Source organism: Lysinibacillus alkalisoli, assembly GCF_014643595.1.
GTDB classification, from domain to species: Bacteria; Bacillota; Bacilli; order Bacillales_A; family Planococcaceae; genus Metalysinibacillus; species Metalysinibacillus alkalisoli.
In genome coordinates, this window is the sequence record NZ_BMJT01000003.1 from 230,686 (window position 1) to 288,356 (window position 57,671).

The 57,671-nt window shown below is 37.3% G+C and carries 52 protein-coding genes and 1 pseudogene (2 of these 53 only partly in view); 36 read left to right on the forward strand and 17 right to left on the reverse strand.

The window, feature by feature from the left end; translation table 11 throughout:
• Positions 1-765, forward strand: the 3' portion of a protein-coding gene (gene aspA, locus IEW44_RS05600; protein ID WP_188614057.1) for an aspartate ammonia-lyase. It extends 657 nt beyond the left edge of the window; only the last 765 of its 1,422 coding nucleotides appear in the window; its start codon lies off the left edge, out of view; the stop codon is at positions 763-765.
• A gap of 35 nt (positions 766-800) precedes the next feature.
• Here aspA and IEW44_RS05605 read toward each other — a convergent pair whose 3' ends face one another.
• A complete protein-coding gene (locus tag IEW44_RS05605; RefSeq protein WP_188614058.1) occupies positions 801-1,259 on the reverse strand; it encodes a chemotaxis protein CheX in 459 nt (152 codons plus the stop codon).
• Positions 1,260-1,615: 356 nt separating this feature from the next.
• On the opposite strand from IEW44_RS05605, the gene IEW44_RS05610 reads away from it, so the two are divergent.
• The 7 genes from IEW44_RS05610 (at position 1,616) to IEW44_RS05640 (ending at position 11,876) form a co-directional block, all read left to right on the forward strand.
• On the forward strand, positions 1,616-2,137 hold the full coding sequence (locus IEW44_RS05610) for a VanZ family protein (RefSeq protein ID WP_188614059.1): 522 nt from the start codon (positions 1,616-1,618) through the stop codon (positions 2,135-2,137).
• A gap of 163 nt (positions 2,138-2,300) precedes the next feature.
• Positions 2,301-5,924, forward strand: a complete 3,624-nt coding sequence (locus IEW44_RS05615; RefSeq protein ID WP_229704170.1) for a dynamin family protein — start codon at positions 2,301-2,303, stop codon at positions 5,922-5,924.
• 63 nt (positions 5,925-5,987) lie between these two features.
• The gene (locus IEW44_RS05620; RefSeq protein WP_188614060.1) at positions 5,988-6,998 is read left to right on the forward strand and encodes a hypothetical protein; all 1,011 of its coding nucleotides are present in this window, start codon (positions 5,988-5,990) and stop codon (positions 6,996-6,998) included.
• A 207-nt stretch (positions 6,999-7,205) separates the two neighbouring features.
• A complete protein-coding gene (locus tag IEW44_RS05625; RefSeq protein ID WP_188614061.1) occupies positions 7,206-8,066 on the forward strand; it encodes a LysR family transcriptional regulator in 861 nt (286 codons plus the stop codon).
• A gap of 131 nt (positions 8,067-8,197) precedes the next feature.
• A complete protein-coding gene (locus IEW44_RS05630; protein WP_188614062.1) occupies positions 8,198-9,589 on the forward strand; it encodes a YfcC family protein in 1,392 nt (463 codons plus the stop codon).
• 18 nt (positions 9,590-9,607) lie between these two features.
• The gene (locus IEW44_RS05635) at positions 9,608-10,756 is read left to right on the forward strand and encodes a M20 metallopeptidase family protein (protein ID WP_229704171.1); all 1,149 of its coding nucleotides are present in this window, start codon (positions 9,608-9,610) and stop codon (positions 10,754-10,756) included.
• Between the two features lie 13 nt (positions 10,757-10,769).
• Complete coding sequence (locus tag IEW44_RS05640; RefSeq protein WP_188614064.1) at positions 10,770-11,876, forward strand: mandelate racemase/muconate lactonizing enzyme family protein; 1,107 nt, start codon at positions 10,770-10,772, stop codon at positions 11,874-11,876.
• A 40-nt stretch (positions 11,877-11,916) separates the two neighbouring features.
• Here IEW44_RS05640 and IEW44_RS05645 read toward each other — a convergent pair whose 3' ends face one another.
• Positions 11,917-12,126, reverse strand: coding sequence for a (4Fe-4S)-binding protein (locus IEW44_RS05645; protein ID WP_188614065.1), 210 nt, complete (start codon positions 12,124-12,126; stop codon positions 11,917-11,919).
• Positions 12,127-12,181: 55 nt separating this feature from the next.
• Positions 12,182-12,454 carry a GNAT family N-acetyltransferase gene (locus tag IEW44_RS05650; RefSeq protein ID WP_229704172.1) on the reverse strand — a complete coding sequence of 91 codons (273 nt, stop codon included), beginning with the start codon at positions 12,452-12,454 and terminating at the stop codon, positions 12,182-12,184.
• A 159-nt stretch (positions 12,455-12,613) separates the two neighbouring features.
• On the opposite strand from IEW44_RS05650, the gene IEW44_RS05655 reads away from it, so the two are divergent.
• Both IEW44_RS05655 and IEW44_RS05660 read left to right on the forward strand, forming a co-directional pair.
• Positions 12,614-13,102 (forward strand): YehS family protein, encoded by a 489-nt coding sequence (locus tag IEW44_RS05655; RefSeq protein ID WP_188614067.1) that lies wholly within the window; start codon positions 12,614-12,616, stop codon positions 13,100-13,102.
• Positions 13,089-13,688, forward strand: a complete 600-nt coding sequence (locus IEW44_RS05660) for a Type 1 glutamine amidotransferase-like domain-containing protein (protein WP_188614068.1) — start codon at positions 13,089-13,091, stop codon at positions 13,686-13,688. The genes IEW44_RS05655 and IEW44_RS05660 overlap by 14 nt, the downstream gene beginning before the upstream one ends.
• A gap of 405 nt (positions 13,689-14,093) precedes the next feature.
• Here the strand turns inward: IEW44_RS05660 and IEW44_RS05665 are convergent, their stop codons facing one another.
• Both IEW44_RS05665 and IEW44_RS05670 read right to left on the reverse strand, forming a co-directional pair.
• The gene (locus tag IEW44_RS05665; RefSeq protein WP_188614069.1) at positions 14,094-15,272 is read right to left on the reverse strand and encodes a serine hydrolase domain-containing protein; all 1,179 of its coding nucleotides are present in this window, start codon (positions 15,270-15,272) and stop codon (positions 14,094-14,096) included.
• Between the two features lie 53 nt (positions 15,273-15,325).
• Complete coding sequence (locus tag IEW44_RS05670; RefSeq protein ID WP_188614070.1) at positions 15,326-15,760, reverse strand: MarR family winged helix-turn-helix transcriptional regulator; 435 nt, start codon at positions 15,758-15,760, stop codon at positions 15,326-15,328.
• Positions 15,761-15,908: 148 nt separating this feature from the next.
• On the opposite strand from IEW44_RS05670, the gene IEW44_RS05675 reads away from it, so the two are divergent.
• From IEW44_RS05675 to IEW44_RS05685, 3 genes are all read left to right on the forward strand, one after another.
• A complete protein-coding gene (locus tag IEW44_RS05675) occupies positions 15,909-17,138 on the forward strand; it encodes a flagellin N-terminal helical domain-containing protein (RefSeq protein ID WP_188614071.1) in 1,230 nt (409 codons plus the stop codon).
• Positions 17,139-17,291: 153 nt separating this feature from the next.
• Positions 17,292-18,545 (forward strand): MFS transporter, encoded by a 1,254-nt coding sequence (locus tag IEW44_RS05680; protein ID WP_188614072.1) that lies wholly within the window; start codon positions 17,292-17,294, stop codon positions 18,543-18,545.
• 503 nt (positions 18,546-19,048) lie between these two features.
• On the forward strand, positions 19,049-21,826 hold the full coding sequence (locus IEW44_RS05685) for a YfhO family protein (RefSeq protein WP_188614073.1): 2,778 nt from the start codon (positions 19,049-19,051) through the stop codon (positions 21,824-21,826).
• A gap of 45 nt (positions 21,827-21,871) precedes the next feature.
• On the opposite strand, the gene IEW44_RS05690 is transcribed toward IEW44_RS05685, so the two are convergent.
• The gene (locus tag IEW44_RS05690) at positions 21,872-22,810 is read right to left on the reverse strand and encodes a helix-turn-helix transcriptional regulator (RefSeq protein WP_188614074.1); all 939 of its coding nucleotides are present in this window, start codon (positions 22,808-22,810) and stop codon (positions 21,872-21,874) included.
• 220 nt (positions 22,811-23,030) lie between these two features.
• On the opposite strand from IEW44_RS05690, the gene IEW44_RS05695 reads away from it, so the two are divergent.
• The 5 genes from IEW44_RS05695 to IEW44_RS05715 all read left to right on the forward strand — a co-directional run bounded on the left by IEW44_RS05695 (position 23,031) and on the right by IEW44_RS05715 (position 25,258).
• A complete protein-coding gene (locus IEW44_RS05695; protein WP_188614075.1) occupies positions 23,031-23,354 on the forward strand; it encodes a MazG nucleotide pyrophosphohydrolase domain-containing protein in 324 nt (107 codons plus the stop codon).
• A 145-nt stretch (positions 23,355-23,499) separates the two neighbouring features.
• Complete coding sequence (locus IEW44_RS05700; protein ID WP_188614076.1) at positions 23,500-24,114, forward strand: PepSY domain-containing protein; 615 nt, start codon at positions 23,500-23,502, stop codon at positions 24,112-24,114.
• A gap of 260 nt (positions 24,115-24,374) precedes the next feature.
• A complete protein-coding gene (locus IEW44_RS05705; protein WP_188614077.1) occupies positions 24,375-24,818 on the forward strand; it encodes a DUF2975 domain-containing protein in 444 nt (147 codons plus the stop codon).
• Between the two features lie 10 nt (positions 24,819-24,828).
• Positions 24,829-25,041, forward strand: a complete 213-nt coding sequence (locus IEW44_RS05710; protein WP_188614078.1) for a helix-turn-helix domain-containing protein — start codon at positions 24,829-24,831, stop codon at positions 25,039-25,041.
• 4 nt (positions 25,042-25,045) lie between these two features.
• A complete protein-coding gene (locus IEW44_RS05715) occupies positions 25,046-25,258 on the forward strand; it encodes a DUF3955 domain-containing protein (protein WP_188614079.1) in 213 nt (70 codons plus the stop codon).
• Between the two features lie 351 nt (positions 25,259-25,609).
• Here the strand turns inward: IEW44_RS05715 and IEW44_RS05720 are convergent, their stop codons facing one another.
• Positions 25,610-25,960, reverse strand: a complete 351-nt coding sequence (locus IEW44_RS05720) for a helix-turn-helix domain-containing protein (RefSeq protein WP_188614080.1) — start codon at positions 25,958-25,960, stop codon at positions 25,610-25,612.
• 140 nt (positions 25,961-26,100) lie between these two features.
• Here IEW44_RS05720 and IEW44_RS05725 point away from each other — a divergent pair, with 140 nt between their 5' ends.
• From IEW44_RS05725 to IEW44_RS05745, 5 genes are all read left to right on the forward strand, one after another.
• Positions 26,101-26,286, forward strand: a complete 186-nt coding sequence (locus IEW44_RS05725) for a helix-turn-helix domain-containing protein (RefSeq protein WP_188614081.1) — start codon at positions 26,101-26,103, stop codon at positions 26,284-26,286.
• A 24-nt stretch (positions 26,287-26,310) separates the two neighbouring features.
• On the forward strand, positions 26,311-26,556 hold the full coding sequence (locus IEW44_RS05730) for a hypothetical protein (protein ID WP_188614082.1): 246 nt from the start codon (positions 26,311-26,313) through the stop codon (positions 26,554-26,556).
• Positions 26,557-26,760: 204 nt separating this feature from the next.
• A complete protein-coding gene (epsC, locus tag IEW44_RS05735; protein WP_188614083.1) occupies positions 26,761-27,690 on the forward strand; it encodes a serine O-acetyltransferase EpsC in 930 nt (309 codons plus the stop codon).
• A gap of 299 nt (positions 27,691-27,989) precedes the next feature.
• Complete coding sequence (locus IEW44_RS05740) at positions 27,990-29,864, forward strand: endonuclease MutS2 (RefSeq protein WP_188614084.1); 1,875 nt, start codon at positions 27,990-27,992, stop codon at positions 29,862-29,864.
• Between the two features lie 203 nt (positions 29,865-30,067).
• The gene (locus IEW44_RS05745) at positions 30,068-30,454 is read left to right on the forward strand and encodes a RidA family protein (protein ID WP_229704173.1); all 387 of its coding nucleotides are present in this window, start codon (positions 30,068-30,070) and stop codon (positions 30,452-30,454) included.
• Between the two features lie 55 nt (positions 30,455-30,509).
• On the opposite strand, the gene IEW44_RS05750 is transcribed toward IEW44_RS05745, so the two are convergent.
• A complete protein-coding gene (locus tag IEW44_RS05750; protein ID WP_188614085.1) occupies positions 30,510-31,136 on the reverse strand; it encodes an NAD(P)-dependent oxidoreductase in 627 nt (208 codons plus the stop codon).
• Positions 31,137-31,268: 132 nt separating this feature from the next.
• On the opposite strand from IEW44_RS05750, the gene IEW44_RS05755 reads away from it, so the two are divergent.
• Positions 31,269-32,093, forward strand: coding sequence for a LysR family transcriptional regulator (locus tag IEW44_RS05755; protein WP_188614086.1), 825 nt, complete (start codon positions 31,269-31,271; stop codon positions 32,091-32,093).
• Here IEW44_RS05755 and IEW44_RS05760 read toward each other — a convergent pair.
• Both IEW44_RS05760 and pruA read right to left on the reverse strand, forming a co-directional pair.
• Complete coding sequence (locus IEW44_RS05760; RefSeq protein ID WP_188614087.1) at positions 32,083-32,838, reverse strand: class I SAM-dependent methyltransferase; 756 nt, start codon at positions 32,836-32,838, stop codon at positions 32,083-32,085. The two genes, IEW44_RS05755 and IEW44_RS05760, sit on opposite strands and share 11 nt — an antisense overlap.
• A 203-nt stretch (positions 32,839-33,041) precedes the next feature.
• The gene (pruA, locus tag IEW44_RS05765; RefSeq protein ID WP_188614088.1) at positions 33,042-34,586 is read right to left on the reverse strand and encodes an L-glutamate gamma-semialdehyde dehydrogenase; all 1,545 of its coding nucleotides are present in this window, start codon (positions 34,584-34,586) and stop codon (positions 33,042-33,044) included.
• Positions 34,587-34,857: 271 nt separating this feature from the next.
• Between pruA and IEW44_RS05770 the strand changes: the two genes are divergently transcribed.
• A complete protein-coding gene (locus IEW44_RS05770) occupies positions 34,858-36,186 on the forward strand; it encodes an AAA-type ATPase lid domain-containing protein (RefSeq protein ID WP_188614089.1) in 1,329 nt (442 codons plus the stop codon).
• Between the two features lie 23 nt (positions 36,187-36,209).
• On the opposite strand, the gene IEW44_RS05775 is transcribed toward IEW44_RS05770, so the two are convergent.
• The 4 genes from IEW44_RS05775 to IEW44_RS05790 form a co-directional block, all read right to left on the reverse strand.
• Positions 36,210-37,184 carry a proline dehydrogenase family protein gene (locus tag IEW44_RS05775; protein ID WP_188614090.1) on the reverse strand — a complete coding sequence of 325 codons (975 nt, stop codon included), beginning with the start codon at positions 37,182-37,184 and terminating at the stop codon, positions 36,210-36,212.
• A gap of 636 nt (positions 37,185-37,820) precedes the next feature.
• A complete protein-coding gene (locus IEW44_RS05780; protein ID WP_188614091.1) occupies positions 37,821-38,363 on the reverse strand; it encodes a TetR/AcrR family transcriptional regulator in 543 nt (180 codons plus the stop codon).
• A gap of 13 nt (positions 38,364-38,376) precedes the next feature.
• Complete coding sequence (locus IEW44_RS05785; protein ID WP_188614092.1) at positions 38,377-39,357, reverse strand: SEC-C domain-containing protein; 981 nt, start codon at positions 39,355-39,357, stop codon at positions 38,377-38,379.
• 91 nt (positions 39,358-39,448) lie between these two features.
• Entirely contained in the window at positions 39,449-40,327 is an 879-nt protein-coding gene (locus IEW44_RS05790) for a LysR family transcriptional regulator (protein ID WP_188614093.1), read from the reverse strand.
• Between the two features lie 176 nt (positions 40,328-40,503).
• On the opposite strand from IEW44_RS05790, the gene IEW44_RS05795 reads away from it, so the two are divergent.
• The 4 genes from IEW44_RS05795 to IEW44_RS05810 all read left to right on the forward strand — a co-directional run bounded on the left by IEW44_RS05795 (position 40,504) and on the right by IEW44_RS05810 (position 45,972).
• Positions 40,504-41,256 (forward strand): alpha/beta hydrolase, encoded by a 753-nt coding sequence (locus IEW44_RS05795; RefSeq protein ID WP_188614094.1) that lies wholly within the window; start codon positions 40,504-40,506, stop codon positions 41,254-41,256.
• 313 nt (positions 41,257-41,569) lie between these two features.
• Positions 41,570-43,255 carry a methyl-accepting chemotaxis protein gene (locus tag IEW44_RS05800; protein ID WP_229704174.1) on the forward strand — a complete coding sequence of 562 codons (1,686 nt, stop codon included), beginning with the start codon at positions 41,570-41,572 and terminating at the stop codon, positions 43,253-43,255.
• 189 nt (positions 43,256-43,444) lie between these two features.
• A complete protein-coding gene (locus tag IEW44_RS05805) occupies positions 43,445-45,130 on the forward strand; it encodes a methyl-accepting chemotaxis protein (protein WP_188614096.1) in 1,686 nt (561 codons plus the stop codon).
• Between the two features lie 77 nt (positions 45,131-45,207).
• A complete protein-coding gene (locus IEW44_RS05810) occupies positions 45,208-45,972 on the forward strand; it encodes a 3-oxoacyl-ACP reductase (protein WP_188614097.1) in 765 nt (254 codons plus the stop codon).
• A gap of 166 nt (positions 45,973-46,138) precedes the next feature.
• On the opposite strand, the gene IEW44_RS05815 is transcribed toward IEW44_RS05810, so the two are convergent.
• Both IEW44_RS05815 and nhaC read right to left on the reverse strand, forming a co-directional pair.
• On the reverse strand, positions 46,139-46,846 hold the full coding sequence (locus IEW44_RS05815) for a GNAT family N-acetyltransferase (RefSeq protein ID WP_188614098.1): 708 nt from the start codon (positions 46,844-46,846) through the stop codon (positions 46,139-46,141).
• 3 nt (positions 46,847-46,849) lie between these two features.
• On the reverse strand, positions 46,850-48,268 hold the full coding sequence (nhaC, locus tag IEW44_RS05820; RefSeq protein WP_188614099.1) for a Na+/H+ antiporter NhaC: 1,419 nt from the start codon (positions 48,266-48,268) through the stop codon (positions 46,850-46,852).
• Positions 48,269-48,716: 448 nt separating this feature from the next.
• Here nhaC and efeO point away from each other — a divergent pair, with 448 nt between their 5' ends.
• The 7 genes and pseudogenes from efeO (at position 48,717) to IEW44_RS16120 (ending at position 57,588) form a co-directional block, all read left to right on the forward strand.
• Complete coding sequence (gene efeO, locus IEW44_RS05825; RefSeq protein ID WP_188614100.1) at positions 48,717-49,589, forward strand: iron uptake system protein EfeO; 873 nt, start codon at positions 48,717-48,719, stop codon at positions 49,587-49,589.
• 7 nt (positions 49,590-49,596) lie between these two features.
• Positions 49,597-50,847, forward strand: coding sequence for an iron uptake transporter deferrochelatase/peroxidase subunit (gene efeB, locus IEW44_RS05830; RefSeq protein WP_188614101.1), 1,251 nt, complete (start codon positions 49,597-49,599; stop codon positions 50,845-50,847).
• Positions 50,828-52,540: an FTR1 family iron permease gene (locus IEW44_RS05835; RefSeq protein ID WP_188614102.1), complete on the forward strand. Its 1,713-nt coding sequence runs from the start codon at positions 50,828-50,830 to the stop codon at positions 52,538-52,540. Before efeB ends, IEW44_RS05835 begins: the two co-directional genes overlap by 20 nt.
• Positions 52,541-52,658: 118 nt before the next feature.
• A complete protein-coding gene (pepF, locus tag IEW44_RS05840) occupies positions 52,659-54,482 on the forward strand; it encodes an oligoendopeptidase F (RefSeq protein WP_188614103.1) in 1,824 nt (607 codons plus the stop codon).
• 150 nt (positions 54,483-54,632) lie between these two features.
• On the forward strand, positions 54,633-55,427 hold the full coding sequence (locus tag IEW44_RS05845; RefSeq protein WP_188614104.1) for an MBL fold metallo-hydrolase: 795 nt from the start codon (positions 54,633-54,635) through the stop codon (positions 55,425-55,427).
• Positions 55,428-55,843: 416 nt separating this feature from the next.
• Positions 55,844-57,027, forward strand: a pseudogene (locus IEW44_RS16115) (protoglobin domain-containing protein); the annotation flags it as partial.
• 279 nt (positions 57,028-57,306) lie between these two features.
• The gene (locus IEW44_RS16120; RefSeq protein WP_373286131.1) at positions 57,307-57,588 is read left to right on the forward strand and encodes a hypothetical protein; all 282 of its coding nucleotides are present in this window, start codon (positions 57,307-57,309) and stop codon (positions 57,586-57,588) included.
• 47 nt (positions 57,589-57,635) lie between these two features.
• On the opposite strand, the gene gdhA is transcribed toward IEW44_RS16120, so the two are convergent.
• On the reverse strand, positions 57,636-57,671 hold the end of the coding sequence (gdhA, locus tag IEW44_RS05855) for an NADP-specific glutamate dehydrogenase (protein ID WP_188614105.1). It continues 1,335 nt past the right edge of the window; only the last 36 of its 1,371 coding nucleotides appear in the window; its start codon lies off the right edge, out of view; its stop codon occupies positions 57,636-57,638.

The window sequence follows — 57,671 nt, forward strand, 5'->3', positions numbered from 1 at the left end:
GAAAACTTATTTGAAGTAAACATGGGTGCAACAGCTGTTGGTACAGGACTAAATGCTTTCCCTTCTTATATTGAAAAGGTAAGTGCGTATTTAAAAGAATTTACGCAACTTCCATTAACAAGTGCAAGTCATCTTGTTGATGCGACGCAAAATACAGATGCTTATACAGAAGTATCGGCTTCATTAAAAGTTTGTATGATTAATATGTCTAAAATTGCTAATGATTTACGTTTAATGGCGTCAGGCCCACGTGCAGGCTTAAATGAAATTAATTTACCAGCACGCCAACCGGGGTCATCCATTATGCCTGGTAAAGTGAATCCTGTTATGCCAGAAGTGATGAATCAAGTGGCCTTCCAAGTGATAGGTAATGATCAGACAATTGGTTTAGCTTCAGAGGCTGGGCAATTTGAGTTAAACGTGATGGAGCCTGTTATGGTATTTAACTTATTGCAATCACTGTCTATCATGAAAAATGTCTTTACTACATTTACAGTTAACTGTTTACAAGGCATTACAGCTAATGAAGAACGTTTACGTAATTATGTGGAGCAGAGTGTTGGTATTATTACGGCAGTAAATCCACATATCGGTTATGAGCAAGCGGCAAAGTTAGCGCGTGAAGCTATTTTAACAGGTACATCGATTCGTGAATTGTGTATCGCGTCAGGTACTTTAACGAAGGAACAGCTTGATGTGATTTTAGACCCTTATGAAATGACACATCCAGGTATTGCTGGTGCAGACTTAATGAAAATGAAATAAAAAAAAGAGTGAATCTTTGTAGATTCACTCTTTTTTTATTCGTCATCATCTATTGTGAGTAAAATAGTGATATTGCCAGCACCTTCAATTGTTGCAGGTAAAGAAAAGGCTTTTTGGAAGCCGTATAATTTTGTTTTGCCAACCATAACCGTCGGGGGTGTAATATCTAGTGTCATATTTTGTTGCCCAACAAATGTACATAAGTTGCCAACAATCATATTGCCAAACTCACCTGTAAAAGACTCTAACATTTCGCCATCAATAGCCATACCAAACATTTTTTCCGCAATGGCACTAAATGTTGTAGGTAATCCATCAATAATAACGCGACCTCTTAAATCACCTACAATACCAATTAACACACCCATTGCCTCTTGTTCAAATGGTTCTGAAGTTACAACAGGTGGTTTTACTTCTATGGGAACAGGTAGAATAGACTTCAGTGAAGTGATTGTTCCGTTTAATATAGTTTGAATGTGAACCGAAATACTCATATCAACACACCCTTTATAGACTTTATTACATATTACCATGATACTATATCGTTGTGAAATAGTAGATTGACGAAATTGCAAAACGTTGATATATTATAAGTGATAATGATTTTCAAACTCACAAAGGAGTGATTCACATGCTATATTTATTCATTGGTGCAACAGTGGTCACATGTGCTAGCTTAGGCAAGTACGTTTTAACAAATACAACAGCGCATATTCAATAATATACTCTTTATTACTGTTCAACTACAATAAGTTGAACAGTTTTTTCTTGTGTTTTTTTCTTATTTATTGGTAAAATTACCACTGTGCATATCCGTGATTTTTGTTATGCTATACATGGAGGAAAGCGCATGAAAAAGTTACTGTTAGAAGTACAAAATATCATTTTAATTTTATTGTTCTCGCTCTATTTATTTGCTTTGATTACGGTAGTTTTTGTCCGTTATCCTTTAACGCCAGAGCATTTATTTACATTGACGAGTGCCGAACGCGTCGTCAATATTGTTCCTTTTCATACTATTACACATTACTTAAATGGTATTTACCGTGTAACAACAGCAGATGCCTGGTTAAACGTGTTTGGCAATATTTTATTATTTATTCCATTAGGCATGATGTTAATGTTACGTTTAAAAAGTAAAAGAATGACGGTGTTTTATGTTGTAATGGCTTCTGTTAGTATTGAAGTGGTACAATATTTGCTAAATATCGGTGCTACAGATATTGATGATGTAATTTTAAATGTAACAGGTGGCGTGATGGGTGCATTTAGTATTGCAATTTTATTGCGTTTTGCAGGTGAGTTTTTGACAAAGCTCATACTTTGTATAGGTGGTATGAGTATGGTAGCACTCTACTTTAATATGTCATGACTAACACAATCCGACCAAAAAAGTGGTTGGATTGTTTTTGTTTAGCTGTCTTGTTCAAAAATACACTATACTTAGGCAAAATTAAGAAAATATACGCTTTATTCGACTAAAACGTGATAGAATACTAGCATAAGAAAGTTCAATCGAAAAGGGGTTAACACAAGTGGTACATGATTTTGAAGCACAACTAGCGGCATTGTTAAAACAGGCGTCGCTACAAGCAAGTATTTATCAAGAGAATGATGACACAGAGCGTATGAATAAGACGGCGTTATTTGCGCGGAAAATACAACAACGTGAATTTGTTATCGCATTTGCAGGGCATTTTAGTGCAGGTAAATCAAGCATGATTAACGCATTATCTGGCGAAGATTTATTAGCCTCTAGCCCAATTCCAACAAGTGCTAATATTGTGAAGGTACATAAGTCAGATGAAGACTTTGCTATTGTGTATATGCACAATGATAAACCTGTCAAATTTAGCGCAGGGTATGATTATAAAATGGTAAAAGAGTTAGGTAAGGATGGCGATTTAGTTTCGCAAATTGAAATTGGACATGCGGCTTCTACATTACCAGACGGTGTGACAGTTATGGATACACCTGGTGTCGACTCGACAGATGATGCTCACCGTATGTCAACCGAATCAGCCTTACATATTGCTGATATGGTGTTTTACACAATGGATTATAATCATGTTCAATCTGAGTTGAATTTCCAGTTTACAAAGCAATTAATGAAATATAATCCAAATGTTTATTTAATTGTTAATATGATTGATAAGCATCGTGAAAACGAGCTGAGCTTTGAAACATTTAAAGAAACCGTCTATCAATCATTTGGTGCTTGGGGAGTAGAGCCAAAAGGCGTATTCTTCACATCTTTGCGAGAAAAGGACCATCCACATAATGACTTTGAGCAAGTGAAAAAAATTGTGATGGATAGTATGGATGATTGGCAAGATCAATTGATTCAAACAGCTAATGGTACACTTGCACTTTTACAACATGAACATGAAGCATATTTAACACAAGAAAAAGAAGAGACCTTTGAAGCACATAATGATGTGTTAAGTGCAAGTGATTGGCAAGAGCGAGAGGATATTTTAGAACAATATCGCAAGTTAGAACAACAACTGACATTATTCTCTTTAGAGGTATTTAACGACACCTTAGATGAGCGTCGCAAAGACTTATTAGATAATGCGGCCATCATGCCAGCTGATTTGCGTGAAAAACTACGCAGTTACTTAGAAAGTACGCAAGAAGACTTTAAAGTAGGCGGTTTATTCTCAGCCAAAAAGAAAACACAAGAAGCGAGAGAAGAGCGAAAGAAAGTAGCCTATGAAAGTTATAAAACCGTTGTAACAGCACAAGTTTCTAATATGATGAAGCAATTATTAAAGCAAGTATTAAAAGATACAGGTGCATTGACAGAAGAGCGTGCAAGAGACATTGATGCGATGGCTTTTGCTATTCCATTTTCATTAATCGAAGACCAAGTGCAAAAAGGGGCATTAGTGACAGGCGATGCTGTATTAAACTTTGCGAATCGCGTGGCAGATGCTACTAAACGTTATTTTATTCGTGAAACAGATGCGTGGCGTGATGCTCAAATCCCTATGTTGCAACAAGTAGCAGAAGAGACAGCAACACCTGTTAAGATGCGCATGAATAATATGCAAGATAAGGTGGATGCGATTTTAGCCTTGCAACATATTGATGAGCAGTTGGCATATAGCCAAAAAGAATATAAATTTACAACGAATGATATGCGTCAAAAAATGGCTAACCAACAGCAACAATGGGCAGCGGATTATGAGCGAGATTTAAATGACATTCGACCGTTTAAGCCTGAAATGTTGCAAGTTAAAGATGCTGAGGTACAAGTTGAGCAACAAGCTAGCCAACAAGTAGTTAATATGTTGCCAACAGAGCGCGTTATTTTTCAGGCAGAAGAGACGGCAAAAGCGATTGAACATATGGATGGTTTTAAAGAAACAGCCGATTACTTGCGCAATAAAGTAGAGCGTTTGAAAAAGAAAGACTTTACTATTGCGCTATTTGGTGCATTTAGTGCAGGTAAATCATCATTTTCTAACGCATTAATGGGTGCGCCTGTGTTACCCGTATCGCCAAACCCAACAACCGCAGCGATTAATAAAATTCGCCCTGTAACACCTGATCACCCACATGAAACGGCAGATGTTGCTTTGAAAAATGCAGAGCAAATGTTAGAGGATATTGCGGCATCTTATGAAGCCATTGGTTTAACTGTTACATCATTAGACGAGGCTTACACGAGAGCGGAGGAAGGGCTTAAAGTACCTTTAACAGATGAGCGTTTAAACTTACACAAATCGTTTATTCGTGCCTATCAAGTAGGGTATCCATTATATAAGGAACAGTTAGGGAATGTGTTACGTGTAGAACGCCAAGAGTTTGAAGCATTTGTGGCACAAGAGAGTCGTTCTTGTTTTGTTGACCATATTGACTTTTACTATGACAGTCCGATTACACGTATGGGTGTGACCTTAGTCGATACACCAGGCGCAGACTCCATTAATGCGCGTCATACTGGTGTTGCGTTTGAGTATATTCGTAACGCAGATGCTATTTTATTTATCACCTACTTTAACCATGCGTTTGCAAAAGCAGACCGAGAGTTTCTCATTCAGTTAGGGCGTGTAAAAGATGCCTTTGAATTAGACAAGATGTTCTTTATTGTGAATGCGATTGATTTGGCTAATGATGCCGATGAGCAAGAAGATGTTAAAGATTATGTGCGTACAGAATTACAGCGCTTTGGTATTCGTTTCCCTCGTTTGTATGGTGTTTCTAGTTTAGATGCCTTAAAAGAGAAGGTACAAAATACCGATTTATCTTCTGGCATGCCACCGTTTGAAGTGGATTTCCAAAATTTCTTAAATGACGAGTTAAGTGCATTGGCGGTTAAAGCTTTAGCAGAAGAAGTAGAAAAAACGACACAGCGTCTTGGTGATATGATTACACAAACAGAGGAAAATTTAAAACGTAAAGATGCCCGATTAGAAGAGTTGGCTACTTTGGAGTCACATATTAAGCAGACATATCGCACACCTAAGACAGCTATGATCGAAAGTGATACAAAGCATGAATTAGATGAATTGCTTTATTACTTGTTGCAACGTGTGTATTATCGTTATCCAGACTTCTTTAAGGAAGGCTATAATCCTTCAACATTTGCCAATCATAATGCACAAACAGCACTTGAGATAGCATTAAAAGAAGTGTTGCAGAGTTTACGCTTTGACTTAGAACAAGAGATGCGTGTTACAAACTTCCGTTTAGGACAGTTTATAGATAAACAACTGCAAATCGGTTTTAAAGAGTATGTGCAAAATTTAAAACAACTTAACCCAACATTTGCTTTCCGAGCTTTTGAGACAGAGGAAAATGAGTTATTAAACTTTACAGGACCATTTGAATCCATCACACCATTCACAGAAGTGAAACGTTATTTCCGCAATGCAAAAGCTTTCTTTGAGAAAGATGAAAAAACGAAATTGCGTGATGAATTAGAAGTATTAACAAAACCAATAGCAGAGCGTTATTTGCAACAAGAGAAAGAGCGTCTTAATGACTGGGCGCATACGTATATTATGCAAGAAGCAGAGCAACTACGTGTGCACATCGTGTCACAAGCACAAGAGCAAATTGTAGCAGAGCGTGACTTATTGAATGAAGGCACACGTTTAGAAGCATGGAAAACAGTCTATGCAAAACTGCAAGGTATTACCGTATCATGAATTAAACTGTAAGTGAAGAGGTGCTTCACTTACAGTTTTTTTACACAGAAAGGAGTTTTTTATATGATAAATCACAATCACTACGCACTAATTGCTTTAATAAACAGCAAAAAAGCAACAAAAGAATGGGAGACTACCGCACCGATAATCCAACATACTTCACATATGTTACCAGAGCTTTATCAATTACCAAAGAAATGGTTGAAAAACTATCATCAAATACAGGAAAAAAGTAAAGGGTTAACACAAGCGCAGTGGGAAGAACATACACAAGAAGCATTAAAGCTTGGTTATGCTACTCTTTACAAAGAGAGTCAAAAAACATGTATTGAACGAAAATGGAAAAAGCTCGTAAAGAAAGCAACACCTAAAAATGAACAGGAACGCCTAGCAATCCAAGCCTTAATTGTCTATGTAGCTACTATGCGCGGCTTATATGATGATGAGGTAAAAATGTCCTACATAGAGACTTGTTATAAAGGAGATGCGGCTGCCTTTTTCAAAATGAGACGTTCATTATTTTTATTGCGTCAAGACGTTGACCAACAAATTATGAGATACACACAACCAGCAGCTTTTAAAACATTATGTAAAGTATTTACTCCTTACGATAAAAAAATGCGTAAACAAGCAACATTTGCACTAGCAGAGTTGATAGAGATGTTAGGAGGTACTACACCATCACAAAAAAAGATAACGAAAGAAGATTTAATTAAACAATTAGCTACTCAGCCACAACCCTTAAAGCAGAAGAGGGTGAGAAAGGCATTGCAAGCATTGGCTATGCAACCTGAAAAACCGACAGTCGTATTATTTGGTGGACATAAAAATTATCAACAAAGATTACAACAAGTGTTGCCACAATTAGAAGTGGGTGATGCTTATCGAGCAGCCGATTTTCAACAGCTACTCCATAAAGATTATGTCATTACAATTGGCTTGCAAGCACCTCTCACCTTGCGTGTTAAAAAGCAACTTGCCAAACAACAACACGACGTTACATGGCTAGCTTTAGCAAGACAACAGTCTCCAGCAAGCGTAATGGCATTATTACAACGCCATGGTTATGAATAATTAACGACATTCCACAAAAAAGTGGTAAAGGGAAAAGTAATGCTCCCTTTACCACTTTTTTATCGTATGTCCTTGTAACAAAAGTTTTAACTCCGGGTGTTTTCATCTTGCAAACATGTATGAGTAGCGTAATATGAGAAGTATATGAGAAAAAAGTGATAAAATAGCTCGTTTTAAATGGGTATTTAATACTTAGGAGGGATAGTTTTGGATTTAAGAAATTTAAAAACATTTGATGTTGTCGCCACCTATTTAAATTTTACTAAAGCGGCAGAAGCTTTAAACTATAGTCAGCCTACAGTCAGTCAACAAATTAAAATGTTAGAGGAGGATTTGGGTCAAACATTGATTCAGCGTACAGGTAAACAAATGTTACTAACACCCGCTGGCCAATTATTAAAAGAACGCACAACAAGTTTGTTTCAATATATCGCAGAGATTGAAAAGGACTTAGAGACATTCAAACAACCTGTGCAAAAATTAACCATCGCTGCACCAGAATTTTACTGTAGTTATTATTTATCTATAATAATTAGTGCCTTTTTAGCACAATATCCTACTGTGCAAGTGAAATTGATTTGCGCAAATAGCGAAGATACCTTACGCCTTGTTAAAGAAGAGCAAGCCGATTTTGGTTTTGTCGCACTTGATGACTTCTCGTCAACGATTCAATCGACTTTATTAGGAGCAGAGGATTTGGTATTTGTTGCCCATCCAGCGCTAGTTAAAGCAAGACCTATCCATGATTTAAATGATGAACCTTTTATTACGTATAGTCGAGACTTTTTAATACAGCGTTGTTTAGAAGAAGTGAATTATTATCCAAAAAAACTTATAGAGTTTGGGAGTGAGGAAGCAATTAAAGGAGCCGTTTTAAAAAAGTCAGGTGTCGCCCTGTTGAGTGATTTTTTATTAAAAAACGAAATTATCGAAAAACAATTAGTTGTTTTACATCGCTTTAAAGAAAAATTACCTACGTATGCTATACAATTGCAATATAGAGAAAATGATGAACTTTTACGAGCATTTTTGCAAACTACAGAGCAAATATGGCAGCATGTTAAATGATGAACATGTAAAAAAACTAATAGTTTCATGTAAAAATATCAATTGTACATACAATATGTTGCCGTCTTATAATGATTAATATAATTTTGATTGCATAACCATGCATATCGAAGAGGATGGGGTGACAAGGTATGATACAAAAAGAAAAAGCACCAAAAGGACGTTTTCAAATACATGTTTATGTATTGATATTCATTTTGATTTTAATTTCTGCATTATTAACGTATATTGTGCCATCAGGCGAGTTTGAACGTAAAATGGTAGATGGCAAAGAGGCGATTCAACCAGAGACATTTGCATTTGGTGATCCAATGCCAATTGGATTTTTAGATATTTTTGGCAGTATTCATTCAGGTATGATGCAAGGAGCTAATATTATTTTCTTTGTGCTAATTGTTGGAGGGACATTCGGTATTTTAGCGCAAACAAAAGCATTAGAATCATTTATTGCTATGTTGGCTACAAAAATGGCAAAGCGTGAGATGTTACTCATACCTGTATTAATGCTATTTTTTGCGATAGCAGGTTCACTTATGGGCATGAGCGATGAAACAATTGTTTATGTTGGTATTTTAGTTCCTTTAGCTATCGCACTTGGTTTTGACGCCATAACTGGATTTGCCATTGTGATGCTCGGGGCTTCAGTTGGTTTTTCAGCAGCCGTTATGAATCCGTTTACAGTAGGGATTGCACAAGGGATAGCAGGCTTGCCTGTATTTTCAGGCATGGTTTTCCGCATTGTTTTATTCCTTGTATTATATGTAACCGCAACATTATTTGTGATGCGTTATGCTAAAAAGGTGAAGGCAAATCCAACGTTACGTTTCGTAGGTAACGTACAGCCTACCACTACAACGACACAACCAGAAAAAATGCCAAAACATCATAAATGGGTGATGGTACTATTTTTAACCAACTTCGCAGTCTTGATGTTCGGTGTATTAAAATATCAATGGTACATTACAGAAATAGCAGGTCTATTCTTATTATTTGGTATTTTAATGGGGTTAGCAGGGAAACTAAGCCCTAATCAAATTGCAGATGCTTTTATTAAAGGCGCAGGAGATTTGATTGGAGGCGCTCTGATTATTGGTTTTGCTCAAACAATTTTAGTCATTTTTAATGATGCTAAAATTATTGACACGATTTTATATTATGTTGCGGACTTATTAAATCATGTTCCAGCGATGCTAAATGCAGTAGGCATGTTTATCTTCCAATTAGGATTAAACTTCTTAGTACCATCTGGTAGTGGTCAAGCAGCGTTAACAATGCCGATTATGGCACCATTATCTGACATGATTGGTGTGACTCGTCAAACTGCTGTATTAGCTTTCCAGTTGGGTGATGGGATGTCTAATATTATTTTCCCTACAGTAGGCTTTTTAATGGCTGGCTTAACTATTGCAGGTATTCCATGGGCAAAATGGGTACGTTGGGTTTTCCCATTTATGTTGATGCAGATTACGATTGCCATTGTAGCTTTAATAATTGCACAGCTCATTCAATATGGGCCGTTTTAAGATAAAGGAGTGTAAATGATGAATGAACAACTTTGGTCACAACTTATACAACAAGCGGTAAAGGATCGCCGCTATTTACATCAACATCCTGAGTTATCTGGGCAAGAATATGAGACAACCGCTTTTATTAAAGCGCGTTTAGAAAAATTAAATATCCGCATCATGCCTTATGCAGAGATTGGCGTTGTGGGCTTTATTGCAGGCAAAGTAGGGAAAAAGACAATAGCATTACGCGCTGATATCGATGCACTCCCTATACAAGAAGAAAACCATGTATCTTATGCTTCAACGACGCCAAATGTCGCGCATATGTGTGGGCATGATGGGCATACGGCTGTGTTATTAGCAGTAGCAGAATGGCTAGCTAATCCTGCTCATCAAGTTGATCATCATATTATGTTGATTTTTCAATCAGCAGAGGAGATTACACCAAGTGGTGCAGACCAATTAGTACAATTAGGGGTACTAGCAGAAGTGGATGCTATTTTTGGTATTCACTTATGGCAAGCTCTACCCTTAGGTACGATTGGCTGTGTCGGAGGACCGATGATGGGCTCTATTGATGATTTTGAAGTAACGGTTACAGGTTCTGGTGGTCATGGCTCTATGCCGCATGAAACGGTAGACCCTATTTATATTACGAGTCATTTAATGCAAGCTTATCAAAGCATTATTAGTCGCAATCTCAATCCCATTGATGCGGGTGTAATTACAGTAGGTAAAATTACAGCCGGCACCACATTTAATATTACGCCTGAGAGTGCCACAATGATTGGTACAATGCGTGCTTTGCGTCACGAGACCGTCACATTAATTAAAGAACGTATGACACAATTAACAGAGCAAATTTGTGCCGCTTTTGGTGCAAAGGGCACAATTCGTTTTATTGATGGTACACCACCATTAATCAATACGCCTTTTTATGCTAAAGAGATTGAACGCCTTGTCTCACCAACAAAGCCTTTTGAAGAGATATTACCTGTTATGGGTGGTGAAGATTTTTCTTATTATTTAAAAGAAAAAGAAGGTGCGTTTATTTTTGTAGGTATGGGTGGCGAGTATAGCGAGTATCCACATCATCACGCTAAATTTAATATTGATGAGCGCGCAATGGAGGATGCCATACAGTTATTTATTATGATTGCTAGACATTGTGAAATTAAGTAAGGGGAGATTACGAATGAAAATTACAAAAGTAGAAGTATTTGCAGCGCGTTTACATCTAATTGAGCCATTTATTATTTCTTATGTGCGTTTAGACGATATGCCAACCATTATTACACGTATTGAGTTAGATAATGGCATTGTTGGTTGGGGTGAGGCAGTGCCAGACCAAAATGTGACAGGTGAGACATGGGAAAGCACATATGAAGTGATTCAAAAAGAATTAGCACCACTACTCATTGGTGAGGGGCCATTTAATATAGATGCGATACACCGCAAATTTAATGCACAAATTGCAGGTGTTCCATCAGCTAAGGCAGCCTTAGATATTGCACTTTATGATGCTATGGGTAAAATCACTAACCAACCATTATATCGTCTAATTGGTGGGCAAGCACATGATGTGCTTTATATCCCACAAGTCATCAGCATTAAAACACCAGAGGCAATGGCAGCTGATGCTGCTCGTTATGTGGCACAAGGCTTCCACCATATTAAGATAAAAGTAGGAACAGATGCCCCAACAGATATTAAACGTATTCGGGCGGTTCGCGAAGCGATTGGAGAAGAAGCATTTTTACGTGTTGACGCTAATCAAGGGTGGGACCGTATCGAGGCAATCCAAGTTATTCAAGCTACAGCAGACTGTCAAGTGGAGTGGTATGAGCAACCTGTGAAGGATCATGATTATAAAAGCATGCGAGAGATACGAGCAACTGTCCCACATCGCATTATGATTGATGAAGGGATTCATTCTGTTCAAAACTTAATTGATGTCATTGAGATGCGTAGCGCAGATATGGTCAACATTAAATTGATGAAGTCTGGTGGAATCTATCCAGCCTTAGCCATTGCTAATTTGGCAGAAGCAGCAGGCATGCCTTGTCAAGTAGGTTCTATGGTGGAGTCAGCTATTGCGACGATGGCAGGTGCTCATTTATCAATGAGTCGCAGTATTATCCAAACAAATGAAATGGTTGGCCCAACTATGTTTACACGAGATTTGGCATCCGTTGATATTAAAGGCGAGTGTTTATATTTGAGCGAACGACCGGGTCTTGGGATCGATGTGGATGAAGCATACTTAACAGAAATCACACACCATCATTGTCTAATCCAATAAAAAAACAAGCGTTGGCTTTTTCGCCAGCGCTCGTTTTTTGTTATTTTACTTCGTATTGCAATGCCCCACTTGGACATGTATCAATGACACGCATCACTTCTTCTTTGGTCGCTTGGTCGACTTGAATCCACGGGCGTTGCTCTAAGTTGAAAACTTCATGTAGTCCACGTACACAATTACCTGAATGAATACATACTTCTGCATCAAAACTAACAGTTAAATCCGTACCTTCATAATAACGTTTAGCCATGACTAATCCCTCCTCATGTACTTCATCATTGATTAAACTCTCCAGTCATAATCAATTAAACTAACACATCTTGATAGCTTGCGTCTTTTTCCATACGACCTTTAGCAAAAGGGCATAAAGGAATAATTTTTTTACCTTCTGCACGTGCAAAGTCCGCTACATGTTGCACTAATAAATCACCATAACCTTTACCACGTGCCGCGTCGCTAACAAATGTATGGTCAATAATGATTTTATCTTCCCCTGTAGGAACATACGTAATCTCAGCTAACTTATTCGCTTCATCACCAATATAAAAAATGCGATCACCTGCTATAATATTTGTCAAAATTATAGCCTCCTTTTCGAAATGTATCGGATACTTACTTAGAATATTACTATAAATGTAAATGAAAGAAGAAGACATTGCAATGATATTGCTCATGAAGCCATTAACAAATAAGGTGATTTATTATACAATGTTAGACAGATAATTAGGAGGAACAACATGACAAATAATGATATTTTACTTCGCTTACGTTATGCATTTGATTTGAAAAATAAAGAAGTGGCTGAGATTTTTGCTTTAGGTGGTGTCACACAAACACTTAAAGATATTGGTAATATGTTAATTAAAGTAGGGCGAGATGAAGAGCCACCAGAGTATTTTATAGCGGTTACTAATGATATGTTAGAAGCGTTCCTAAATGGCTTTATTACATATAAACGTGGCCCACAACCAGACCGTAAACCAGCTCCTGTAAGTCAACATAAAGATGCTGCGAATAATATGTTACTAAAAAAAGTTAAAATTGCGCTTAGTTTTACAAGTGAAGATGTGTTAGATGTGTTAGATGAAGGTGGCGTAGCTGTTTCAAAGGGAGAGATTGGTGCGATTTTGCGTAATCCAAGCCACCGAAATTACCAACAATGTGGAGACCGTTTTGCCCGCTGCTTTTTAAAGGGCTTAACGTATCGTTATCGTGAAGACGTATAAGAGACAACTTGTTGCCATGTCGGGTGGTGGCTTTTCTACACAACCCTCAGCGTACATTGATGAGTTTATTGTTCAGTTAACAGGGAAAAGTAAATGTACCATTGCCTTTATTCCCACAGCGAGCCGTGATGCACAAGGGTATATTGATAAATTTCATCAAGCCTTTCACGCGCATCATACAATACATTTTGATACTGCAACGCTGGCTTCTTTACATGTTGCGGAAGTGGTTGAAGCGGTAGATATCTTATATGTAGGTGGTGGCGATACAAAATATTTACTTGATATATGGCGTGCTACAGGGTTCGACCAAGTGATAATCAATGCGTATCAACAAGGTGTCATTTTAGCAGGGATTTCCGCTGGCGCGATGTGTTGGTTTGAAAAATGCTTTAGCAATAATGTTTATATTGAAGGTTTAGGTATAGTGAAGGGCACGTATTGTCCACATTATCAAGACGATGAGGTGCGACAAACTTTTGATACATGGCATGAGACACAATCTTTACAGGCATATCGCTTAACAGACGAGCAAACGTTACATTTTTGTGACGAACAATTGCAAGCTATGCTAACCACATACTAGAGAGAAAGGGTACTAATACGCTGTTTTTTTCTCCTATGTATATGCTTTTTTATAGTACTACGTATATTGCTATAAAGTAATGTTAAGGTATGTTATTGCACCAGTTATACTAAGGTTAGAATTGAGATGTTATAAGTAAAAAGAAAAGTTATCTTTTATAGTTTCTCCTTAGCATTGTCTTTTATTTTATGATTACCACAATGATCGCGTGGCTATAACATAGATAAAGTGAATAAGCGAGGTGTATCGCGTATTGATGAATTTTGTAAGGTTGATGAGAAGGTTTAAACGTTTACGTGGGTTGAAGTGATTATAATAACAAATGAAAAAATGACATAAAGTTGAAAACCAGTAAGCCATCAGTATGGTTTACTGGTTTTTAAATTGTGCATGTTTTAGTGAAAGCTAGTCTAGTGCAGTGTATGACATTTCTATACCTTCATCAATAAACACTTTGTTTTTGGTATCTAGATAACTCATCGTGTTTCGAATCCAATAGTAGTCTTGTGCTATTTTGAAAAGTTCTACTGTTAGTTGATTTTCAAATGAAATCGTTACATTTTGTTGCGCTTGTGTAATAGTAAAACGTGTGCTTAGCCCGTCTTCTAGCTGATAATGTCCGCTGATGAAATCGTTTGCTGTAAAGGGTAAAGTGATAAGCTGTTTACGTGACTCAATAGTATACGGTAGATGCATGAGTTGCTTCATGATGGCTTGTTCATAGGCAGGGAAGACTTCCTGATTAGTTGCTAATACGACAACTTCTTTTGTTTCTACATGAATAAATGCTTGAGCAGAGCAGCCAAACCATCCGCCTGTATGTCCCATCCAACCATCTTGCAAAATAAAACCATAACTATAATGTGTTGCTACAGCATATGGCTGTGTTAAAAGTTGAATGGTTGACTGTGATAAATAAGTACCATCTAGCACACCTTGCAAAAATAGCGCAACTTCTTTAACAGAGGCGTAAACCCCACCATCTCCATAAATACCAGCAAATCTTTGACTAGTCATTTCATCAAGATTTTTATAATGCTTGTGTTGATAATCGTATATATGCTCATGTGCACACCATTTGGATAATGGTTGTGTGGTGGTGTGTGTGAATTGTAAAGGTGTTGCAATATAAGTTTGTATACATTGCTCATAGGATAGCCCACTTGCTTTTTCAATAATAAAAGCTAGTAAAACATAATTGGTGTTGCTGTATAACCAGTATTTATTTGGCTCATAATCAGGGATGGCTTGCTGCAAGTATGTCATTATATTATCTGTGAAATCATCGGCAATATATTCAGGTATACCAGAGCTATGTGATAATAAATGTGTGATTGTAATATGCGAAAATTGGGGTAAAGGTAGCCATTTTGTAATAGGGTCATTCCAATCTAATTGTTTATTTTCAATGAGTTGAAGTGCAATAATAGCTGTGTACATCTTACTGAGCGAGGCAAGATTAAACTGTGTATCTTCTGAGATGACTTGTGGCAAGGATAGGGATTGATAGCCGTGATAATAAGTCTTGGTGCGGTCACTTGTAATGCAATAACAGGCACCGTTAAAGTCTTGTTGTATGTTCAAAGTATTAACCTCCTAATTATATTAGCTAACTAACATATTGCGTATAAAGAAACTTATAGTTTCTCTATGGCTATATTCTTCAGCTTTTCCACAATACGTTCTAATTCTTGTAATTCTTCTTTAGTCATATGGCTATAAATTTGGTCTGCAATTTGTTGCTCAACGTAATTTTGTTGTTCAAAATAACGTAGCCCTGCTGTATCTAAAGTAATCAATACTTCACGACGATTGTGTATATTAATTTCACGTTTAATATAGTGGTTTTTCTCTAGCTTCGCAATTAGCTGGCTCACGGCACTGGAGCTAATGGCCATCTCTAGTGCAATCTCACCAACAGTAATCTGTTTAGCTACATAGACGATATCTAAAACAACCGCTTGTTGTGTAGGGATACCACTGTCTAAATAAGGCTTATAATGTTTATAAATTAAACGATTAATCGTGTACTCTGCTTCATTGATTCGCTTGACTTGCTCATATAAACTCACAATTATCACCTGCTAACATGTTAGTTATCTAATATATTAAGTGCAGGTAAATAAAATGTCAATGGTTCAATCATTAACAAACCTCAATAGTATGGATAAATCATCAAATTTATAATAAATACTATCTATTAATTATGAGGTGAGTAACGTGAGAATCCAATCCAATGTAGCGATACAAAATTATCGCCAACAAAATCATCATGCACAGGCTATGACAGCATCTTTGCGTAAATTATCTACAGGATACCAAATTACAAGTGCATCAGATGACGCAGCAGGTTTAGGTATTAGTGAAAAAATGCGTGCACAAATCAGAGGATTGTCGCAAGCACAAGCAAATATTGAACAAGGCATCTTACTTCTGCAAACCGCTGATGCTGGGCTTGGAGAGATTGCTAATCCTAATTTAGTACGTCTTAGAGAATTAGCGATTCAAGCAGCAACAGACACATTGACAGCAACAGACCGCATGACGATTCAATCTGAAGTAACGCAAATTTTACAAGGTATTGATACAATTGCTAATCAAACACACTATAACGAACGTGATTTGTTAAATGTAGGGGCAACTAAAAAAACAGATAAGAACGTTATTAGCAAGGCAAAAAGTTCAAAAATAGTAGGCGAAATTATAGTGCCTAACCCGCCTATGCCGTTTACTTTAGAAATTGAGGCATTATTCAATACAATGACAGGTGCTGATTTTCCAGACTTAAACATCATAGCACCTAACGGTAAAGGTTTTGGTTACGAATTTAAGCATTTAGGAGGGGCGATAGAGAGCAGTCTTAGTCATATTCCAGAAGCAGATCATGCATGGTATACAGGTTACGCAGCATCTGATGAAAAAATGATTTTTACAAATCCTATGCCTGGAAAGTGGCAAATTCAAATTACCAATTCAGGAAGTCTAGATTCAACATTTAATTTAACATCAAATTATCCTTTTGAGCTTGATGAAGATGTCTCAAGTGCCAATAAAGCCATTAAGCTTCATATTGGAGCAAATGAAGGAGAGTCACTCGCTGTACCATTGACGAACGTTACAACTGAAGCATTACAATTAACTAAACTCAACATGGAAACACCTCAACAAGCGGGAGATGCCTTATCTCAAATTGATAGAGCAAGTGCATTTATATCAGCAGAGAGGGCACGTTTTGGTAGCTATACGAATCGCTTAGAACATATACATGCTATGGTAGCCAATTATCACGAAAACCTCACACAAGCTGAATCGACGTTACGTGATACGAATATGACAAAGGAAATGACACAGCTCACGATGAAACAATTAAGCTTGCAAGCCGCACAATCTACAAGCATGCATGTAAAAGCCCAAGTTCAAAGCACGTTACAATTATTAAAGACGACGTAATCGACAAAAATAAACGTATTCACGTAAGCCAATTCTGATATCATTTAAGAGCGATTTTAACGCTCTTTTTTTATGGAATTCGTTTTTTTGACGTTGGTCAATATTATCGCTATACTTCAACTATTCAATAACTTACGTGGATAGAGGTGTCGCATGACAAATCAAATGATACAAGCATACATAAAACATCCTAAAAAACAACAAGATTTATATAAACGGACATTATGGATTGTTGTAGTGTCACAAATGTTTGGCGGTGCAGGTTTAGCCGCAGGGATAACAGTAGGTGCCTTATTAGCAGAAGAAATGCTCGGCACAAATGCACTTGCTGGACTTCCAGCCGCTTTATTTACATTAGGGTCGGCTGGTGCAGCATTATTGGTAGGACGACTATCTAATCGTTATGGCAGAAGAAATGGTTTAGCTACAGGCTTTATGATAGGTGGTATAGGGGCTATAGGTGTTGTTTTTGCGGCGGTCTATCATAGTATTGGGTTATTATTTTTGGCATTGCTTGTGTATGGTGCAGGTACAGCCACTAATTTACAAGCACGCTATGCAGGTACAGACTTAGCAAATAGTAAACAACGTGGCACAGCAATTAGTATCGCGATGGTAGCAACAACATTTGGTGCTGTAGCAGGTCCAAACCTGGTTGAAGTAATGGGAGGAGTAGCTACCATTATAGGTGTGCCAGCACTAGCAGGTCCCTTTATTTTATCGGCTATTGCTTTTTTAGTCGCAGGACTTGTATTATTTATTTTCTTAAGACCGGATCCCTTTTTAATTGCGGCAGCACTGCATGAAAAACAACAACAAACGGGCGACGATATTACGGTGTTACGAGCAAATAAAATGCATAAAAAAGGTATTATTGTTGGAGCAGCTATTATGGTATTAAGTCAAATTATTATGGTCGCTATTATGACGATGACCCCTATTCATATGGGGCATCATGGGCATAGTTTACGCGCTATTGGATTAGTAATAGGTTTTCACGTAGCTGCTATGTATTTCCCATCACTAATAACAGGTATGTTAGTGGATAAAGTTGGGCGGCTTAATATGGCAATAGCTTCAGGAGTTACTTTATTACTAGCAGGTGTGATGGCAGCGATTGCACCAGGAGATTCTGTCTTTTATATGACTGTTGCACTTGTATTACTTGGTTTAGGATGGAACTTTGGATTAATTAGTGGTACAGCGCTAATTGTTGACGCTACAGAGCCAGCAACACGTGCAAAGACGCAAGGCACAGTAGATGTATTTGTAGCTTTGGCAGGTGCAGCAGGTGGCGGGATGTCAGGGATGGTAGTAGCGGGTTTTAGTTATGAGATTTTATCACTAGTTGGAGGTGTTCTTTCTTTATTACTGCTTCCGATTGTGATTTGGTCATTGAAAGAATAAATTAAGTAAATAGGGTGTAATCTAATTATCTTTGCATGTGTAATTAAGATATCAAAGTTAATTGTACGTGACATGTTAATTGGGTAGGAGTAACTTAAAAAGTGATGATAAATAGAGTGGCAAGGGGAATGAAAATTATCCCTTTGCCACTTTTTGATTGTTTATTCAAAGATGGCATGACATGATAAGTGCAACTTTATGGTACTGATGGCGTTTGCATATACGGGCTTTAATGATAAAAGATGTGTAGAAGTTGTCTGTTTTAAGAGGGATTTGCATTTTTTTATGTTAAAAATAGTAATAATGTTAATGTTTAGTCCTTTGATTCTACGTAAATGGTATAATAAGCGAGGTGCATTTTATATCATATGGATAAAGGTGTTGAAATGTAGAAGATATACCAACTTGTCATATGATGACGATACATTATTGTATAGAGATAGGGTAAAGTATTACAATAATATTTGTTGTGTATTAGTTGTGAGAGGAGTGACAAAACAACGATGAATCAGCCACAAATTGCTAAGAAAACATTTGGCTATTATTCTGTTATTTTCATTATGGTGTGTTGTGCAATTTATATTTCGTACTTCTTAGCAGGAGGCTCATTTATATGGAAAGTTGATGGATTTACACAACATTTTTTAGTGTTTAATGAATATATGACGCTATTACAAGATGTAATAAGAGGTAAAGGTTTTGCTCAATGGGACTGGTCAATTGGCGCAGGAGCCGATACGATTATTTCTTATGGTTATTATATCATTGGAGACCCTTTTGTTTATTTAGGTGTTCTCTTTCCAGAGAGTATGCGAGAATTTTCGTTCCATTTCCTTATCTTTGTACGTGTTTGGTTTGTAGGAGCGAGCTATTTATTTTTTGCAAGAAAATTTAATGTTTCACATCGAGCAGGCTTAATGGGAGCATTAATGTATGGATTTAGTTTTTTTGCGATTTATAATATGACGCGTCATCCTTTTTTTATTTTACCAATGATTTGGTATCCGCTACTATGTTTAGGTGTGGAAAAGATTTTACGTAAAGAGTCTGGCGTATTATTTAGTATGATGGTCGCTATTAGTGCTATTGCTAATTTTTATTTCTTTTATAAATTAACGATACTCACGTTCATTTATGGTGTGGTACGCTACATCCTGTTGTATGGCATAAAACCAATCAAACAAGCGGTACTTACATTAAGTCGTTGTGTGTTATATTATGCGATTGGCCTTTTAATGAGTGCGATTTTATTTTTACCAATGGTTGATGGTTTTTTACATGCTTCAAGAAGTACAGGCAGATCGCCAATGAGTTTATTTTATTATCCTTTAGCATATTATGAAGGATTAATTTATCATTTATTTACGCCAGGTGTCTATTTTTGGATGGTTGGTGGGTTTTCGATTTTTACCATCTTTACGTTTGTATTCTTATTAAAAAATAAAAGAAATGTGGCTGGTGTGATGTTGCTCATTTTAGGCATCTTCACCTTATTCCCACTGTTTGCCTCTTTTATGAATGGTATGTCAGGCCCGTACAATCGTTTTAGCTTTGCTATACCTTTATTTTTAGCGTTGGCAAGCAGCCAATTTTTAGATAAAAGACAAGAGTTACAATTAAAACACTTCACATATATGTTTTATCTATTAGTGCTTTTTACTTTACTCTACGCGAAAGTAGCACTACTTGAGGAGAAATATAGCTATTATTTATTGCCAATAGCACTTGGGTGGTTAATGTGGGGGATTTTGTTATACGAGTGTAAAAAACAGGTGACTAAAAAGTATGTGCCATTACTCCTAACAGTATTAGTTGTACTGAATATGGCAACAAATACAAGGGCCTTTTATTATGACTATGGGCGTAATATGATATCGAGCACAGTTGAGTTACATACTGCGATAGAGCAGTATGAAAATGTTCTTGGTGGTATGGAGAAGTTACTTCCAACAGATGAGCGATATCGTTTAGGTGTAACGTCTCGTGATAATCAAGTGCGCAATCAATTTATTTACCATGATTTAAAAGGTTTGAATACGTATTTATCGTTAACCAATGGTTATGTTGCCGATTTTGCAGAAGAGTTGGAGATTGGCACCTATCAAATCATTCAGCCACTCCGCAGTGGAATGGATGATCGTCGTATGCTTAATCATTTGTTAAATGTAGAGTATATTATTACAAATGAAAAAAATAAGCGCTATTTACCACGTGGTTATGAAGTCATTGACCAACCTACGATTATAAAAGCAAAACGTCAACAAAAGGCCAACGTTGAACGAGAGCCATTAGGGGTCGACTTTACTGAACTGTATTTAAAACGTTATCATGCATTAAAACAACCACAATATGACCCTAATTACGTGATAGCTAAAACAGCGTCTAGTTTCCCACTAGCTTATGTGGAAGATAACATGATGTTACGTCAAGATTTTGCTAAATTAAACCCTGTAGAAAAAGAAGTATTCTTAACAAAAGGGGTGGTTGTAGAGGATGCATTAGGTCGCACAACTATGAAAGATGACGACTTTACTGTGAAGGGCCTACGAGAACTTGATTATAACATCACCTATCCTTATGAACGTGTTCAACCACTTAGTAAAACTGTTTTTACTGTACGACCAGGCGGTGGCGAAATGCATATTACTTTACCGAATGCCAACGCATTAAAGCGAAGTGAGCTTTATGTGAGGCTTGAGGGTTTGCGTTATAAAAATGCGGAAGAGAGCACAAAGTACGATGTGCGCTTTAAATATGAAGGGCGTACAAAGACGTTGCGTCAGTCAGATGAACATGCATTTAGTTCGTATTTTAAACGAGATAATATGTTTGTGAATTTAGGCTACACTAAAGAAGGTAAAAATGAAATTACAATACAATTTCCAGATGCAGGACGTTACTACATGGACAATATTGTGATCTATGCCTTGCCTGCGCGCAATAAGACAGATGAAAAATTAGCAGCGCACAAACAAGCGCACGCCTTAACAATTACAAATTTTGAGAATGAGCGTATTGAGGGGACAATTAATAATGAAAAAGAGGGGGTACTTGTCACATCCATACCTTATGCAAAAGGGTGGCAAGTTACGGTAAATGGGGAGAAACGCGACACGATACAAGCTAATATTGGCTTTATCGGTATCCCACTAGAAAAGGGTAAGGCACATATCGTTTTCACTTATCAAAACCCTTATCTTTTAAAAGGTAGCATTGTGAGTATAGTCGGTGTACTACTCTTAATTATTGTAGGGCGCATTGCACGTAAAAAGAGACAGTAATCAAAGTGAGAGGCGATGGATCAAGTCGTCTCTCACTTTTGCTATTTACCTTTTTTCATATTGTTGAAGAATATGAGTGGCTTGTTGGCATAAAAGCTCAATCAAAAGCGGAGGTGCTAAAATGTGAGCATTGGCACCTAATCTAAAAAATAAAGGCATCGTAAAATGGATATCGTCTTCATCTACTATCGTATCAATATAACCACTTCCGTCTTCATTCACTATCACAAATGCTTCTAAATAAGGCGTGCTTAAACATTCTCTTACACCTCTTGGCGTCAATTGTACATGTAATGAGGTAGGCTTTTTAATAGGCTGCGACGCAAACCATTCAGTCAATGTCATGCATGCTTGTTGAGCAGGTAACACTTCCGTAATTTCTCGAATGCGGTCCAGTCGGTATAGCAATACTTTATCTTTATCCATGTCATAAGCAGGCAAATACCATAACCCATCATGAGCATATACACCAATAGGATGAAGGTGTTTCACGCTGTTGCCTGATGGAGAGGCATAATGTATTTTTATAGTTTGTTGATTAAGCACATGTTTTACTACATCTTGTAATAAAGGACTTTTTATCGTGCATTTAGGATTCCAAAAGGCGATATAATCTTGTAATTGATTGATTTGTGCTTGCGCTGTTTTAGGCAAGGTATGATAAAGCTTTTGTGAGACAGATGTAATTTCAGTATCAAAAGGGAGATCTTGATAATAGGCTAAAGATTGGAATGCAAAAAAGATGGCTACTGTTTCGGTTTCTGTAAACCATAAGGGTGACAGTAATTTTTGTGAGAGGATAGTATAGCCACCGTAACGTCCTTGCTCTGCATAAATAGGCATGCCCATCTCAGATAAGTCAAGTATATAGCGGTGCACAGTGCGGGTAGAGATATGAAATTCATCCGCTACTTCTTGTGCAGTAAACTGTTTCTTATAGGACATAAATAACATGATTTGCAATAATCGTTGCGCTTTAGACATAAGCTCACCTCATTTTTTATGATACCATAATAATTTTCCTTTTTTAGGTGATGGTATCCCTTTATTTAAAAAACAAAACCCTCGTTTACATTTACAGCTACAAGCGACTGCACAATATGGTCAATTCGTACAAATGCATTATCAATTGCGCAAGAATTTTGCTGATTAGCCTCACTCTTTTTTGCTAAACTAGAGGTAGAAGTAAGGAGGTTATTAATGGATGGATGTTACAGAATTTCAACAATGGGTCAAAACCTATTACGAACAGAGAGGCTGGTCAGAACTTGATATTTTTATTCGCATCGGCTTTTTAGCTGAAGAAACTGGAGAGGTTGCGCGTGCGATTCGTGCCTTAGAGATTGGTAGAGACCGACCAGATGAGCAAGTGGCCACCTATGAAGAGCATAAGCAAGCACTTACAGAAGAATTAGGTGATGTTTTAGGCAATCTTATTGTGATTGCTAATAAATATGATATATCGTTAGCAAGCATATTCCAAGCGCATCAAGATAAACTATCAATCCGTTATGCCAACAAGGTATAACTCAAAGCCCGCCTTCTTTTAAATAAGGAAGCGGTTTTTGAATATCATCATATTTATTATAGGTATAAGAAAAAAGGTGTGATTACTTTCTTTTTTTTGTAAAAAATAATAAACTAGTAACGAAATGAGAAAGGGTGATTTTCAAATGAAAAAGTGGACAACTTTAACTATGACAACAGCTCTAGCACTTTCTTTAGCCGCATGCAGTAATGACGATAATAAAAAGCAAGATACGACAAATGAAACAAATACCACTGAAGAAAATACCAATCAGACATCAAGCACCTCAAAAGAAACGGTGAATAACTTACGTGCTGTTACAGATATGCCAGTGTCTGTAGAGGATGCTTTAAAAACATTTAATGAACAGTTTGAAGGTGTGAAAATTGCATCTATCGAACTTGGCGAGTCAAATGGTACCTTTGTTTATGAAATTGAAGGATTTAACGACACGACAAAATATAGTGGTGAAGTAGATGAAAATAATCAATTAATTAAACAGGAACAAGAGCCCGTCGACTTAAATGATGATGATAATGTTGAATTGCAACTCGCAGACTATGTTAAGGTAGAAGAAGCGATTACTACCGCTTCTAAAGTAACGGAAGTGGAAAATTCCACACCAACAAGCTGGTCACTTGATACAGATTTTAATCAAGATGCGGTGTATAAAGTGGATTTTGAGGATGCCAATCAAGAAGAGTTTCAAGTCATTATTGATGCAAAAACAGGTAAGCAAATTGAGATTTTAAGAGACTAATGAATAAAACAGTATTTTTATGAGAGATGGAACATCATAAAAATACTGTTTTTTTGATGGCTGATATCACGTAGTTTTTTGAAAGATGAATGATAGATTACATTGTTTTGGAATATGTATTTATTGTTTTACAATATAAAAATATTGCGTTTTAATATAATATGATTTATTATGAAAAAAGAATAAAAGTTTCGCACTGATTTGATGAGTGTTACATATCAATAATATACAAGTGAGTGCGTACAAGGAGTGAAGAGATTATGCAGCAACAAGTTACATGGCTAAAGTTTTTAATTGGTATAGCCGCCATTATGGGTGTCGTATTTTGCATCATGATTGTGCCACAATTAGCTACGGAATACACAGAAGTGCCTGTTAAACCATTTTTATGGATATCTGCTATTCCCTTTTTTATCGCATTGGTTGTGGCTTTTCAAATGTGTTCGAGTTTGGTTCAGAAATCGTTTAGTTCGCATATTATGAACTATTTAAAAATATTACGTGCTTTAGCTTCAACTGAAGCTTTACTATATGGCATAGCACTCTTAGCGATTTTTATACTAGGTAAAGCAAGTACAATGCTTGTTGTATTTTGTCTATTATTTTTAGGGATGGCAATAGTGCTCGTTGTGGTGCTACAGATGTTGTATACCGCTTGTAAAGAAGCACTGCAATTAGAAGAAGAGGCGCGATTAACGATTTGAGGTGAGTTAAATGGCGATAATTGTAAATTTAGATGTGATGTTAGCTAAGCGTAAAATGACGGTTACAGCTTTATCAGAGGCGCTTGGTATTACAATGGCGAATGTTTCGATTTTAAAAAATGGTAAGGCAAAGGCTGTTAAATTTTCAACATTGGATAAAATTTGTGAAGTTTTAGATTGTCAACCAGGGGATATTTTAGTGTATGAGAAAGAGGAGGAATAACATAATGAAAAAATTAATAATCGTATCTACACCACTTTTACTAGGCTTGATTTTAATGATTGTATCGGCTTTTACACCATCTACTGTGGATCGTAATGGTATGCTACACGAGCCTTATTTCTTTTTAATTCCTGTGAGCATGTTGTGCATATTTATCGGCATAATTGTGTTAGCCATTTATTTGATACGCTCAGTAAAGCGATATAAAAAAGCATAACACAAAGAGACTGGGACAAAAGAAAAAATGTGAGAGGATTTTAAAAATCCTCTCACATTTTTTTGGTTTCCAACGCATTTAATTACTAAAATAGCTAAGGAAATTAATAAGCGAGTTTTATATTTTCTCAAAAAATCGAGTTATGTCCCAGCTTCTTTTATAAAAATTTTTCTGGCGTATTCATCATTTCTTGTAACGTATTAATGAAGTATGAAGAGTGGTAAATAAATAACATTCCCTCGTTCAAAAAATTTGCCTGCGGTTATAATAGGAAATAAAGATCTCTCATTTCACTAACAGTATACAATAGATAAAACAAGCAAGCTACCGATGTTCATCGCATAGCGTACTTTACTTTTTATTAATGAACTCCCAAAAATCACGCAGTTGTTGAATTTTGATTTTATCTGAATCAGGTAACTCGCGATAGAGTGCAGCTAAATCAGGGTCATTAATCCAAGCGCGGTAGTGTGGGTCTTCTTTTTCTTTTGAGGGATATGGTTTTGTATCTCTGCCTAGTAAGTAATCGATACTTACATTGAAAAAATCAGCGAGTTTCACTAATGTTTCAAAGTCGGGTTGTGTGGAGGAAGTTTCATAACGAGCATATGTAGAGCGATTAATCATAAGTTGGTCAGTTAATTGTTGTTGGGAAAGCCCTTGCGCTGTACGCAATTGTTTTAAAATGTCGCCATACTTCATACAAATCTCTCCCTTCTTTTCATTATTATAAGTGAATTTTTTGCACAATCCACTTTTTGTGACTAAATTACACAATAATGTTGCTTGTGTAAAAAATGCACGATATAATGTGTGTAATAAATGCACAAAGGAGGGTAATTATGTTTACAGCTACATTAAAGAAACAACGTTTGAAACTTAACTTATCCCAACAAGAAGTCGCATTAAAAATAGGTATTGATCGTTCCTATTATTGCAAGATAGAAAATGGATTGCGACCGAGTGTGAAAGTTGCACAAAAGATTGGAAAGCTTTTGCAAGTCGATTGGTACATTTTTTTTGAGTAATAAAATGACTAGGGAGATGAACCTATGGAGCGTCAAATTAGGGAGCAAATTGCAGCAACGACCATGTTGTGTAGTGATGAGATTCAACACTTTACTACTACTGAATTAGCCTTACACATTTATTTGTTGATTCAAAATAGCAATAAGCGAAATTTAGATGAGTATTTACAACTGAGTGATACGTTACAGCAACTGACTAAAGATATTAAAGAGGTGGCTATTTTATTGCCAACAATAGCGATTCATTTTAGTAATAAAAATGAAGCCTAACAAGTAGAAAAACAGGGGCAAGAAAGATATGCCTCTGTCTTTTTTTATGACAATATTAGTGAGGTAAGTAAGCAAAATAAAGAATAGCGCAAGGAAAACAAGTTGATATCTTTGTTTCAACAGATGTATTATACTAGAAGCCATATGAAGAAAATGTTATCTTTAACATGATAATATAGGTATTAAAAATTGAGGTGTAATAAAATGAAGTTAGATGACTGGTTAAATAATGATGTGCCAACGATTGCAGAGCAATTAACACATATTAATGATCAACATTTTGATATTGCTAAAACAATCGGTTTTAAGGGAAGAGAGCAAATCATTAAAGTAATTCATAATTTCCATGCGGTATTATTTCCTGGAATTTATGACCGTAAACCGATTGATGAGACACGTGTTAATGTAGCAATTAGTAATAATTTGCGTTCATCCGCATTAGATTTACGTGACATTATTGAAAAAGTACTGGTGTATAATAATTTTGCAGATTGTGAAAATAAATGCCGTCAAGAAGCAGATGCGATTGTTATGAAACTCATTAATTGCTTCCCTAAAATTAGAAAAGTGCTGCAAACCGATATTCAAGCGGCTTACAATGGTGACCCAGCAGCTACTTCTACAGAAGAAATTGTACTGAGCTATCCTTCTATAACAGCCATTTGCATTCACCGTATTGCACATGAATTATATAAGCTAAATGTAAAAATTGTACCACGTATTATGTCAGAATATGCACATGAGTTAACAGGCATTGATATTCACCCAGGGGCATCCATTGGTGAGTCGTTCTTTATTGACCATGGCACAGGCGTCGTTATAGGTGAAACTTGTACTATAGGCGATAATGTGAAAATTTATCAAGGCGTGACATTAGGTGCGCTCAGCTTCCCACTTGATGAGGATGGTAATCCGATTAAAGGGATTAAGCGTCACCCTAATATTGAGGATGATGTGATTATTTATGCGGGTGCGACTATTTTAGGTGGTAAAACAACGATCGGTCACCATACCGTGTTGGGCAGTAATATATGGCTCACACATTCTGTACCGCCATATTCTCGCGTGTTCCATTCACAACCATCACCAAGCATTAGTAATAGTCAACATCATGCGTTAGAATTTGAAATATAATTTGCAAAAATAAACAAGGCAGTGTAAAATCACTGTATTAGGTTTCAATATTAAAAATTACTGGGGGACTTTTGATGAGTGTTGTAGGATTCTAATAAGCTAAACCGATATAAAAAACACAGCGTTATTGGAACGCTTGTTTTGTGTTGGCTTATATGAGGATACCTACAGCGAATCAGAGGTTGTTATGCTTTTGTCATACCTCTTTTTAAGCTGTGGATTAATTTCCGCAGCTTTTTTTATTGAAACCTAATAGTAGTAGGCATCCTAAGTGATAAAACTTAAGGAGCGAAACAAATATGAATGATATGACATTAGAAAAATTACAATATAATACGTTGAAAGAACAACTAAAACCTTTTTGTGTAAGTGGGTTAGGTCAGCAACTTGTCGACAAGTTACAACCGAGCAATCACATTCAAATTGTAACAACACGTTTACAAGAGACGAGTGAAGCGCAAATACTGCTTAACCAAGGTTCCCATATTCCCTTTGTAGGAGTTAGTGATGTTGGTCAGCTGCTTGCTAAGTTAGACAAAGGTATAATATTAGAGGCAAGTGAACTCTTATGTATCGCTGACTTTTTGCGAGGTTGTCGCGTGATGAAAAAATTTATGGAATCACAAGTGCACTTAGCACCTATGTTAACTAGCTATGCGCAATCATTAACGCCATTACTTGCGATTGAAGAAGATATTACGTACGCAATTAAGGGGAGCCGTATAGCAACAGAGGCTTCAAAAGAATTAAAGCGGATTCGTCGTTTGATGGATGATGTACATCAGCGCTTAAAAGACCGTTTAACGAAATTTTTAGCAAATACTACTAATAAGAACATGATACAAGAAGCGTTAATTATACAAAAGCAAGACCGTTATACAATCCCGATTAAGGCAGCTTATAAAAATCAAGTGGCAGGCGCTATTGTCGAAACATCAACAAAGGGAGCAACTGTCTTTATCGAACCACAAAGTGTAACGAAATTAAATGTGGAACTTGTATTGTTAAAATCAGAGGAAGAGGCTGAGGAATATCAAATTAAGGCTGCATTAACAGGTGCACTTTTTGAACAACTCCATGCTTTGCGTATTAATGTTGACACTATGGCACAATATGATTTTGCTTTTGCCAAAGGAAAGTATAGTAAAGCCATGGATGGCATATTACCAAAAGTGAATCGTACGGGTTATGTGCGTATCATTAATGGTCAGCATCCCTTATTAACAGGTGATGTAGAACCGTTACAATTTGAAGTGGGAAAAGAAGCGCGTAGTTTAATGATTACAGGGCCTAATGCAGGTGGTAAAACGGTGGTGTTAAAAACGATAGGGCTTCTCACATTAGCGGTGATGTCAGGGTTACCAATTAAAGCGACTGAGGGCACAGAGATAGCTGTTTTTGAGCGTATTTTTGTCGATATTGGCGACAATCAAAGTATGGAGAATGCCTTAAGTACATTCTCATCACATATGAAAAATATAGGTCAGATTCTACAACAAGCTAATGCCAATACACTGTTATTATTTGATGAGATCGGAAGTGGCACAGAGCCAAATGAAGGTGCGGCGCTAGCAATTGCGCTATTAGAAACATTGTATGCAAAAGGTTGTATTACAGTAGCGACGACACATTATGGTGAGATTAAGGCATATGCAGAACAACACCCAGATTTTATTAACGCAGCTATGGCATTTGATGCAGAGACATTAGCCCCTCTCTACCAACTCATCACAGGTAAGTCTGGCGAGAGTAATGCGTTATTTATCGCGGAGAAAATGCAAATTCCAACCCAAGTTTTGCAAAAAGCGGCGCATTATATGGAGACAAAAGCCTATAATTTTACTCAGCTAGATGAGCGTAAAGTAAAAACGACAAGGGATGAGCATATAAAAGAAGTACCATCATTTACACAAGGAGACCGCGTTTATGTAACAGCCTTGCAACAAACAGGTATTATTTATCAAGAGATGAATGATCAAGGTGAAGTGGTAGTGTTAGTCAATGAGGTATATCATACAGTGCTGGCTAAACGTGTCACACTTGAAATTGAAGCGAAAGACTTATATCCGGAAGGGTATGATATCGCGTCGTTATTTATCAGTTATGAGGCACGTAAAGAGGCATATGATTTGCAGCGGGGCTCAAAAAAAGTATGGCGCCGTTTGAATAAGTAATATTATTTGAAGGATAAGCGTTTTACATCGAATTTTTCTTTATATTTTGTTATGATAAGAATAACTTTGTTGAAAGGAACCTTACACATATGAAAAAACGAGCATTAATGAGTTTACGTTTAGGTGTTGGGTATCAAACAGCCATCTTCTTCTAAAAAAGACTCCTTTTCCTACTATTATTTATTAAAAGGAGTCGAATTATTATGCATATTACACGTAAAAACCCTATTCAAGTACCAGCACCTGTAGGTCACTACAGTCATCTCACCATCATACCGAAAGAGGCAAATTGGTATATTTTATCAGGGCAAGTAGGCACATTGGCAGATGGCACATTTGAAGATACCTTAATGGCACAAGCGATTACAACATTTAAGCATATTAAAATGGTTTTAGCCACAGAAAACTTAGCAGCTTCTGACATTGTTAAAGTTAATATTTGGGCAACTGAGGAAATCCCGTGGGATTTGTTTGATGCGGAGTGGCATGCTTTTTTTGGTGACAGTTATCCGTCTATGACAATTGCTTATATTAGCGCATTAGGCTTACCAGAGCTAAAAATTGAACTTGATATTACAGCAGCTAAATAAATAGTTATAACAAAAGTGGTAAAGGAATTTCCTTTACCACTTTTTTATGTCTGATTTACGCTCGGCTAACTGTGAACCGTTGTTTAATAAATTGAGGGTTTTCCATTTCATCAACTAATGCAATCGCATAATCTGCATATGAGATATAGCTGTTGCCTTCTGTGTCTGTTAATAGTACATCTTGTCCTACGCGATAATGCCCTGTGCGTTTATCTTCTGCATCAAAGAAAGCAGATGGGCTAAGGAAGGTATAATTTACGGTTGATTGTTGTAAATCAATTAAATTTTGTCCTTGTTGTGAGGCAGTTGCAAAATAGGCTTCAGGAAAATCAGGCGTATCCATAATCCGCACTGTTTTTGTATCGTCTGTGTATAAACTACCTGCGCCTCCTACAACAATCAGGCGGGTATTTACAGATGAGAAAATATCAATCAAATGACGACCTACTGTTACATGTAAAGATTCATTACCAGCAGGCGCACCAAAGGCATTTACAACGACATCAAATGGCATAATATCGTTTGTTGTAAGCTGGGTAATTTCTTTTTCAATGACGGGGACATTCTCTGTTAATTTCTCCCGATTACGTACAATTGCTGTGACATCTAGTTGACGACGCAATGCTTCTTGTAAAATGTTGTGACCTGCTTTTCCTGTTGCTCCTATAATGGCTATTTTCATATTAAATCCTCCTTAAAATTAGTGTAACTATATTAGTTACATGTTGTGTAAAAAACTTACTGTAATTATTATAGTTACAGCTGTTGAAAAGTGCAAGTGATGTGCTTACAATAACAAAAAGGAGTGGTCTGGATGGATACAAATCGTTTAAAGACATTTGTTATAGCGGCTGAAACCGAAAATTTGCGAGAAGCAGCGGAACGCTTACAGTATGCACAATCTACTGTTACAAAACATATTCAATATATGGAGCAATTAACAAAGACAAAACTGTTTACAAGGCAACATCAACAAGTGAAATTAACTGCAGCAGGGCATTTCTTTTATCAAAAAGCTCAAGCAATGATGGCATTAGAACAGCAAACATGGCAAGATTTAATGAACTTTAATGCTGGTTACACAGAGGAATTAGTCATAGCAGCCGCACCACAAATTGCGTGTTCGGTGTTACCGCAAATCATTCAACAATTTAAAGCTTTATATGCGCATGTACAAGTACGTGTGGATATTTTGCCATCAAATGAAGTAGGAGAAGCTGTTTTTCAACAACAAGTGGGGGTAGGCTTAAGTAAAATGCCGTCTACACGCGATATTATAGAGCAAGTCGTTGCTAAAGAGGATATTGTAGAAGTGTATGCGCACGATGATACAAATGTAATTTATTTGCATGCTTTCACTGCTTATTTTGCCAGTTTACAACAACAGTTTCCCTATGCTCAATTTCATCAATTAAATCAAACAGAAGCAATTAAACGATTTGTGGAGCAAGGATTAGGCAAGGCATATTTGCCCTATAGTGTAGTGGCTAATGAGGTAAAGCAAGGCAGGTTATTTTATCGTCAAGTTGTATGGCAAGTACCTGCCTATTCTCATACGTATGTGCTAACTAAATATCAACACTCACTTTATGATGCCTTCACTCAAGTCGTAAAACATGTTTATCAAGCTATGCTTTGATAGCGACAATGCGCATGCGCCAATAATCAGCAACCCACACACCATCTACATAATGCGTAGGAGCTAAAATGGTTTCGCATGCTGTATATAGTTGCGCCTTCTCAGCTTGTGTTAACCATTTAAGCAAGCTTTGACTAAACATTTCCAGCCAATTACGCAGTCCATCTGCACCATCTAATGGGGTAGGGCGTTCATAGTGAGTGATGGCAATAGGCGTAAATTGTGCTGCAAGTAAGTCTTGTTCTACTTCTTTTGTTGTTTTAAATGTCCAAGGGAAATCGTCTTTTGCTAGTGGTAATTGTAATTGTTCAGCTGCTTGATAAAGGGCGTCTACAATACCTTGGATGTTGTCAGCGCCACCAAACTCAGCGACTAGCCTTCCTTGTGGTTGTAGCGCTTGGTAGCAAGCTTTATAAACAGTAACATGGTCTTTCATCCAGTGGATAGCAGCATTAGAAAAGATAGCGTGGAACTGTGCTTCATAAGTCAACTGTTCGGCAGGTACCACATGAAAAGGAAGATGTGGGTATTTTTCTTGCGCTTTAGTAATCATATCACGATCAGCGTCTACACCAATTACGGTGGCTCCACTTTGCTGAATTTGTGCTGTTAAGTCGCCTGTACCACAACCGACATCTAAAATGGTTTCATTTTGTTTAGGTTGTAGTAATGTGACGAGCGACTCGCCATAGTTGGAAACGAATTGATGTTTTTCATCATAGAGTGTACTATTCCAATTTGTCATGTGTTATGACCTCCTTTACACTACTATACTAAACCGCATGTCATGACACTATAAGGATAATAAAGATAAGTTGATGCCAATATGGAAATCAACATAACGAGAATTGTGATAGATAGATGTAAGCTGATAAAATAAAAAAACCCAAAAATTCATTTGAATTTTTGGGTTTTAAAACGAGTTTCTTCCTATTATATGCTAATAAATTATAGCATTTCAGAAGTTGTTTTAGCTTGCATGTGTAATTGTAGGTAGTCTGGGCCACCTGCTTTAGAGTCAGTACCTGACATGTTGAAACCACCAAATGGTTGGTAACCAACGATTGCGCCAGTACAGCCACGGTTGAAGTATAAGTTACCAACGTGGAAATCTTCACGTGCTTTTTCTTGGTGGAAACGGTTTGTTGTAATAACAGCACCTGTTAAACCATACTCTGTATCATTAGCAATTTCGATTGCTTCGTCAAAATCTTTAGCTTTTGTAATAGCTACAACTGGTCCAAAGATTTCTTCTTTCATGATGCGAGCGTTGCGGTCAACGTCAGCAAATACTGTTGGGTTAACAAAGTAACCTTTAGAGTCGTCAGCTGTACCACCAGCAACTAATTTACCTTCTTCTTTACCAATTTCGATGTAGCTAGTGATTTTATCGAAAGCAGCTTGGTCAATTACTGTTGCCATAAAGTTATTGAAATCAGTTGGGTCACCGATTGTTAATTCGTTTGTTAATTTAACAACACGTTCTACTACTTCATCATATACATCTTGGTGAGCGATTACGCGTGAACATGCTGAACATTTTTGACCAGAGAAGCCAAAAGCAGACTTAACAATTGAAGTTGCAGCTAAGTCTAAATCAGCTTCAGCGTCAACAACGATTGTATCTTTACCGCCCATTTCAGCGATTACACGTTTGATCCAAATTTGACCTTCGTTAACTTTTGATGCACGTTCGTTGATACGTAAGCCAACATCACGAGAACCAGTGAAGCTAATGAAGCGTGTTTTAGGGTGGTCTACTAAGTAGTCACCAACTTCAGCACCAGAACCTGGAATGAAGTTAACAACGCCAGCAGGCATGCCAGCTTCTTCTAATACTTCGATAAATTTGTAAGCAATAACAGGTGTAGTTGAAGCAGGTTTTAGTAATACAGTATTACCTGTTACAACTGCAGCAACTGTTGTACCAGCCATGATTGCAAATGGGAAGTTCCATGGTGAGATAACAACAGCAACACCTAATGGAATGTAGCCATAACGGTTATATTCGCCTGGACGGCTTTCTACTGTTTGACCGTCTTTAATTTTTAACATTTGACGACCATAGTATTCTAAGAAGTCGATTGCTTCTGCTGTATCAGCATCTGCTTCGTTCCAAGGTTTACCCGCTTCTTTAGTTAAAAGCGCTGAAAATTCATTTTTACGACGACGAATAATTGCTGCCGCTTTAAATAACACATCAGCACGGATTGCTGGGTCAACTTTTTTCCAAGATTGGAAAGCTGTATCAGCAGCTTGCATCGCTTTTTCAGCTAAGTCTTTGCTCGCTTTTGAAACGCGACCAATAACTTCAGTTTTGTTAGCTGGATTGTAAGATGTAATTTTTTCATCAGTTGTTACACGTTCGCCACCAATAATTAGTGGGAAGTCTTGACCTAATTCAGCCTCTACTTTTGCAATCGCTGCTTTATAAGCATCGTAGTTTTCCTTTACAGTAAAATCTTGAAATGGTTCATGTTTGTATGGAATCATTTTTTTGCCTCCTAAAAGTACTTGTGCCAAAAAAATTTGCACTTTTTTCGTGTTTCTAAGTATTATAATGCCTATTTTTTTTGCATAAATCAAGTGTTAAAATCCAAAGTATATGATTTTTCTAAAAATAATGTGTGAAAACGCCTTCATATCAAGGTTTAAAGACTAACGATAAAAACAAAAAAATTTGCTATTATGCTACTATATTGCGTAGCATGGTAAAATAAAACTATTACGAGGAGCAAATCCTCTGCAAAAATGAGGGAATGCAATGAACACAAAGACATTATTAGCGATTTATGAATTCATCGCTGAGCAGAGTGCCAGTGGCATTTGTGCTATTGATAAGCGTGGCAATTTAATTTTATACAACAAGAGAATGCGAGAACTTGTCGGCATTAGTGATGAAGAGTTTGAAAAACGTAAAGCATTAGAAATTATTGATGCTGATGTAGAAAGAAGTGCGTTACTGCGCGTGTTAGAAACAAAAGAGCCACTGCTCAATATGAAAAAAACATTTTGGAATAAACGTGGAGAAGAAGTAACAACGATCAGTCATGTACATCCGCTAATTGTGGAGAATGAGTTAGTTGGCGCAGTGGAGTTTGTGCGTGACATTACACAGTTAGAGTTTATGATGTATCAACCACTGCGACGTTACGGTGCGCCATTAAAATTTGAAATTATTACTGCTGTATCCAAAGCGATGCAAAAAGTAATTAACACAGCAAAAGTAGCCGCTATGGGTCGTTTACCCGTTATGTTAATTGGTGAATCAGGTACAGGCAAAGATATGATTGCTGAGGGCATTCATCATGTGCTAGCTGAGCCGAATGAATTATTTGTCACATTGATTTGTCGACGAGATGAAAAAACCGTGTTGGCTCAATTAGAAAAATACATTGTCAATCAACGTAACATTACATTTTTTGCAGAGCGTGTGGAGTATTTATCCATGGAGGCACAGGAGCAAATTGCTAAATTGTTAGAAGAGCATGAGGAGCGCAAACATTATTTTATTGCGAGCGTTGGGCAAGACCCCGTTGATTTAATACGCCATGGCAAGTTATCACAGACGTTATATCACTTGTTTTCTAATATTTCTATTCAAGTGCCTGCTTTGCGTGAACGTAAAGAAGATATTTTACCGTTTATTTATGATTACTTCCGTCGTCATCGTGAGCAATATGGTTCACAAATTAAAGCATTATCACCTGATGTGGAAGAATTATTACTGGCGTATGATTGGCCGGGTAACTTAAAAGAGTTAGAAGTAATGCTTGATGAGGTGAGCACTGTGATTGCACGTGAGGAAGTGCTTGAGATGTATATGTTACCTGCTCACTTAAAATGGCGTGCGCAGCAAAAGATGCCTGAGGAAAAAACAGATCTCTTTGTTGTGATGGATAAACAAGATTTACGTCCATTAGATACTTACATGCATGAGGTAGAGGATTATTACATTGCACGTGCATTGGAATTTCATAATGGCAATATTTCAAAAACTGCCGAAGCACTTGGCATAAGACGACAAAGTTTGCAATATCGTATTAAAAAATTTGAGGAAAAAAAGTCAGTCAAAACGATAGAAAAAGCGTAAGGCATATGCCTTACGCTTTTTTATTATTTACGTTTAGTGATACGGCCTAATGCAAATGCAGCAGCAGCAACACCTAACATGGTGTTTGTTTTCTTGTTAAATACTTGTTTTACCACTAACTCCATGTTTTGTGGACGCTCAGCTAAACGACGCATGAAGTAGCCGTACCAGTCTTTACCAAATGGTAGGTACGTACAGAAGTTGTACTGTGTAGCAAGGTCTTCTTGCATTTCTGTACGGAAGCCATATAACATTTGGAATTCAAATTTGTCATGAGAGATATTGTTTTCTTTAACAAATTTCTCAACATGTGCAATTACATTATGGTCATGTGTTGCGATTGATGTAAATTTACCATGTAATAAATGGTATTCAATTAATTTTAAGTAGTTAGCATCGATGTCTGCTTTATCTGTATAAGCTAAATCAGCAGGCTCTTTGTAAGCACCTTTTACAATACGTAGGCGGTAATCTTTGAAACGTTCAATGTTTTCTTGTGCATTGAAGAAGTAAGATTGAATTACTGTACCAACATTGTCAAACTCTTCGTGTAAACGCTCCATTAAGTCGAATGACTCGTAAAGTGTTTCGTGTGTTTCTGTATCAAAGTTGATAAAAATGCCGTATTTATGAGCCGTCCCTACGATGTCACGTAAGTTGTTGTAGCAAAACTCTTTATCAAAGTTTAAACCAAGTTGTGTCGGTTTAAGTGAGATATGTGCATCTAATTTTTCAGCGTGAATGACTTCAATCACGTTTAAGATGTTTTTCTTTGCTTCTAGTGCTTCTGCTTCTTCGAATACGAATTCGCCTAAGTTATCTACTGTACAAGAAATATTTTGATTGTTTAAACGTTTAATGGTTTTAACAACCTCATCTACGTTTGTACCTGCTACTACGCTTTGCGCGCCTAAACGTAAACCGAATTTTTGTGCACCAGCGATTAATACTTTGTTCTCAGAAAGTGCGATGAAAAAGTCGCGTAAGTTTACTGCCATGTCAAAAACACTCCTCAAAATTGTTTTAAAAATATAATAAATTATAATTTTAATGGTGATTATAGCACGTTTACCAAAATTGAAAATAGCAAAATTATTTTGCTATCTTAAAAATTCAATTTTAAAAAAGGGATTAAAGCGCTTTCTTACAGCGTTTTCACGCTGTTTTATAAAATTTTTATCATAAAAAGAAAGATTATTCAGTCAATTTAGAGTGCTAATATGAGAGGGAAAAAACAGCAAAATAACAAAAAAGTGATGTATGGATTTTATAGGGAAAATGTATAAATCTGTGTGGAAGGTTTTTTATTGCTTTTAAGGGAGCACTAGCCCTTGTATACCAAGGTTTTAGGAGTAGGTAATAAAAATGGGCAATCTGCAATATAATAGGCTTTAAAAGTATAGTGCAATAATGCACATATTTTTATTAAAAATAACTACTAAATGAAGGGAAGAGGACTTTTTTGTTTTTTTAAAATAGTAAATAGTTAAAATTAGGGTGTAAATAATCATATGTAAAATGACACTATTAGGTAAGGCAATAAAAAAATGTTAGACCGCGTGTATTTCGGTCTAACATCTTTGAATTTAGAAAAATAGGCTATTGCAACGTTAACAAGTACTATAGGCACTTTACTAGTATTGTGCGTGTACCTTTGGCGAAAAATGGATTATCAAATGTTGCACGACTTTTTCCATATGTGCTAAGTCATCTAAGGCAGGGTGGTCTTTATAGGTAATGAGCGCCCCGTTTAATGTCGAGAAAATTAATTGACTATCGATGCGTCTTATAACAGGTGTAGTGGACTCAAAGATAGTGAATAATTCTTCAATAAAAGGTGCAACAAATGGAAGAGCTGCTTCATTTTTCTGAGGTGATAGCATAAAATTCGCCATAATTTGATACAGGCTATCGTGTTCATACATATAATGCAAATAGGCAACTGTGGCACTTTCTAAAGATATTGCGTGTTGTTTTACATATTGTATGAGTAATTTAGACTCTGCAGAAAAGGCCTGAATGAATAGTTCTTGTTGGTCTGTAAAATACTTATAAATGAGTGAGGGTGAAACGCCCGCTTCTTTAGCGATGGCGCGAACACTTACTTTATGAAAAGGCTCGGTACGTAACAGCCGAATAGCTGCTTGTAAAATCGTATCAAAAGACGTTTTTTCCACAGACTCACTTCCCTTACTTAGTGTGATACAGTTTGATTGCTTGGTAATATTTTGTTAAAGATGCCGGCGAGATGGCAAATGCTTCCCCTAATTGTTTGATGGTCATTGGGAGCGGCTCGATCAGAGAGGCTTCCATAGCGTAACGGACAGCACCAGCAGCAATAGCTGCTTCTTTTCTTGCACTCGGGCGTTCTTCTACTAAATAATCTTCTAACAATATACGAATGGCTTCAAAGTCACGATCATTTGCTGTTAAAAATGTTTCGACCTGTTGTAAAACATTTGTTTCAAACGATGTGAACTCCTCTCCATTATAACCATTTTTACACAATAGTTCCCATAAATGCAAATGATGTTGTGCTAAATAAGCATTTAATGATTGTTCGCTTGCCTGGTATTGTTGAGCATAATCCTTTATTACCTCAAGATGTTCAGGTGCAAAGAAGTTACACATAGAGACAGATACAAACTCATCTGGTTGTAAAGTACCATCGCGCAGTACAAAAGCAAATACTAACATGTCATTAGGAATGACACGGTTTGTCTCACGACGCAAACCTAATTCTTCGTTCGTTAAGAGGTTGTGTACTTTAATATAATGCGGATGTGTATTTTCAACAACTTGACCAAGCACGAGTTGAGGTGTTGACCAAAGTTCATATACTTTTAATGCGGTTGGACGAATCGTATTCTTCTTCACTTTTTGCATATAACTATCCCATAGATCAGGGCGTTGAATGAATAAATAATGTTCAAGTGCAATTGCTTCAATTAGTTGAGGGTGTAAGCCTTCTAAAGCAGGTAACCATACATCAGCTAATTGAATAAATTCAGGAGCGTCTTTACGGCTAGGGTACTCATCAAAGAATGTTTGTAGCGTACGGTCTAGCTCATCAAAGAATACCTCTGACAGTTGTGTGCTCTCTGTAGCATAACAACATTTTTTATACTTTTTTCCGCTGCCACATGGGCAAGGGTCATTTCGTTTTACCAAATTTAACACTTCCTTAAGCTATTACTCGTTAAAAAAACGTACTTTAACATAATAACGTTAAAATGGAAGGTTGCAAAGGGGCAAGCCTATATTACTTATGGAATAAAGAGATAACATGTGTGCGAAAGGCAGCAACTGCAGGTAACACGGTTTGGTGGTCCATCCAAGCTAAGCCGATAATACGCTCACATACTGTACCTTTGACAGGGATTTTAACGATGCGTTCGGGGTTATAGTTTTCATCGTTTGGCAATAATGAAATCCCTAGCCCCGCAGCGATAAAACCTGTGATAGTAGCCACTTCATCTGCCTCAAAAGCGGGTTGCAACTGTAAATGATTTTGTTTGAAAAACTTGTCCACGGTCTTTCGTAAAGGGTAACCTTTCTTTAAATGAATGAAAGACTCACCTTCTAATTCTTCAAGGGTGACACTTTTTCTTTTGGCAAAGCGATGTTTGCGTGGTACAACAACAAATAGTTCGTCCCGCCATAACTCCTGCCACATAACAGGGGGCTCTGTTTCAATAGCGGCTAATAAACAAATATCAAGTTCGCCTGATTGCAATAACTTTAATTGATTATGTGAATAATTTTGCGATAAATGAAAGCGGACATCAGGGTGTGTTATACGGAAATCTTGAATAATATCAGGCACAATATTCGTGCCTAAGGTGTGTAAAAAACCTAATGAGATTTCGCCATAGGCAGGATTGTTCAACTCTTGTAACTCTACTAATGCCTTGTCATATTCTTGTTGCATGGCGGTGACTCGCTTTAAAAAAGACTCACCAAAATGATTTAAAAAAATCCCGCGTCCATAGCGATCAAAAAGAGGCACGCCTAACTCTTCTTCTAGTTTGGCAATCGAGCGACTAAGTGCAGGTTGCGAAATAGCAAGTTGTTCTGCAGCACGTGTCATATGTTGCATGTTCGCTAATGTTCTAAAATAATGTAGTTGTTGCCATTCCATAATTTGAAACACTCCTTTTATACGTATGATAAATGGTTTTTATTATAACATTGTTCGTTACATGCATAAAAGTTATTAAAATGATAAAAACAATATATTGTACATTATGATTTACGGTGCTATACTCAAGTCACAAATCATACACAATTATTATTTCCAAGAAGGGGATATTATAGATGAACATCTCAAAACCTAAGTCATTAACGATTGAAAAAGGCGAAAAAGCCGTACTCTTACTACATGGATTTACAGGTAGCACAAAAGATATTAAAAAGCTAGCTTTATATTTAGCTGACCATGGTTATACGGTGCATGCACCTATTTATAGTGGTCATGGTGTAGAACCAGAAGCGCTACTTGAAACAACACCAGCAGATTGGTGGCAAGATACAGTAAAAGGTTATCAATATTTAATTGACAAAGGTTATACGCAAATTGCAGTGGCAGGCATTTCATTAGGGGGCGTATTCTCATTAAAAGTAGCAGAAACTTTCCCTGTAAAAGCCGTTGTATCTATGTGTGCACCAATTTCGCGTGACGATTCAAAAGGCTTATTTACACGCCTATACCACTATGCACGTTTGTATAAGTCATTTGAAAAGAAATCAAAAGACCAAATTATTTCAGAACTTCATGAGTTACGTATTACACCAAAAGACTCGCTAGATATTGTGGCAGATATTACAAACCAAACACGTCAACAACTATCAAAAATTAATGTGCCAACGCTTATTTTACAAGGGGCATTAGATGATGACCTATACCAAAAGAGCGCACCTATGATTTTAGAGACAGTGAAAGCGCAAGAAAAAGAATTGATTTGGTACGAAAACTCAGGACACATTATCACGCTAGATAAAGAACGTGATAAAGTTAATGAGGATGTATGTGAATTTTTAGACCAAGTCGACTGGAAACAAGCAAATTAATCCTAAGTCGTATGCAAAAGCATACGGCTTTTTTTTATGAGATAAAAGACCTTATAAAAAACGTAAAATTAACAATCAAGAAGAAAATTACCTTCCATGTAAAAGATATATAAGTAAAATACAATATTTTACTGTTAATAAGTCAATATTTTACTAAAAACATGTGTCTTGTCAGGATATTTGCGTTCATACCGTTATTTACACATAATACAAACAATTTCATATAAAATGAATTTTACGTATTGTCAGACCAAAATCCCATTGTTAGAATAATAATGTGAGTGTTTTTTACTAGGTGAACGGGGGATGTAAAGTGAAAACGATTAAAGCAAAAATGTTGGCATCGTTTGCCATTGTAATTGTATTAATTATGGCATTTAGTGTATACAATTTTATGGCAAACGATAAAATGGCGAAAAAGAATCATCAAATTGTAGATGCGAATTTACAATTATTGATGGCTAGTAAAGATTTATCCTCTTCTATTAGTCAAAGACAAGTGGCTGTTCGTAATTATTTAGTACGAGGTGATGGTCACTCCATTACACAATTTGAAGAAGGCAACACTTTAGCAGAAGAAAGTTTACAACGATTGACTAAATTGCTAACGAAAGACGAAGTAGAAGAAGCAAACCAATTAGCTGAAAAAGCGCGAGAATGGCGTAAATACATAGAAGATGATGTGATTGAACCCTATCGTAATGGCGATAAAAACCTCGCTTTAGAAAATGCTAATAAATATCAACAATTAAGTGATGAAGTGCGAGAAGGATATGAGGCCATTGCAGAACGACATGCCAAAGAAATGGTGGAGATGGGTAAGGAAGTCATTACCACGACCGATCAAATTAAAACGATTGGTATTGTCGTTGCTATTATTGTAATTATCTTATCTATTATCATTGCAGTTTTCACAGCCAATGCAATCACACGACCCGTTAAACGTGTCGTAAGCTTTATGCAGCAACTTGAACAAGGTAACCTACAACAACAACCTTTAAAAGCAATCACACAAGATGAGATAGGTGAATTAACGTTAGCAGCCAATTCCATGCAAGAAAAATTACACCACACGATGGTTGTTATTCAAGATGTTTCGGAAACGGTAGCCGCTAATAGTGAAGAGATTGCACAATCGTCTAATGAAGTAAAGTCAGGTGCTGACCAAGTAGCGCGCACGATGCAAGAATTAGCAGAAGGCGCTGAGCAACAAGCAAGTACAGCAACCGATTTGGCACAGATTGTTGAGCAATTTTCGCGAGATGTGAGTACGACTTCAGTAGAGGGGAAAGCACTGGCTAACCATTCTACACAAGTCACAACATTAACAACAAAAGGTCAACATTATATGACAGACTCTACAGACCAAATGATGCAAATTGATAAAATTGTACAAGTTGCTGTACAAAAAGTAGAAGGATTAAATGAGAAATCAAATGAAATCTCAGAGCTTGTATCAGTTATTGCATCTATAGCAGACCAAACGAATTTATTGGCGCTAAATGCTGCGATTGAAGCAGCCCGAGCAGGCGAACAAGGTAAAGGCTTTGCTGTAGTGGCAGATGAAGTGCGCAAGTTGGCAGAACAAGTAGCATTTTCTGTAACAGATATCTCCACAATTGTTACAGGTATTCAAGCAGAGACATCTGATGTAACAGGTGCTTTACAAGATGGCTATAAAGAAGTACACAAGGGCACAGAGCAAATTACGGCAACTAATGAAACATTTAGTGAAATTGCATCAGCTGTTCAACAAATGACAGGCAATATTGATGTCATTACAGAGAATTTAATCAGTATTGGTACAACTACAAAAGAGATTAATCATGCTATTGATGATATTGCCGCAATCTCACAACAAGCAGCGGCAGGCGTTGAAGAAACGACAGCTACTGTAGAAGAGACCGCAAGCACTATGGAAGAGATGGCAAATGGCACAGATCAACTAGCTAGACGAGCAGAAGAATTGAATGAACAATTACGTCAATTTAAACTATAACGTTGAAAAAAGAGATCACTGTATAAAGTGGTTTCTTTTTTTGTTAAATATCCGAAAAATGTAAAAGTTGATGAGTTTCCCTTATCAAAAAGGTAATAAAGTCATAGAAAACAATAAAATGACAAGACTTATGATATATGGATATGGTATTGTAAAGGAGCAATGTTCATCCTTTTAGGGGGAATGAAAGTGAAATCAATCAAAGTAAAGTTATTATCTGTCTTCATTTTATTAGCTGTTATTGTAAGCTTATATAGTGTATACAATTACACTGTTAATAAGAACATTATTACTAAGAGCGAAACAATGATTGAGCAAAATTTAGCCATCTTAATGGCAAGTGAGAAATTAGCGAACTCGATGAATATTCGCATGATTGCTGTCAAAAATTATTTGATGACAGGTGAGAAAAAACACTTGAAAAATTTTGAGGAACAAGTGCTCATTGCAGAAGATAGCTCGACAACTTTACAACAATTAGTTCCACAACCACAACAAGAGGAACTAGCTAAGCTAACTGTTAAAGGACAAGAGTGGGGGAGCTTTGTCCAGCAACAAGTGTTTCAAACGTATGATAAAGGCGAGCAACAAGCCGCTTTATTAAAAGCAAAACAAATTGAAACACAGGGTGAGATGTTAAGGAAGGCCTATCGACAATTAGCAGAAGAACGTGGCGAAGAGATGAAGGTAGCAGGAGCGCAACTCATTCAAGATAGTCAGAAAACGCAGTTTTTCGGCATAATGGTTGCGATTAGCATCGTCATCATTGCATTAATTGTAGGCATAATTACAGCACGGAAAATAACAACACCAATTCGCGATGTCGTACAAACGATGGATGATTTGGCACAGGGGAATTTGCGACAAACTCGCGTTCAAATTAAATCAAAAGATGAACTTGCAACCTTAGTACAGGCAACAAATAAATTAAGTGAAAATTTACATAATACGATTACGGTCATTCACGATGTCTCTCAACAGGTGGCAGGTAATAGCCATGCTTTGGCACAATCTTTTACATCAATTAAAGAGGCTACCGCACACTCTGCAGGCACAATGGGAGAGCTTGCACAAGGTGCTGACGAGCAAACGAGTCATGCCATGCATTTGATTCATGCTATGACCGACTTCTCTGAAAAAATTACCGAAGCCGAACAAGAAGGGCAACAATTAAATAGGCAATCGCAAAAAGTGAATGAATTAACAAGTCATGGTCAGCATACAATGAGTAGTACCATCCACCAGATGCAAGAGATTGATCATATTGTTCAACAAGCTGTCCATAAAGTAGAAAGTTTAAATGAACAATCTACAGAGATTACAACATTAGTTACAGTCATATCAACAGTCGCTGAACAAACCAACTTATTAGCGCTAAATGCTGCCATTGAAGCAGCTAGAGCGGGTGAACATGGCAAGGGCTTTGCCGTAGTAGCAGATGAAGTACGTAAATTAGCTGAGCAAGTGGCACAATCCGTAACAAGTATCTCTTCTATTGTTACACGCATTCAGCAAGAGACGGCCGCAGTGACAACATCACTACAGCAAGGTTACGAGGAAGTGCAGAAGGGAACGAGCCAAATGACAGCAACAGAACATGCATTCATAGCGATTACGGACGAGGTGGCTCATATGGCGTCAAGTATTACGGTCATCTCACAAAACCTTGTAGATGTAGTAACAGATACAAAGGCCATGACATCAGCTGTTAATCAAGTATCAGCCATTACTCAGCAATCCGCTTCTGGTGTTGAAGAAACAACAGCTACGATGCAAGAGATAGCAAGTACGATGGAAGAGGCAGCTACTAATACAGACCAGCTAGCTCAGCAAGCAGAAGCATTAAAACGTCAAGTAAAACAATTTACGATTTAAAAAGCGCAGTCGTTTCTCACGGCTGCGTTTTAATTATGGTAGGATGAAGATACTATGGATGGGAGGCAAGAAAGACGATGAATATTAATCAACAAGTAGTATTAGTTACAGGCGCAAGTAGAGGATTAGGTGCTCAAATCGCTCGTCGATTTCATGAAGAAGGGGCATGTGTCATTATTAATTATTATAAAAATGAGGCAAAGGCACAGCAATTAGTAAATGACTTAGGAGGGGATCAAGTGATTGCCTTGCAAGCAGATGTACGTAATGCCGAAGAGGTGAAGGCTTTATGTGCACAAGCAAAGGCGCATTTTGGTGCATCCATCACAACGATTGTTAATAATGCATTAGTTGATTTTTCTTTTAATGGTGATGCAAGGCCAACACTAGATGACATCACATGGCATGCCTTTCAGCAACAGTTTGAGGGGAGTGTACAGGGCGCTTTAAATACGTATCAGGCAGTGAAAGATGATATGCAACAGCAACAATTTGGGCGTATTATCAATATTGGGACGAACTTATTCCAACACCCTGTCGTACCTTATCATGATTATAATACGTCAAAAGCGGCATTATTATCCATGACACGAAATATGGCATATGAACTTGGAAAATACGGCATCCATGCGAATATGGTATCTGGTGGATTGCTTTATAAAACAGATGCCTCTAGTGCTACACCAGATGCTGTTTTTGATGTAATTGAGCAAGGCACACCGTTAGGTAAAGTGACAACCCCAGACGATGTAGCGGGCGCTGTTTTATTCTTTGCCTCACCGTGGAGTAAGGGGATCACAGGTCAAAATGTAATCGTTGATGGTGGGCTTGTGATGCAGTGATGAAGAAATACGCTATGTAGTAAAATCAAATTATGCGAACTCATATGGTTTTGATGAGGTCAGTAACGTGGTGAAGTAGTGGCTCAAGTATGTATTAATCATGGTAAAAAGCAAAGTGGTAAAGCGGCGTATAATGCCCTCTTTACCACTTGTTTGATACTATGTGTTATTGTAGGTTTATTGCTGTTATTTTACGTAATCGATAATGCCATGTCGTATCAATTTGCTCAATGCCAGTAATACACCATGCTGTTCTTAAACGTTGTTGCACAATGGCAATGTCTGTAAAGGGCATCACTTCTGTCTCGCCTAATGTTAATAATGGTGCGTTGTCTGTACGTTTAACTAAGACAAAACGCATTTTACCTTCATAAATTTCCTCATAAGCAGTTGCTACCATTTGTTGTCTAAACTTATCTAGTAAACTTGGGATATTAGTTGCCGCCACAGTTGTGGTCACATATTTCACAACAGTTGTATCAATCTCTTGCATAATGGCTTGCGCTAACTTTTGTTGTAACCCATTACCTGTCATATTAGGATGGACAAAGGAAATCTCTTGATACATTATATAGGGACGTTGTTCAGGCGTTACATAACAATGCTCGCCCATATATTCATCTGCTAATGGTGGCTGCAAGACAGCACGTATTGCAACACATTGTTCATCAACAAATGCGCCAATAATTAATCCTTTATCAGAAAAAATATATTGCCACTCTTCATGAGTTAACGCTTGAAGAATGGACTTATCTTGTAAGTGGTCAACCACTTGGTTTTGTAGCTGAACGACCTCAGCTTGTTGCGCTTCTGTTAAAACATACAAAGTACAAATCGCCTTGTTTTTTAACGGAAAACGTTGAAGCAATTTCATGTATTACACCTCTTCGCGCTGCGCTTGTATAGCAGCCACTTCCTCTTTAGATAATTTGGCAATCGTAAACCCAGTATAAGCAAAAATAATAGAAATAATAGGTACGACAAAGTTTAGTATAGCATACGGAGCATATTCAAAAGCACTCACGCCTAAAACGCCAAAGATAAATACACCGCATGTATTCCAAGGTACAAAAACACTCGTTAATGTGCCACCATCTTCTAAGGCGCGTGATAAATTTTTAGAGTGTAATCCTTTATCTTCATACGCCTTCACAAACATGCGTGAAGGTACCACGATGGAGATGTACTGCTCTGAACAAGTTGCATTTGTGGCAAATGCTGTAGCAATCGTAGAGGTAATTAACCCGCCAACAGACTTTACATATTTCAATAACTTGCCAACAAGGACTTGTAAAATGCCAGAGAACTCAAGGATTCCGCCAAATGTCATAGCTACAATTGTCATAGAAACGGTATACATCATAGAGAATAAGCCACCACGCTCATCAAATAACTCATCTACCATTGCATTGCCAGAATCCATACTATAACCATTATGTAACACGTTGACAGCGTCTAATAAACTGCCACCTTGCACGGTGATTTGTGCAATGAAACCTAAAATAACACCAATCAGTAAAGCTGGAATAGCCGGTACTTTTTTGGCTACTAATATAATAACGAGTAGCGGAATTAACAGTAGCCATGGTGAGATGACAAACTGTTCATTCAATGTTGTTAAGATTCCGTCAATTTCATTAGATTGAATTTTATCTGTCTTAAATTTAAAGCCTAAAATACCGAATGTAATTAAGGTAATAATTAAACCAGGTATCGTTGTATATAGCATGTTTTTGATATGTTCAAATAAGTCTGTGCCAGTGAGCCCTGCTGCTAAATTTGTTGTATCAGATAAAGGCGACATTTTATCACCAAAATAAGAGCCCGAAATAACAGCACCCGCAACCATTGCTGCTGGGATACCCATACTCATACCAATACCCATAGCTGCAATACCAACCGTCCCCATAGTACCCCATGATGTACCCGTCATTAAAGCAACGATGCCACAAATTAATACAATTGTAACTAAGAAGAAGGTAGGGTTTAAGATTTGTAGCCCATAATAAATCATAGAGGCAATAATACCGCCACCCACCCAAGCACCAATAGTTAAACCAACTAACATAATAATAACGACTGCTGGTAACGCCATTGTAATGCCTTTATACATCCATTGTTCAATATCATGCCACTTAGCACCAAAGCGATAAGCAACAAGTGCCGCTGTCGCTGTGCCAATAATTAAAGGCACATGTGGATCTTGTTCTAATTTGATAACAGCTACACCCATCGCTGCTATCATTACGATTATGGGGACTAACGCCCACATAAAATTCATTTGTTTTCTCTCCATAAACATCCTCCTTGAAACCGCTTTCTTTGTTGTCGTTAACGCGTCGTTAATTGATTCATATTCTAAATGAAACAAAATTACTTTTCAATAACTTATTTGTTTTTGCCATTGCAGGTATTTTATTACGTAAATTACTTTTAGGGTATTTTTATTAAAAATATATCTTTTTCACGATGATAGGGTCGTTATTATCAATTATACGAGGTATTAAGAAAAGCATAATCGTGAGTAAAGTAGCAATTTTAATTTTAAGTAACTGGAAACTTACGTAAGCGATACATTTATAAGTGTAAACTTTTCATAACTATAAGGATAACGAATTGCTGTGTCATGCCTAATAATAACTAAAAATTTCAATAAATTAACTAGAAATTGAAAAATAGCTAGTGTATAGTATTGATAAAGATTATCATTATCATATAAAACGATTAAGGTAGGGACAGCACATATGAATAAGAAAACAATTATCGCTACATTATTAGCAAGTGGCATGTTATTAGCCGCTTGTACAGATAAGGAAGAAGCAACAAAGAAGGACAACACACCACAAACAGAAGAAAAAGAACAAACAAAGGAAGCAGTTGACTTAACCCAAGAATTGGCTACATATAAAGCATTTGCTTTAGCGCAAATGGATGAGTTTTTATTAGAGACAGAACAATTTGTTACGTTATTCAAAGAGAATAAAATAGAGGAAGCTAAGCATTTATATCCACGTGCACGCATGTATTTTGAACGTTCCGAACCTATTGCAGAGAGCTTTGGCGACTTAGACCCTAAAATCGACGGTCGTTTGGCAGACATTGAGGAAGAAGGATTAGGCGAAGAAGACTGGACGGGTTATCACAAATTAGAATATGCCCTATGGGTAGATGGCAAGACAGAAGGTTATGAAGCAGTAGCAGACCAGTTATTAGCTGATGCAAAAGAGTTACATGCCCTTGTACAAACCGTAGACGTGACACCTGATTTAATGATTACGGGAGCAGTGGATTTACTAAATGAAGTCTCCACATCTAAAATTACAGGCGAAGAGGAAATTTATTCACATACCGATTTATACGATTTTAAAGCCAATATTGAAGGTGCTGAAAAAATATTTGAGATTTTAAAGAGTAAGATTCATGAGAAAGACCCTGCACTTGTGACAACGCTTGAAGAAAACTTTACAACCTTAGATCAGTTGTTGGCAAAATATCAAGAGGGTGAAGATGGTTATGTGTCTTATGAGACGCTTACTGAAGAAGATACAAAGGCGCTATCAGCAGCTGTTAATCAGTTAGGTGAGCCGCTAAGTCAAATGGGCATAATAATGGAGTGAGAATGATATGACAGAGAAATGGCATGAAAAAAAGATTTCTCGTCGCTCCATGCTAAAAATGACAGGAATTGGAGCTGCTGGCGCTATTATTGGGGCTAGTGGCTTTGGTGGCGTGATGAAAGTTATGAGCGATGAGCCTTTAATAAAAGAAGATAATGCATCTAGTATTAATAAATATGATTTTTATAACACTCACCAACCAGGTATTATCACACCAGTACAAACACATATTTACTTTGCTTCGTTAACGATATTATTCAAAGATGCAAAAACATTACAAAATGTGCTCCAACTATGGACACCAATGATAGTGAGTTTAATGAATGGTGAGGAGATTACACCATCCACAAATGGCTATATCCCTCCTATTGATACAGGAGAGGCGATTGGTTTAGATGCAAGGCATTGCACCGTCACAGTAGGGATTAGTGCATCCTTGTTTAACAAAATACCTGAGCTTGAATCAAAGCAACCGAAAGAATTACAAGACTTACCTCATTTTCCTAAAGATCAATTAGACCCCGCTTATACAGGGGGAGATATTTGTATTCAAGCTTGTGCGGATGACCCGCAAGTTGCCTTTCATGCGGTGCGCAATTTAGTGCGTGTGGCCTCAGGTAAAGTAGAAGTACACTGGGCTCAAGCAGGCTTTAACTCCTTCCCTAAAGGCGGAGGCACACCGCGCAATTTATTTGCGTTTAAAGATGGAACAGAAAACCCACAAATCACAGATAAAGAAGATTTAAAACGTGTTGTATGGGTGCAACCAGGTGAGTCAAAAGCATGGCTGACCAATGGCACTTACTTAGCTGTACGCCGCATTCAAATGCATCTTGAAACGTGGGATCGTACAGCATTTCATGAGCAAGAGAATACATTTGGTAGGCATCGTGATAGCGGTGCGCCATTAGGCTCAAAACGAGAGTTTGATCAAGTAGATATTACAGCAAAAGATGAAAACGGTGAATTATTAATGCCAGAAACATCACATGTTCATCTAGCGAAAAAAGTGAAAGCACGTATGTTGAGACGTTCTTATTCCTATGCTTCTGGTACTATGACAAAAACGGGAGCACATGATGCGGGGTTGTTATTTATCTCGTTTCAAAAACATCCTCAGCAATTTATTGATATTCAAAATAGTTTTGGGCGTTTGGATAAATTAAATGAATATATCACACATCGTGGCAGCGCATTATTTGCTTGCTTTCCAGGCGTTGAGAAGGGAAGTTATTTAGGTGAAGCGCTATTTAAGTAGTGTTATTTTTATGCTTTGTTTATGTGTGGCTAGTACGAGTTATGCGGAAAATGCTTATCGGGATTATTTCATTACGATTAGTGATGCCTTAATGCAATCTAAACAAGGGCAAGATGAGGAAGCTATACAAACGTTACACACCTTTGCAGAGCAATGGGCACAAATAACCTCAACAGAAAAGGAAGCTAAAGCTGAGGTGGATACTTTACTAAAAGAAACAATAGCTGAAACAGATTCGACAGAACGTATTCGTTTATTAGGTGAGCTATCACAAGCACTTCGCACATTAAATGAAGCGGAAAACCCTATTGACCATAATGCGCAACGAGCGGAATTTGGTGAAAAGTTTACGCCTGTTATGGCAGCGTTTGATAAAGCATTAGCAACAAAAGATCATACGCTTATTGAGGAAGCTTATCGCACTTTTAATGTGAAATGGAATCAACTAGAGCGTCCTGTACGTGAGCAAAGCATTGCCATGTATGGGCAGATTGAAACACAAATGGCCTTCATTCGCATTGCCTTATCAGATGATGTACCAAATTACGATGATGTCGATGCACAATTTGATACATTACAACAAACCATTGAAGATTTTATTGCAGGTAATGACACAGCACAAGCTGTAGAAGGTACGTATACTCTACAATCCCTCATCGCTGATTTACAGAAGGCGCGTACTGCTGTAGATAATGAGGATTTTACGGCTGCTAGTGAGGCATTAAAACATTTTATTATCATATGGCCGCAAGTAGAGATGGCTGTCTCGACACGTGATGGAAAACTTTATACAAAGATTGAGAGTACCATGCCGTTACTTGTGAGTGCAGTATCAAAAGAGCAAGTGGATACAGCTGCTGTATTACAACAAATTGATGAATTTGAAACAGCGATTGCTTTATTACAAGATAAAACGAGTTATACGTTTTGGGACGCTGCCTTAATTTTATTAAGAGAAGGTTTAGAGGCGTTACTTATTATTTTAGCACTTGTGACATTTTTAAAGAAAGCAAATCAAACACATATGCAAAAGTGGGTGTACATGGGAGCTGTGATGGGTATTTTATTATCCATAGTTGCTGCTGTAGCCATGTCATTGTTATTTCGTGCTGAAAGTTTAAACACTAGCCGAGAAATTATCGAGGGTTATGTTGGCATAGTTGCCGCTATGATGATGCTTGGTGTTGGGATATGGTTGCATCGTAAATCCACTGTACAACAATGGAATGCTTATATTGAAAGACAAATGGGGCATGCGATTTCCACACAATCTGTTATGGCGATGGCAATGATTAGCTTTTTATCTGTATTCCGAGAAGGAGCAGAGACGGTTATTTTTTATGTGGGGATTGCTCCTAATATGTCAACCTCTCAATTCCTATTAGGGATTGTAGTAGCCATTGTTATTTTAGTTATAGTAGGGTGGGTATTATTTACGGCAACGGTTAAAATCCCGATACATCGTTTTTTTGCTGTGGCAACAGTATTGATTTATGCCTTAACCTTTAAAATTATTGGTGTAAGCATTCATAAATTGCAGCTGATGAATCAATTACCAACGCATGTTATAGATGGTTGGCCTGTATGGTCATGGCTGGGATTTTATCCAACTGTGGAAACATGTCTTGGACAAGGCATTTTAATAGTGTTTATTATGAGTGCTGTCGTATACAAAAGAAAACAAAAAAACTAACCATTCTTTTTGTGGAAGTAAGATAAAAGTTTAAATAATTTAAACTTTTTATTACTATTCTCAGTCTATTTCGACTATAATGAATAGGCATACATCTTAAGAAGGAGTGGAGACAAATATGGTACAAAGTTTACCTAATCGTGCTGATGTAGCTGTTGAAGAAACATGGGATTTAGCTGTGTTATTTGAAACAGAACAAGCATTTGAAGCTGCTTGTGACACCTTAGTAGAGCAAGTCGCAACGTTTGAAAAAGAGTGGAAAGGGCAAATTACAACTGCACCACAAGTGCTTGCCATGTTGCCTCAATTTGAAAAAATTAAAGAAGCCTTTGAACCAACTGCCTATTATGCTAGTTTGTCAGAAAGCGTAGATGGTACAAGTGATGAAGCGCAAATGCGCATGAGTAAACTTAGCTCATTATTTGCTAAACTTGGCGGTCAATTAGCGTTTGTTGAAAGTGAACTGGCTATTTTGCCTGAGGCAACATTACAAGAGGTTGCGACAAAAGCACCTCAATATGCGATTTATATGAATGAAATAATTCGTCGCATCCCTACAAAATTGCATCCAGAAGTGGAAAAAACATTAGCTTCTTTAGCAGATACATTTGAAGGGCCTTATAATTTATACAACACATCAAAGTTAGTTGATATGAAATTCCCTGATTTTACTGTGGGCGATGAAAATTATCCTGTTAGTTATGTAACATTTGAAGGGGTATGGGATTCACATCCTGATCAAGAAAAGCGCCATGCAGCTTTCCAAGTGTTTTCTGAGAAGTTACGTGACTATGCCTTTACGACAGGTAAAGCTTATGATTTACAAGTACAACAAGAAAAAACATTAGCTACTTTACGTGGCTTTGACTCTGTTATTGACTCCTTATTATTCGAACAAAATGTTGAGCGAGACATGTATAATCGTCAAATTGATATCATCATGGAAGAGTTAGCACCACATATGCGTAAATATGCCAAGCTAATTCAAAAAGTGCATAGTTTGGACAAGATGACATTTGCTGACTTAAAAGCACCTTTAGATGCTGAGTATGAACCAAAAGTAACGATTGAAGAATCCAAAAAATATATTTTTGAAGCATTAGATGTGATGGGTGAACAATACTCAACGATGTTAAAACGTTCTTATGATGAACGTTGGACGGACTTTGCTCAAAATGTTGGTAAAGCAACAGGAGCATTCTGCGCCTCACCATATGGCTCAACACCATTTATTTTAATTTCATGGACAGGCAGTATGGAAGATGTATTTGTGTTAGCACATGAATTAGGCCATGCTGGACATTTTTATTTAGCACATGAAAATCAAAACATTTTTAACTCTGAGCCTTCGCTATACTTTATTGAAGCACCATCAACAATGAATGAGATGTTAATGGCAAACTATATGTTAAAGAACTCAGACAATGCTCGTTTTAAGCGCTGGGTGATTTCGTCTATTGTGTCACGTACGTATTATCATAACTTTGTGACACATTTACTAGAAGCTCATTATCAACGTAAAGTATATGAGATTGTTGATAATGGCGGTAACGTAAATGCCAACGTATTAACGAAATTGAAAAAGGAAACATTGCAGCAATTCTGGGGCGATGATGTAGAGATTGATGATAACGCAGCGTTAACTTGGATGCGTCAACCTCACTATTACATGGGGTTATATCCATACACATATAGTGCTGGTTTAACCATTTCAACAGCAGCTTCACAACGTGTATTAAAAGAAGGACAGCCAGCTGTTGAGGACTGGTTACATGTATTAAGAGCAGGTGGCACAAAGTCACCTAAAGAATTAGCACAAATGGCAGGAATTGATATCTCAACAGACCAACCATTACGTGAGACGATTGCCTTTATTGGTAGCTTAATTGATGATTTAATTACATTGACAGAAGAGCTTGAAAAAGAAGGCGTAACAAAATAATCAAGTGTCACATAGCGGTAAAGGAACTTCTTGTTTCCTTTACCGATTTTCTGTTTTTATGAACGTTTCTTTTAATAATCAAATAAACTGAATACTCGCTCATTTTATAAGAATCGTTTATACTAATAATATGGCAAAGGGGGAAAAGAGATGTTAGTTAAGAAATCATTTTATGAAGATGAGACGCAAGGGGTGCGTATGGGCAATGGCAAGTTAAGTTTTGGCGGTGTGCATTTAAATGTGTATAGCTTTTATATGGACGGGGTTTTAATTGATACAGGTGCAGTGTCATTAAAGTCGTATTTTTTACCCTATTTTGCAAGTTTGAAGCCAGAACAAATTCGCATTACCCACTATCATGAGGACCATACAGGCCTAGCCTCTACTTTTGAACATCGGGTCCCCATTTACATGAAAGACCCTACAGCAGGGATTGAGCAAATAAACTATCCTTTATATCGACGTGTTTTTTGGGGGAAACGACAGCCTTTTCAAGCACAACCTTTAGAGAATCGTTTTCAATCACCCCATTATCATTGGCAAGTGATTGATACGCCAGGTCATGCTTATGACCATGTCGCTTTCCTTAACGAAGATACAGGGCAACTCTTCTCAGGTGATTTATATTGTGGCACTAAAACAAAGGTCATGTTACGAGAGGAGAGTGCACCCATCGTTTTACAATCATTAGAACATGTTTTAACATATGATTTTGATGAAGTATTTTGTAATCATGCAGGGCATTTACAAGACGGTCGAAAAAAATTAGAAAATAAAAGAGATTATTTACTAGAAGTGATGGCTAAAGTGACAACATTGCATGAGCAAGGTAAGGGCGTAGCTGAAATTACAGCTACTTTATTCCCTAAGAAGTACCCCATTGTCATGTTTTCTCGTGGCGAGTGGGGAGCGGAACATATGGTACGTTCAATCATCGAAGGATAAAACGACAACATAAAAGTGGTAAAGGGGATGTCAGATCACCCTTTGCCACTTTTTTCATGAGCTTGTTAGAGATGCTGCCTCGCTCACCAATGCATAGCAAAACTCTTCTACTTTAAAAGTATCAGTAGTAGTATTAATTACCTGATATAAATAGATTTAGTATTTTTATTATGATGTTTTATTAATAGTATCCAAGTTTATGTATCGAAAAATAGTATCTATACTGAAACAAATATGGCTAAAGTTATAAAAATAAAACTTGCTATTGCATAAAAAAGCTGTATTATATGGAAAGATCCAGCTCAAGAAACCAGGTTGGTCATCGACAGTAAAAAAATCATCATTGTTAAAGCATAATGGTAAAAATAAAGAACGAATATGTGTAACCGATCCAAATAGTGCTTGGGGGAATAATCATGATTTTTAGAAAAAAGAAAATAGATTTAACGTCATATTTTAATACCGAAAATCAATCCGATATCGGGGCAAACGAGCGGTTTCAAGAAAAGCTTGATTTTTTGGCGCTTTCACGCATTCGTAGGGAATCTGTCCTGTTTCTTAAGGACTTGTATGAGGAGAACCGTGTCGCCATTTTAGATAACTTTTATGACCGCCTCTTGGCGATTCCTGACTTTGCCCATGTGATTGAGACGCATACAACGGTAGAACGCTTGAAAAAACCTTTGATGCGCATTTTATTAGTCTCTTTCAAGACGAGTTAGATTTAAATTATGTGTTCAAACGCCGCAAGATTGCGTATACGCATGCCCGCTTAGGTGTGCTCCCGAACTGGATGATTTCGGCGTATACGTTAGTGAATCAATTAATTATTCCGCTCATTGTTGACCGCTTTGCCCATGAGCCTCAAAAGATGTTAGAAGTGTTACTCTCCTATGATAGCTTGGTGACGATTGACCAACAAATCATTGTCGAGACATATATTGAAATCCAAGCAGGGTCTGTGGTCAATGGCTTGGGGGATATTATTACGTACAATACACAACTTGACCAAATTAAAGCCCTGATGCAATTCCAAGAAGGGCAAGAACAAGATATTGTCCACGCCAACGACTCGATGCAAAACTTAGATACGAGTATTGCCGACGTGGCGACAACGGTCAGTGATATTTCGCAGACGACAAGCGCGACACTTCAAGCATTGAACCAGGATTTAACAGCGTTACAACATGTGTCGCAAATTTTGCAGACAACAGATGAGGGGCAACAGACGATGCAAGCGCATATTGCCCAACTCGTAGAGCGTGTGACAAGTGTGACATCGTTAATGGCACTCATCACAAGCATTGCCGACCAAACGAATTTATTAGCCTTGAATGCGTCGATTGAGGCGGCACGCGCAGGCGATGCGGGCAAAGGGTTTGCGGTAGTCGCTGAAGAAGTGCGGAAACTCGCCGATGATACGAAAACATCCATTCAATCCATTCAAGACGATATTGGCGCCTTACTCACCATTACACATGACATTGATGCCCTGACCCAACAGTTTGCGACCGATTTACACCAAGGCGTCACCGATACGCTGCGGATTTCAACGACACTAGCGGAGTTAAATACTCATCTGCAACATCAAGGGACACGTTTTGAGGAGATGGCACAACTGACAAGGGCGCAAAATGAGGCCGCATCGGATATTACGGCACGCAATCGTAATATTTTAACGAGTATGCAGCAAAGTAAAGATATTGTGTTCCATACGGGGGAAGCGATTTATCAACTGAGTCAAATGATTGATGCGTACCGTGCTACGACGATTTCCAAAAACTTTATCATTAGCCATGAAGACGTCATTTCACTGGCCATTACAGATCATTTATTATGGCGTTGGCGTATTTATAACCTGTTGCTTGGTTTTGACCATATGACGGTAGAAGAAATGGGCACTGCACGCGACTCACATCTTGGTAGTTGGTATTACGGTAAGGGGCAAGAGACACTAGGAGATAAGGTCGTCTTTCAACAATTAGAAGCGCCTTATTTGCGCATGTATGAGTTAGCGCGCCAAACGGTACAAGCACATAGTCAAGGGAACACAGTACGTGCAGAGACTAAACTTCAAGCGTTAACGATAGCCTCACAAGAAGTGGTTGACTTGTTAGCGCAACTACATGCCATTGCCGTTCAAGACAATCAACACGATTAAATAAAAAAAGAGGCTAGAAGATTAACCTAGCCTCATAGTCTTATTAATTAATAAACACCTTCCATAATCATGCCATCTGCCAC

Excerpts from the sequence above, each read along its gene's own strand:
- IEW44_RS05770 (WP_188614089.1), top strand. The coding sequence starts at position 34,858 with ATGAACACAAAGACATTATTAGCGATTTATGAATTCATCGCTGAGCAG.
- IEW44_RS05710 (WP_188614078.1), top strand. The coding sequence starts at position 24,829 with ATGGCGATAATTGTAAATTTAGATGTGATGTTAGCTAAGCGTAAAATG.
- IEW44_RS05745 (WP_229704173.1), top strand. The coding sequence starts at position 30,068 with ATGCATATTACACGTAAAAACCCTATTCAAGTACCAGCACCTGTAGGT.
- IEW44_RS05740 (WP_188614084.1), top strand. The coding sequence starts at position 27,990 with ATGAATGATATGACATTAGAAAAATTACAATATAATACGTTGAAAGAA.
- IEW44_RS05845 (WP_188614104.1), top strand. The coding sequence starts at position 54,633 with ATGTTAGTTAAGAAATCATTTTATGAAGATGAGACGCAAGGGGTGCGT.
- IEW44_RS05605 (WP_188614058.1), bottom strand. The coding sequence starts at position 1,259 with ATGAGTATTTCGGTTCACATTCAAACTATATTAAACGGAACAATCACT.
- IEW44_RS05750 (WP_188614085.1), bottom strand. The coding sequence starts at position 31,136 with ATGAAAATAGCCATTATAGGAGCAACAGGAAAAGCAGGTCACAACATT.
- IEW44_RS05630 (WP_188614062.1), top strand. The coding sequence starts at position 8,198 with ATGATACAAAAAGAAAAAGCACCAAAAGGACGTTTTCAAATACATGTT.
- IEW44_RS05655 (WP_188614067.1), top strand. The coding sequence starts at position 12,614 with ATGACAAATAATGATATTTTACTTCGCTTACGTTATGCATTTGATTTG.
- efeO (WP_188614100.1), top strand. The coding sequence starts at position 48,717 with ATGAATAAGAAAACAATTATCGCTACATTATTAGCAAGTGGCATGTTA.
- pruA (WP_188614088.1), bottom strand. The coding sequence starts at position 34,586 with ATGATTCCATACAAACATGAACCATTTCAAGATTTTACTGTAAAGGAA.
- IEW44_RS05720 (WP_188614080.1), bottom strand. The coding sequence starts at position 25,960 with ATGAAGTATGGCGACATTTTAAAACAATTGCGTACAGCGCAAGGGCTT.
- IEW44_RS05755 (WP_188614086.1), top strand. The coding sequence starts at position 31,269 with ATGGATACAAATCGTTTAAAGACATTTGTTATAGCGGCTGAAACCGAA.
- efeB (WP_188614101.1), top strand. The coding sequence starts at position 49,597 with ATGACAGAGAAATGGCATGAAAAAAAGATTTCTCGTCGCTCCATGCTA.
- IEW44_RS05685 (WP_188614073.1), top strand. The coding sequence starts at position 19,049 with ATGAATCAGCCACAAATTGCTAAGAAAACATTTGGCTATTATTCTGTT.
- IEW44_RS05730 (WP_188614082.1), top strand. The coding sequence starts at position 26,311 with ATGGAGCGTCAAATTAGGGAGCAAATTGCAGCAACGACCATGTTGTGT.
- IEW44_RS05705 (WP_188614077.1), top strand. The coding sequence starts at position 24,375 with ATGCAGCAACAAGTTACATGGCTAAAGTTTTTAATTGGTATAGCCGCC.
- IEW44_RS05610 (WP_188614059.1), top strand. The coding sequence starts at position 1,616 with ATGAAAAAGTTACTGTTAGAAGTACAAAATATCATTTTAATTTTATTG.
- IEW44_RS05635 (WP_229704171.1), top strand. The coding sequence starts at position 9,608 with ATGAATGAACAACTTTGGTCACAACTTATACAACAAGCGGTAAAGGAT.
- IEW44_RS05810 (WP_188614097.1), top strand. The coding sequence starts at position 45,208 with ATGAATATTAATCAACAAGTAGTATTAGTTACAGGCGCAAGTAGAGGA.
- IEW44_RS05815 (WP_188614098.1), bottom strand. The coding sequence starts at position 46,846 with ATGAAATTGCTTCAACGTTTTCCGTTAAAAAACAAGGCGATTTGTACT.
- IEW44_RS05690 (WP_188614074.1), bottom strand. The coding sequence starts at position 22,810 with ATGTCTAAAGCGCAACGATTATTGCAAATCATGTTATTTATGTCCTAT.
- IEW44_RS05725 (WP_188614081.1), top strand. The coding sequence starts at position 26,101 with ATGTTTACAGCTACATTAAAGAAACAACGTTTGAAACTTAACTTATCC.
- IEW44_RS05700 (WP_188614076.1), top strand. The coding sequence starts at position 23,500 with ATGAAAAAGTGGACAACTTTAACTATGACAACAGCTCTAGCACTTTCT.
- IEW44_RS16120 (WP_373286131.1), top strand. The coding sequence starts at position 57,307 with ATGACGGTAGAAGAAATGGGCACTGCACGCGACTCACATCTTGGTAGT.
- IEW44_RS05620 (WP_188614060.1), top strand. The coding sequence starts at position 5,988 with ATGATAAATCACAATCACTACGCACTAATTGCTTTAATAAACAGCAAA.
- IEW44_RS05790 (WP_188614093.1), bottom strand. The coding sequence starts at position 40,327 with ATGGAATGGCAACAACTACATTATTTTAGAACATTAGCGAACATGCAA.
- IEW44_RS05795 (WP_188614094.1), top strand. The coding sequence starts at position 40,504 with ATGAACATCTCAAAACCTAAGTCATTAACGATTGAAAAAGGCGAAAAA.
- IEW44_RS05695 (WP_188614075.1), top strand. The coding sequence starts at position 23,031 with ATGGATGTTACAGAATTTCAACAATGGGTCAAAACCTATTACGAACAG.
- IEW44_RS05760 (WP_188614087.1), bottom strand. The coding sequence starts at position 32,838 with ATGACAAATTGGAATAGTACACTCTATGATGAAAAACATCAATTCGTT.
- IEW44_RS05645 (WP_188614065.1), bottom strand. The coding sequence starts at position 12,126 with ATGGCTAAACGTTATTATGAAGGTACGGATTTAACTGTTAGTTTTGAT.
- IEW44_RS05640 (WP_188614064.1), top strand. The coding sequence starts at position 10,770 with ATGAAAATTACAAAAGTAGAAGTATTTGCAGCGCGTTTACATCTAATT.
- pepF (WP_188614103.1), top strand. The coding sequence starts at position 52,659 with ATGGTACAAAGTTTACCTAATCGTGCTGATGTAGCTGTTGAAGAAACA.
- IEW44_RS05715 (WP_188614079.1), top strand. The coding sequence starts at position 25,046 with ATGAAAAAATTAATAATCGTATCTACACCACTTTTACTAGGCTTGATT.
- IEW44_RS05680 (WP_188614072.1), top strand. The coding sequence starts at position 17,292 with ATGACAAATCAAATGATACAAGCATACATAAAACATCCTAAAAAACAA.
- epsC (WP_188614083.1), top strand. The coding sequence starts at position 26,761 with ATGAAGTTAGATGACTGGTTAAATAATGATGTGCCAACGATTGCAGAG.
- nhaC (WP_188614099.1), bottom strand. The coding sequence starts at position 48,268 with ATGGAGAGAAAACAAATGAATTTTATGTGGGCGTTAGTCCCCATAATC.
- IEW44_RS05775 (WP_188614090.1), bottom strand. The coding sequence starts at position 37,184 with ATGGCAGTAAACTTACGCGACTTTTTCATCGCACTTTCTGAGAACAAA.